The sequence below is a fragment of the Actinomadura sp. NPDC048955 genome (assembly GCF_040649435.1).
Taxonomy (GTDB): domain Bacteria; phylum Actinomycetota; class Actinomycetes; order Streptosporangiales; family Streptosporangiaceae; genus Spirillospora; species Spirillospora luteofluorescens.
Map to the genome: position 1 here is coordinate 1 of NZ_JBEZJI010000062.1, position 51416 is coordinate 51416.

A 51416-nucleotide genomic window follows, 5' to 3' on the forward strand; every position below is an offset into this window, starting at 1 on the left:
GGCGGTCGCGGCCGCGCAGCACGACGAGGCGGTCGCCCGTGCTCGCCGACACCACGCCCTCGACGCCGGACGCGCCCGGCCAGCGCTTGCCAGCCCCGGACGGCGAACGCCAGGAACTGGGTGACCTCGCGCTGGTCGAAGTTGTCGTCGGAGCCGACCACCAGCGTGCACTCCCCCGTCTTCAGGCGGGGCCCCCACGCCAGCGCCTCCAGGTTCTGCGCGGGGGCGGCGTAGCGGCCGAGATCGGCGACGAGACGCTTGCGCGCCGGGCGGAACCGCCCGCCCTGGGTGAGGCGGTCGCGGCGCAGCACGTCGGTGGCGCCCCTCACGTCGAACTCGTAGAGACGGACCTTGTAGCCGACGCCTTCCAGCCAGGACCGCTCCAGCGCCAGGAACCGGTCGCCGCCGGCGGCGAGGATCTCCGACACGCCGCTGTCGGCGGCGCCGGTGGGCGGCTTCGGCGCGGCCGGGAGCGGGTCGACGGGGTAGGCGTACTGGCCGGCCACGCGCCCGGCGCGGTCCCACAGGGTGAGGCGGGACATGGCGCCGTGCCGGACGGTCGGCGGCTCCCCGTCCTCGTACCGGGGGCCTTCGGCCATCGCGGCGACACCGTGCGGGGTGAACGTCAGCGCCTCGAAGCCGGCGTTGCGGCGCGGCCCCCGGTGCTCGGCGGTCAGCCGCAGCGACGGCGGCAGGGGCAGCGCCCCGGCGTAACGGCCGTCCTCGCGCGCCCACCGCAGCGACATCGGCGCCAGGGGGATCCCCTGGTGCGCCTCGTCCGGGCGGTCGCCCTCGTTGCCCCACAGGACGCGCCGGGAACGCGGGTCGAAGCGGATCGTCTCCGGGTCGACCGACCCCGGCTTGCCGAACGCGGGGTAGGGGCGGCCGTCCGGGCCGCGCAGCGTGGACACCCCGGTGATCCTCACGCCGGTGAACGCGCCGGTGGCGGGGTCGATGGCCAGGCGGCCGGTGTAGAACCGGGCCGGGTCGTAGCGCCACCGGTCGTCGGAGACCAGGTACCAGGTCCCGGTGCGCGGGTCGCGGTCGATGCCCGACAGCCCGCCGACCGTGGTGCCCCTGAACTTCGCCATGTGGGGCAGGCGCCGCTCCCCCAGGAACCGCGTGATCCGCAGCCCCTGCTCCGCGGCCGCCGGGCGGCCCCCGTCCGCCGCCTGCGCGCGGACCCGTCCGTCCACCGCCGCCGCGCCCGTCACCGCCGCCAGGACGGCGGCCGTCGCCGCCGCCCCGCGCCACATCCTGCTGTGCCCGTTCACGTTGTCCGCGTCACCCTTCGCATCCGTCCGAGTGCGCTGCGTCGCGCACGCGGTCAGTATCCTTCATCACGGTGGGTGACGGCGGCGTTTTCTCAGTCGGCGCGGCGGAACTCCAGGATGGCCACGCCCATCAGCCCCACGCCCATGCCGAGGACGAGCAGGATCTCCAGCCAGATCGGGACGACCCAGCCGCCCCACGTGACGCCCGGGTCGAACGTCCGCATCAGCTCCGGCGAGAGGTCGAGGCGGGAGAACACCGCGTGCCGCAGCGGGTCGACGGCGTAGGTGAGCGGGTTGAACCGGGTCAGCACGGTCAGCCACCCCGGGAGGCCGCTCAGCGGGTACAGGGCGCCGGACAGGAACAGCATCGGCATCATCGCCATCTGCATGAGGCCGAAGAACGACTGCATGCTACTGATCCGCGCGGCCATCATGACGCCGAAGCCGGTGAGCGCGAACGCCCCGACGAACATCAGGCCCAGCAGCTCCAGCATCAGCCCCGGGTCGTAGGGGACCCCGGCCAGGCCCGCCAGCAGCACGATCACCGTGCCCTGCGCGGTCGCCACCACGGCGCCGCCGATGCACTTGCCGACGACGATGGCGGCGCGGCTGACCGGGGCGACGAGCATCTCGCGCAGGAACCCGAACTCGCGGTCCCACACGATCGAGCCGGCGGAGAACATCGCGGTGAACATCACCGACATCGCGCACACGCCGGGGAAGATGAAGGTCTTCAGGTCGACGGTCCCGGCGGGGCCGCCGCTTCTGGCCATGAGGTTGGACAGCCCGGTGCCCATCACCAGCAGCCACAGCACCGGCTGGACGAGCCCGGACACCATCCGCAGCTTGTCGCGCCAGAACCGGATCAGCTCACGGTGCAGGACGACCTTCACGGCGCGCAGGTCCCGCCGCAGGCCGCGCTCGGGCACCCTGACCCGGACGACCCCGGCGCCCGGCGCCCTCTCGGCCGTGCTCGCCATCGTCACCTCCCCTTCGCGCGCATCGCCATGCGCATCCCCTCGCTCGCCGAGGCCTCGGCGTCGCGGATCGTGGTGCCGGTGAAGGACATGAACACATCGTCCAGGGACGGCCGCGCCACGTTCACCGACCTGATCGGGACGCTCAGCTCGGCGAACAGCCGCGGGACGAACGCCTCGCCGGAGGCCACCGAGAACGTGACCGCGCCCTCCGACACGACCGCCTCCAGCCCGAACCTGTCCTTCAGCGCGGCGATCACGGTCTCGTCGTCGGCGGTCTGGATGCGGATCCGGTCCTCGCCGACGCCGGCCTTGAGCGCCTCGGGGGTGTCGAGCGCCACGATCCGCCCCGAGTCGATGATCGCGATGCGGTCGCAGTACTCGGCCTCGTCCATGTAGTGCGTCGTCATGAAGATCGTGATCTCCTCGGCGCTCTGCAGGTGCCGGATGTACTCCCAGATCGACGCCCGGGTCTGCGGGTCCAGGCCGACGGTCGGCTCGTCCAGGAACAGCACCCGCGGGGAGTGCAGCAGGCCGCGCGCGATCTCCAGGCGGCGCTTCATCCCGCCGGAGTAGGTCTGCGCGAGGTCGCCGCGCCGGTCCCACAGGTTGACCATCTCCAGCACCTGCCGGATGCGGTCGGCCGTCACCGAGCGCGGCACCCCGTACAGCTCGGCGTGGAAGCGCAGGTTCTGCTCGCCCGACAGGTAGCCGTCGAGCGTCGGGTCCTGGAACACCAGCCCGATGTTGCGGCGGACGTCGTCGCGCTCGCGCACGACGTCGAAACCGGCGACCCGCGCGCTCCCGCCGCTCGGGCTCAGCAGCGTGCACAGCATGTTGATCGTGGTGGACTTGCCCGCGCCGTTCGGGCCGAGGAAGCCGAAGATCTCCCCCGGCCGTACGGCGAAGTCGATCCCCCGCACGGCCTCCACGTCACCGAACCTCTTGGTCAGGCCCTCGACCTCGACGGCCGCTCCCCCGTCCGGCATGGGGCCTCCTTCGCGACGCGGCGAACACCCATATCTTGGGATACCCAACGGTAGGTGTAACCTATATCTCAGGTCAAGAGAAATAGGACCAGCCAAGAGTCCCGAGGGAGCAGTCGTGGAGGACCGGCCCGATCCCCTGTACGCGTCGCCCACCTACCTGCTGTTCGAGACGGGGCGGCTGGTGCGGCGCACCTTCGCCCGGATGTCACCCGAGCAGCCGAGGCTGCCCTACCTGCTGGTCCTGTCGTGCGTGGCGCGGCACGGGCCGCTGTCGCAGCGCCAGGTCGCGGGACGGCTGCGCATGGACGCCGGCGACCTCGTCGGCATCGTCGACGCACTGGAGAAGGCCGGGCACGTCGTGCGCCGCCGCGACCCCGGGGACCGGCGCCGGTACGCGCTGGACGCCACCGAGAACGGGCGGCTGTTCCTCGGCGCCTGCCAGAACGACCGCGCCCGCCTCGACGACGCGCTCTTCGAGGCGCTGTCACCCGACGAGACGCACCTGTTCAAGGATCTGCTGCTGCGGATCCTCGCCCACCACGACGAACGGTTCACCGGCGCCCCGGACCCGCAGCCCCGGCCGGCGGAGCCGGACGGGAACGGGCGGCCGGTCCGGCGGGACGAGGCGGGTCAGCGGACCGGCGCCGGGATCTCGAGCGGCAGCGCCGCCTCGTCGTAGCGGCGCAGCACCAGCCTGGCCGCCGCGCCGTGCGCGCCGAGCGGCGCGGCGACCACGTCGGCGCCGCAGGCCCGCATCCTGTCGTGGAACCGTCCGGGCGCCAGCAGGTAGGACGCCACGGCGACCCGGCGGGCGCCGCCTCTGCGCAGCCCCGCGACGACCTCGTCCAGCGGCGGACCTCCCGCCGCGACGAAACCGTGCGGGACGGGCCGCCCGAGCCGCCGCGCCAGCAGCCGGGCGGCCGCGCGCACGTCGGCGGCGCCCGCCGGGTCGGCGGACCCCGCCGCGCCGAGGACGACGGCGTCCCGGCGGTGCGGCGAGGTCCGGTCCTGCTCGGCCAGCCGGGCGGCCAGCGCCCCGGCCAGCAGCGCGTCCGGGCCGAGCGGCCGGGACGTCACCGACCCCGGCAGCAGGCTCCCCGCCCGGCCGGGGACGTCGATCAGCGCGTGGTACCCGCGCGCCAGCAGCAGCGGGACCACGACCACCGGGCCGCCGCGCAGCCCCTCCGCCGCCTCCTCCAACGACGGCTCGGACAGCTCGCCGTACGCCTCGGCCACCCGCAGGCCCGGCCGCATCGCCCGCACCCGGTCCAGCAGCGCCCGCACCACCGCGGGCCCCGCCGGGTCCCGGGTGCCGTGGGCCACCGCGAGCAGCGCGGGCGGCCCGGCACCGGCCTCAGCCACCGGCGCCCGCCGGGAGCCGGTCGGCGATCCGCGGGTCGCAGGCCAGCCGGTAGCCGCGCTTGACGACGGTCTCGACGATGCCGGGCCGGCCGAGGCCGCGCCGCAGCCGCGCCACCGCCATCTCCACCGCGTGCTCGTCGGCCTGCGGGCGGGCGTCCCGGGGCCGCGCCTCCCGCGCCCAGGCGTCCCTGATCCCGGGCGCGACGGCCAGCCGGCCCGGCAGCACCCCGCACAGCTCCGCCCGCGACACCACGTGGCCGGGGCGCCGCGCGAGGGCCCGCAGGATCGCCATGGGCGCGGGCGCTATCGGCCGCAACTGGCCGTCCAGGACGACGGCGTGCCCGCGCAGCTCCAGCGAGAACCCCCGCACCGACAGCCGCCGCGACCGGCGCCGCGGCAGGTCGGCGACCAGGGCCCGCACGAGCGCGCCGAGCCGGGCGCGCTCGGGCTGGACGGTCGGGACGCCGCGGTCGGTGAGCGCCTGCGCCGTCACCGGGCCGACGCACGCCGCCACGACATGGGTGCGCATGGCCTCCAGCAGGGCCTCCTCCAGGTCGTCCTCCGCGGCGACGGCGAGCGTCGCGGCGACAGCCGGCGCGCTGGTGAAGGTGATCGCGTCGATCGTGCCCGCGACCGCCTGCCCCACGAGGCGGCGCAGCTGCGTGGAGTCCTCGGACCGCGACCACCGGTACACCGGGATCTCGATCACCTCGGCGCCGGCCGCGCGCAGCGCCGCTATCAGCTCCGGCTGGCGCTCCCCGTACAGCTGCACGGCCACGCGCGCCCCGGCCGGCTCCCGGTCCAGCAGGTGCCGGATCACCTCGGCGCACTCCTCCGAGTCCGGCGACCAGCGCTCCTGCAGGCCCGCCGACCGGATCGCGCCGCGCGCCTTCGGGCCGCGCGCCAGGATGTCGGTCTCGGCCAGGCGGGCGATGAGGGCGTCGCGCATGCCGTGCCCGTCGGCCGCCTCCAGCCACGCCCGGAACCCGATCCCGGTCGTGACCACGACGTGGTCGAGCGGGCCGGACAGGCACGCCCGGGTGGCCTCCAGCAGCTCGGCGTCGTCGGCGAGCGGGACCAGGCGGATGGCGGGCGCCAGCACGACCCTCGCCCCGCGCCGCTCCAGCAGCGTCGCGAGCTCCTCGTGGCGCCGGGCCGCGGTCACGCCGACGGCGAACCCGGCCAGCGGCTCACTGCCGGTGCTCATCGGTGAGCGCCACCTCCACCCGGTCCCCGGAGCGGCGGACCGGGAAGGTCGGCAGCGCCACCCGGGGATCGTCAAGGCACACCCCGGTCCGCAGGTCGAACACCTGCTTGTACATGGGGGACGCGACCGTCGGGGCCTCGTCCCTGGTGCCGAGGATCCCCCGCGACAGCACGCAGGCGCCGCTGAAAGGGTCGAGGTTCGACAGCGCGTACAGGTCTCCGTCGAAGGTCCGGAAGATCGCCACCTGCGTGCCGTCCACCATCGCGCATGCGCCCCGCTCGGGGGTCAGGCCGGCGTAGGAGCAGATGTCGAACCAGCGGGCCGCGGGGCGGCCCGCCCTCTCCCTGACGATCGTCGCTTCGGGTGTCGTGGTCATCGCGCGGCAACCTCCTGGCGGGGAACTGTCCGATGGTCCGATACTCGGAAGGGGCGGTTTCGCGGTTGGGTCTCCTTTGTCACCGCCGTGTTAAAAGGGGCTCACCGTGCGCCGGGGGCGCCGTCCCCCTCCGCCACGGCCCGCAGGCGGACGGCGCACACCTTGAACTCCGGCATCCGCGAGACCGGGTCCAGCGCGGGGTTGGTGAGCAGGTTCGCGCGGCCCTCCCCCGCCCAGTGGAACGGGATGAAGACGGTGTCGGGGCGGATCGCGCCGGTCAGGCGAGCGGTCACGGTGGCCGCGCCCCTGCGGCTCTCCACCCGCACGCCCGCGCCGTCCTCGATGCCGAGGCGCCCGGCCAGGTCGGGGTGCAGCTCGACGAACGGCCCCGGCGCCGCCTCGGCCAGCCGGCGGACGCGGCGGGTCTGCGCGCCCGACTGGTACTGCGCGAGGACGCGCCCGGTGGTCAGGTACACCGGGTAGTCGGCGTCGACGTCCTCGGCGGCGCCGCGGTGCTCGACGGGGACGAACCGGGCCCGCCCGTCCGGAGTGGGGAAGCGGTCCAGGTAAGGCCGCGGCGTGCCGGGGTGGCCGGGCGACGGGCAGGGCCAGAACACCCCGCCCTCTGCCTCGATCCGCTCGTAGGTGATGCCGGAGTAGTCGGCGGTGCCGCCCGCGCTGGCGCGGCGCAGCTCCCCGAACACCGCCCGCGGGTCGGTGCTCCACTCCCCCGGCGCCTCGAGCCGCCCGGCGAGCGCGGCGAGGATCTCCAGGTCGGTGCGCACGCCGTCCGGCGGGCGGACGGCGCGGCGGCGGCGCAGCACCCGGCCCTCCAGGTTCGTCATCGTCCCCGACTCCTCGGCCCACTGCGCGGTCGGCAGGACGACGTCGGCGCGCCGCGCGGTCTCCGACGGCACGAAGTCGGCCACCACCAGCAGGTCCAGCGCGCCGAGCCGCTCCTGCACGCCCGCGGCGCCGGGCGCCGACACGACCGGGTTCGACCCGAACAGCAGCAGCGCCTTCGGGCCTCCCGCGGTGCCGAGCGCCGACAGCAGCTCGTAGGCCGACCGTCCCGGTCCCGGCAGGTCGCCGGGGTCGACGCCCCAGACCCCGGCGACGTGCGCGCGGGCCTCCGGGTCGTCGATCCGGCGGTAGCCGGGGAGCTGGTCGGCCTTCTGCCCGTGCTCGCGCCCTCCCTGCCCGTTGCCCTGCCCGGTCAGGCAGCCGTAGCCGGAGCCCGCGCGGCCCGGGAGCCCGAGCGCGAGGGCCAGGTTGATGAAGGCACTGACGGTGTCGGTGCCGCGGGCGTGCTGCTCCGATCCCCGCGCCGTGAGGACGTGGGCGCGGACGGCGCGGGCCAGCAGCCGGACGGCCTCGCGCATCAGCGGCACGGGCACGCCGGTGATCCGCTCGGCGCGGTCGGGCCAGTAGGCGTTGGCGACCGTGCGGACGGCGTCGAACCCGGTGGTGCGGGCCGCGATGTACTCCTCGTCGGCCAGGCCCTCGGCGAGCGCCAGGTGCAGCAGCCCGTTGGCGAGGGCGATGTCGGTCCCGGGCGTCGGCTGCAGGTGCAGGTCGGCCTGGCGCGCGGTGGCGGTGCGGCGCGGGTCCACGACGATGAGGGCGCCGCCCGCCTCGCGCATCCGCGCCAGGTGCCGCATGAACGGCGGCATCGTCTCGGCGACGTTGCCGCCCGCGAGCAGGACCGCGCCGGACGCCGCGAGGTCGGTGACCGGGCCGGGCAGGCCGCGGTCCATGCCGAACGCCCGCCCGGACGCCGCGGCGGCCGACGACATGCAGAACCGCCCGTTGTAGTCGATCTGGGAGGTGCCGAGCGCGATCCGCGCGAACTTGCCGAGCTGGTACGCCTTCTCGTTGGTCAGCCCGCCGCCGCCGAACACCGCGACGGAGTCCGGCCCGTGCAGCCCGCGCAGCCGGCCGATCTCGGCGGTGATCCGGTCGAGGGCCTCGTCCCAGCCGCACGGCTCCAGCGGCGCGTCCCGGCCGCGGCGCATCATCGGCGCGGTCAGCCGGTCGGGGACGGTGAGCAGCTCGGCCGCCGTCCACCCCTTCTGGCAGAGCCCGCCGGCGTTGGCCGGCACGTCGTCGCGCGGCTCCACCCGCAGGGGCTCCGAGCCGCCGTCGTGCAGGGACATGCCGCACTGCAGCGCGCAGTACGGGCAGTGCGTGGGAGTCGCGGCCATCCGCCGAGACTCGGCGTGCCCGGTTTCGCCGCCGAGTCCCGGGTGTGACCCCGGCGTTAAATGGCGTTCACGCCGTGCGTCCCTCGATGTCAAGGATTCGCCCCGCGGGATCGCGACACGCCTTGACGAACGCGTGTCAAGCGTTGTCGATCCCTGTCATGGCCTATTCGTTGCCTTTTGCCCGGTTGCCGAACGGATTCGCGGTGGCCCGGCGATCCCGCGGACGGATGCGGCCCCCGCCCCGCGACGGCCGGAACCGGCCCGGGGTGATCACAATTAACCTCGGAGCATGTTGCCCGACCTTGCCTACTACGCCTCCCTGCCGCGGGCCCGCGGCGCCGCGGCGGCCCTGCTGCTGGACGACCTGGGGCGGGTGCTGCTGGTCAAGCCCACCTACAGCGAGGGCTGGTTCCTGCCCGGCGGGGTGATCGAGGCCGACGAGTCCCCGCTGTCGGCGTGCGTGCGCGAATGCGAGGAGGAGCTCGGCCTCGTCCCCCGGCTGCACGGGCTGGCCTGCGTCGACTGGGGGTCCCCGCGCGACGACGGCGTCGACGCGGTGAACGTCTTCGTGTTCGGCGGCACCATCACCGGCGCGGAGATCGCGGCGATCCGGCTGCCGCCCGAGGAGCTGTCCGACCACATCCTCGTGGCTCCCGAGAAGGTCCCCGAGCTCGCCCCGCCGCACGTGTCGCGCCGGATGGAGCCCAGCCTCCGGGCCATGGCCGCCGGCAACGCCGTCTACCTGGAGGACGGCCGCGAGCAGGCGTTCGGGACCGCCCGCGCCTGAGCCCGGGCCGGGCGGTCGCACCGGCACCTCCGCCTTCACCCGCACCACGCGTGTGAAGACACCGCTCCCTACACGGTCACGGCGTCCTGGATCGTGCGGGCGCGTTCGGGCTCGGCCGCGTGGGCGCAGTGGGCGCAGCAGTAGAAGTGCCCACCCACGTCCACGCCATGGCCCATGATGCGGCACTGGCAGTGCTCGCAGATCGGCGCCATCTTGGTGACCGCGCACTCGAACGAGTCGAACGTATGCACCTCGCCCTGCGCGTGCACCTCGAACGCCATCGCGTACTCGTTCCCGCAGACCTCGCAGGTTCCCATCGTCAGCGTCTCCGTTCCCCCGCCGCCTCGCCTTCGGTGCCTACCCGGGCGCGCCCGGGTCTACCCGCGCCTCACAGCGGGCGGGACACGCTGTGCAGCGGAGTTATCACTGCCGTATGACCGGTCACACACGCGCGAAACCCCGGATTCCTACGGTCGGGCCGTCCGAGCGACCCAAGGAGACCGCCTGATGACCGCCACCACCGAAGCCGCGCGAACCGAGCGCGCCCGACCGCGCAAGGGCCGCTGGATCGACGACTGGCACCCCGAGGACCCCGCCTTCTGGGCCGCCGGCGGGGCCCGGACCGCCCGCCGCAACCTCGTGTTCTCGATCTTCTCCGAGCACATCGGGTTCTCGGTGTGGACGCTGTGGTCGGTGCTCGTGCTGTTCCTCGGCCCCGCCTACGGGATCGACCCGGCCGGAAAGTTCACCCTCACCGCCGTCCCGGCGCTCATCGGGTCGGCGCTGCGCATCCCCTACACCCTCGCCGTCGCCCGCTTCGGCGGCCGCAACTGGACGATCCTCAGCGCCGCGCTGCTGCTCGTCCCGGCGGTGCTGGCCGCCGTCCTCATCGAGCCCGGCGTCTCCTTCAGCACGCTGCTGGTCCTGGCGGCCGTCGCGGGCGTCGGCGGCGGCAACTTCGCGTCCTCGATGGCCAACATCAACGCGTTCTACCCGCAGCGGCTCAAGGGATGGGCGCTCGGTATCAACGCGGGCGGCGGCAACCTCGGCGTCGCCGTCGTCCAGCTCGTCGGGCTGGCCGTCCTCGCCACCGCGGGCAAGGACCACCCCGGCCTCGTCGCGGGCGTCTACATCCCGTTCATCGTCCTCGCCGCCCTCGGCGCCGCGCTCGGCATGGACAACCTCGCGCACGCCCGCAACGACAGGCGCGCCATGCGCGACGTCTGCGGGGACGCCCACACCTGGATCATGTCGGTGCTCTACATCGGCACCTTCGGGTCGTTCATCGGGTTCGGCTTCGCGTTCGGCCAGGTCCTGCAGGTGCAGTTCAAGGCCGAGTTCGACACCCCGATCAAGGCCGCCTACCTGACCTTCCTCGGCCCCGCGCTCGGGTCCGTGATCCGCCCCGCCGGCGGGTGGCTCGCCGACCGGCTCGGCGGCGCGAGGGTCACCTTCGCGACGTTCGTGGCGATGGCCGTCTCGGCGGTCCTCGTGCTCACCGCCTCGCGGCTGGGGTCCCTCGCGCTGTTCCTCACCGGCTTCGTGCTGCTGTTCGCCTTCAGCGGCCTCGGCAACGGGTCCACCTACAAGATGATCCCGGCGATCTTCAGGGCGAAGGGCCAGGCCGACGTCGCGGCCGGCGGCGACCCGGCCGCCGCAGAGCACGAGGCCCGCCGCCTCGCCGGAGCGCTGATCGGCATCGCGGGCGCCGTCGGCGCGTTCGGCGGCGTGCTGGTCAACATCGCGTTCCGGCAGTCGTTCCTGACCTACGGGACGGGCGACGGCGCCTACATCGCGTTCATCGCCTTCTACGCCGTGTGCTGCGCGCTCACCTGGCTGGTCTACCTGCGGGCCCGCCCGGGGAGGCCGGCGGGCGTCTGACGGAGGACTGCCGCCCCGAACGCCGCCGCCGCGCCCGGCCGGGCCCCTCCGAGGGGTCCGGCCACCGCGGCGAGCGGCCCGAGGAGCGCAGCACCGCCTCCCACGAGTCCCCCGGCTCCAGCGGCAGGTGCGGGACGCCCCAGTGCCAGGCCGACACCAGCAGGTCAGGGTCGCGCGGCCGGTAGTCGGCCCCGATCGCACGGGCCAGGTCCCAGGCGTGCAGGTGCCACTCCACGCACGCCGCGCCCGCGTGGTCGCCGACCGTGTACTTGGTCCCCCGGTAGATCAGATGCGTCCGGTCCCACATGTCGGGCAGCAGGTCGGCGTAGGCCCCCGCCGAGACCCCGAACGCCAGGATCCGCTCCGGGCCGGGCTCGGGCGGCAGCACCGCCAGCTCCGCCGCGTTCTGCCTGGCCTGCTGCCTGATCAGCACCGCCGTCGCCGCGTCCTGCGCGAACAGCTTCGCCAGCCTGCTGTCGGGTGCGTCCTGCAGGTACTCCAGGAAGTTCTCCGCGACGCACCGCAGATGCCCCGCCAGGTCGATCAGCTGCCAGTCGGCGCAGGGCGTCGGCACGTCCCAGTCAGCGACGATCTCCGCCAGGGAGCGGACCGCCTTCACCCCGTCCTGGTAGGACTCCAGTACGCGGCACCGGTCCGGCGGCGTGCGCTCCACGTGACATCCCCCAACGTCCAGAGCACCCTGTGCCCTCCCCGCCGGGACGTGCCGCCGCGCGTCACGCTGGCGCGACGTGCGGCGCGGGCACCCCCGGCGTTCCCCAGAGAGGGCAGACTCTCAAAGTTCGGTGGCCCGTGCCACCCGGTGACGCTGTGTCGCCGCGCGTCGGCGGCGGCTCACACGCTCGCCGCGGGCCGCGTCCTGAAGCTCAGCCGGTGCGCCTCGCGCGCCGTGCGCAGGCGGTCGACCTCGTCCGTCCACGGGCGCACCGCCGGGCGCGCCTTGGCCTTGCGGTAGGCGATCTCGGCGGCGCGGCGCGTCTTGGCGTCCTGCGCCTGCGTCGAGTACACCTTCGGGCCCATCGCGACCCGCTCGGCCGCCTCGGCGGCGGCGAGCACGTCCGTCATCGCCCTGTCGAACGCGACCGTCAGCTCGCCCAGCTCCGGCTCGGCGGCGCCGGCCGCCTGCGCGTCCCGCAGGGCCCGCTCCGCGTCGCCCGCCGCCGCGAGCCGGTCGTCGTACTCGGCGGCCAGCCGCTGGTCGGCCTCGTACGGCTCCGCGACGTCCTTGCTCACCCGGCGGCCCAGTGGCATGGCGGTACTCCCTCGACGGTCGTGCAGTGTTCGATCGAGGTAAGCGTACGCGGGGTCCCGGCGTGTTGTGGCGGCGGACACCCGGCTTCGGCCCTTTACGTAGTAAGGTCTCTCCTCATGGTCAGGCAGCCCAGCATCAACGCCCAGAACCGCACCCCGCTGTCCACCGAGCGGATCATCGAGACGGCCCTGCACATCGTGGACGGCCAGGGACTCGGCCGCCTCACGATGCGCCGGCTCGGCGACGCGCTGGAGGTCGAGGCGATGGCGATCTACCACCACCTCCCCCGCGGCAAGGAGCAGCTCCTGGACGGCCTGGTCGCGCACGTCGCGGCGGCCCCGGCCGACACGTCGGCCGCCGGGCGCTGGCAGGACGTCCTGCGGGCGTGGGCGGGCGGCTACCGCGAGCGCCTGCTGGCCCACGCGGGCGTCCTCCCCCTGGTCGTCACGCGCCGCAACCCGGCCGCGCTCACCGCCACCCTCGCCTCGCTGCGGGAGGTGCTGCGCCGCGGCGGCGTCGCCGAGGACGCCGCGGCCGTCGCCGCGCACACCCTGCTCGGCTACGTGATCGGCCACGCGGCCCTCGAGGTGCGCGGCACCGCCGAGGACGGCGCCGCCGCACGGATCGCCTCCGGCGAGGGCGGCGAGGGCGGCGCGGTCGACTGGGACGCCCGCTTCCGCGCGGGCCTCGGCGTCGTCCTCGGCGGCGTGCGCTAGAACCGGTCAGTCCTCGATGAGGATGATCTCCAGGTGCCGGGGGCCGTGGGCGCCCTCGACCCGCGCCGTCTCGATGCCGTAGGTCGCGGACGGCCCGCTGATCCACGTCAGCGGGCGCGCCGGGTCGAGCCGACCGACCGCCTCCGGGACCGTTCCGACGATCTGGTCGGCGTGCACCACGCACAGGTGGTGGCCGGGGACGAGGGTGAGCGCCCGCCTGCCCTGCGCCCGGCCGCCGTCCAGGACGACCGTGCCCGTCTGCGCGACGGCCACCGCGCAGCCGGTCACGACGGCGTCCGACGCGGCGAGCGTGTCGAGGTCGAGCGCCGGGGCGTCGGCCAGCGCCCGCACGCCGTCCAGCTCGGCGAGCCACCCGAAGGGCAGGTCGGCCGGGACGACGATCTGCTTGGCCTCCCGCCCCCACAGCGCGGCCGCCACCGCCGTGCCCGCCTCGTCCGCGGCGACGTGCCGGACCGCCGCGCGGTTGTCGGCGGCCCGCTCGGTGAACAGCGCGAGGACGTCGGCCCGGGTCTCGGCGTCGGCCGCGGGCAGCCGCCGGGCGTAGCCGCGCGGCACCGGCGAACTCGTGCCGCGGGCCCCGCCGAGCGCCTCGCGGACCCGGCGCAGCACCTCCTCGCGCGAGCTCATGCGCGCGTCCTGTCCCACCAGCCGCGGAAGCTCTCGGCCGGTGGCGCGGGAAGGTCGCGGGCCTCGGTCCACTTGCCGAGCAGGCCGGGAAGGCGGCGGATCCGCCCTCCGCGCGACAGCAGCCGCGCCCACCGGACCCCGCGCCGCACCGCCGCCTCGTGGCGGCGCGGGTCGCCCATCGTCCAGGCGAGGCCGCGCATCAGCGCCATCTCGGGCGTCGGTACCGGACGCCGCCGGCGCGACTCGACCACCTTCCCCCGCAGGTGAACCAGCACGTCCGGAATGTCGATCTTCACCGGGCAGACGTCGGCGCAGGCGCCGCAGAGCGTGGACGCGTACGGCAGCGAGGCGTCGGCGGCGCTCTCCACGCCGCGCGTCAGCGGGGTGAGCACCGCGCCGATCGGGCCGGGATGGACGGGCCCGTAGGGGCGCCCGCCCGTCCGCTCGTAGACGGGGCAGACGTTCGAGCAGGCGGAGCAGCGGATGCACCGCAGGGCGGCGCGGCCGACCTCGTCGGCCAGGGCGCGGGTGCGGCCGTTGTCGAGCAGGACGAGGTGGAAGGCGCGCGGCCCGTCTCCCGGCGTCACGCCCGTCCACGACGACACGTACGGGGTCATCCGGTCGCCGGTCGACGAGCGCGGAAGGAGCTGAAGGAACACCTCCATGTCATCCCATGTCGGGACGACCTTGTCGATACCGGCGATGCTGATGAGCGTCTCGGGGAGCGTCAGGCACATCCGCGCGTTGCCCTCGGACTCCAGCAGGACCAGGGTGCCGGTCTCGGCCACCAGGAAGTTCGCGCCGGTGACCGCGACGCGGGCGCGCAGGAACCGGTCGCGCAGGTGGGAGCGGGCGACGGCGGCCAGCGACTCGGGATCGTCGGCCAGGCCGGGCCCCGCGCCCGGGACCGCCCGCCGGAGCAGCTCCGCGATCTCCGCGCGGTCGCGGTGCGCGGCCGGGGACAGCAGGTGGGACGGCGCGTCCTCGCCGAGCTGCACGACCATCTCGGCGACGCCGGTCTCGCGGACGGTCACGCCCGCGCGGGCCAGCGCGTCGTTCAGGCCGATCTCCCGCGTCGTCGCGGAGGCCGCCTTGACGACCTCCTTGGCGCCCGTCGCGCGGACCAGGCCGGTGACGACGCGGCGCGCCTCCGCCGCGTCCGCCGCCCAGTGCACGGTGCCGCCGGCCTCGGTGACGGCCCGCTCCAGCTCCTCCAGGTGGGCGTCGAGGTCGAGCAGCGCGCCGTCCCCGATGGCGCGCCCGGCCTCGCGCAGGTCCTCCCAGTCGGCGGTCCCGGCCGCCGCGGCGGCCTCCCGCCCCCGCAGCGCGGCCGTCGCGCCGCGCAGGTTGCGGCGCGACCGGGTGTCGGCCAGTTCCGGCCGCGCGGCGGCGGCGAACTTCGGCCTCGGCACGGGCCCGCTCCTGCCTGAGGAGGACGGCGTCGTCCCCGGAGAGGAGGCCGTCACGCCGGCCCCGTCTCCGCGAGGATCTCGGCCAGGTGCATCGTCCGGACGCCGCCGCGCAGCCGCGACAGCGCGCCGCCGATGTGGGCCAGGCACGAGTCGTCGACCGCGCAGACCACCTCCGCGCCGGTGTCGCGGACGTGCCGGACCTTGTCGGCCACCATCGCGACCGACACGTCCGTGTTCTTCATCGCGAACGCGCCGCCGAACCCGCAGCACTCCCCCGCGGACGGCAGTTCCACCAGGTCGAGCCCCCGCACCGCGCGCAGCAGCCGCACCGGCCGGTCGCCGACGCCGAGGGTGCGCAGGGACCGGCAGGACGGGTGGTAGGTGACCCGGTGCGGGAAGTACGCGCCGACGTCGGTGACCCCGAGGACGTCGACGAGGAACTCCGTCAGCTCGTAGACGGCGAGGCCCTCGGCGGCGCGCGCCAGGCCGGGGTCCCGGGCCGCCCGGGCGATCTTCGGGTAGTCGGCGCGGACGGTCGCGGCGCACGACGCGGACGGCGCCACCACGACCTCGCAGCCCTCGAACGCGGCGGCGTGGGACCGGGCGAGCCCGGCGGCCTCGCGATGGTAGCCGGCGGTCCAGTGGAACTGGCCGCAGCACGTCTGGCCCGGCGGGAACGCCACCTCGTGCCCGAGCCGCTCCAGCAGCACGGTCACGGCCTTCGCGGTGCCGGGGAACAGCACGTCCTCGAAGCACGCGACGGACAGCGCGACCCGCACCGGCCTCACTCCCCCAACCCCTGCAAAGCCCGTTCCCCCGCCGAACATCGTAGGGGTTTCAGGCTCCGGCGGCGTGTCGTTCTTCGTCCGTTATCGCGCGGGCGGGACGCTATTGCGTGGCACCCCGGAGTGGGAGGGATCACATCCGTCCGGTACTCCGGTACCAATGGACAACCGTCCCAACGGGCTATGGCCGGTGGGGGCGAACCACTCCACACTGGGGTGCGTCAGAACAGGAAAGCACCACGACCGACCAGTAGTTGAGACCGGAGGCACGCCATGTGCCCGCACCAGCCGCTCTGTCCCTCCCACAACGCACCCGACCGCGACGCCGCCCGCACGCTGGCCTCGCACCCCGAGCAGGGGTGGAGCCTGCTGTGCAACGGAGTCGTGCTGTTCGAGGACACCGGTGAGCTGCTGCCCGACGGGGGAGTCATCGCGCCGCACCGGCCGACGGACGCGCAGGCCACGTCCGCCGCTTGAGCGGTCTCCACGGGGGACTAGTTCAAACGGGTGATCATCCTCGGGGGCACGCCCGCCCACCACAGGCCTCTGGGCCCGCACCGGGCCCGGAGCGACCCTACTTCCGGCCCGTCCGCACCGGACGGGCCGTCCAACGTCTGAGCCAAGGCTCCACGGCCCGGCCGACCGCCGCGGGGTCCTTGCCGAGGTCGTGCCGCTCCCCCGGCAGGACCGCGACCTCCGCCGCGTCCACGGGGGCGGGCACGCCGAACGGGTCGCGGTCGCCGTTGACGACGAGGACCTCCACCCCCGCCGACCGCAACTCGTCCACCCGGGTCTTCTCCGGCCTGCCCGGCGGGTGCAGCGGGAACGCCAGCGCCACCACGCCCGCCGCCCCGGCGGCCGCCGCCGTCCGGCACGCCACCCGCGCCCCGTTGCTGCGGCCGCCCTGCACCAGCGGGACGTCCCCGAATCTCTCGCGCAGGACCTCGACGATCTCCAGCCACGCCTCGTCCTGCTTGGCCGCCGGGCCGGGCGCCCGCCGCCCGGCGAGCCGGAACGGCTGCGTCACCCGCGCGACGGCGCCGCCGAGCCGCAGCGCCTCCGCCCGCACCGCCAGCAGGTCGGGCGCCTCCACTCCCCCGTTCGAGCCGTGCGTCAGCACCAGCAGGAACGCCGGATCCTTTACCTCGTCCAGCAGCACCTCGGCGGGCCCATGCACCGTCGCGACCTTCATATGACTCACGGTAGCGGCGGCCGCGGAGGGGCCGTGCGGCAGACTGGGCCTATGGAGACGATGACCGACAGCGAGTGGCGCGCGTTCGCCATGGAGGGCACCCGGACGGGCAAGGCCGCCGTGACCCGCAAGGACGGGACGCCGCACGTGACGCCGATCTGGTTCGTCCTCGACGGCGACGACCTGCTGTTCAACACGGGCCGCCAGAGCGTCAAGGGCCGCGTCCTCGCCCGCGACCCGCGCCTGTCCGTGTGCGTCGACGACCAGACGCCGCCGTTCTCGTACGTTCTGATCCAGGCCGAGGCGTCCCTCGTCGAGGACCTGGACGAGGTGCTGCGCTGGGCGACGGTCATCGGCGGCCGCTACATGGGCGCCGACCGGGCCGAGGAGTTCGGGCGGCGCAACGCCGTCCCCACCGAGTACCTCGTCCGCGCCCGCATCACCAAGGTGATCGCCGAGCGCGCCATCGCCGGCTAGCGCCTGTCTCGAAGTGGCCTCGGCCACGCGCGCGAACGCGTGACCTGGCCGGTGGAGCGAAGCCGAAGGCGAGCGGAACCGGGCAGATCGCGAAGCGATGCCGCGTTCGCCCAGGCACGGTCACGCAGCGAGCCGCCAGGCGAGCGCAGTGGGCCGGGACGTGGAAACACAGCCTAGCCCTCGGTCAGGTCCGGGGCGGCCGAGCCGGTCGCCAGGCGGAACCGCTCGGCGAAGCTCTCGTGCAGCAGCGGCCCCCACGCGTAGCCGCCCGGCACCCGGACGGCCCTGCCGAGGGTCTCGCGGGCGTCGCCCGCCCGGCGCTCGGCGTACCGGACGGCGAGCAGCGCGTACATGTGGTCGAGGGCGCCGAACGCCTCGCCGGCGAGGGCGGGGAGCGTCCCGTCGGACACGGCGTGCTCGACGACCGGCTCCCACCACAGGTCGCCGTCGTCGTCGGCGTCGCCGAAGTCGCGGCGCAGCCGCGCCCGCACCTGCCCGGCGGTGCCGGGCTCGGCGAGGCCCCGCCGCCACACCTCGCCCGCCTCGGCGCCCCGTCCCCGCAGCGGCAGCGTCCGCGCGAGCAGCTCGGTGGCCAGCGGCCCGACCTCCGGGTCGGTCGGTTCCTCCCCCAGCGCCGCGCCGAACGCGCCGATCGCCTGGTCGAGGTAGGAGATGCCGAGCGCGACGGCGAGCCTGCCGTACGCGTAGGGGTCGGTGCCCCGGTCGATCAGTTTGAGCCCGGCGGTCAGGGCCCGCTGGGCCCGGGCGGGCTCGTCGCGCTCCAGCAGCCGCTGGGCCAGGTCGTGCGCGGCGGGCGGCCCGTACTCGGCGTCCCCGGTCGCGATCACCGCCTCCCAGTGGCCGCGGGCGGTGTCGAAGTCGCCGGCGTCGTCGGCGATCCGGGCGAGGGCCAGGTGGGCGGGCGGCAGGTAGGCGGGGTTGCCGAAGTCGACCACGACCCGCCAGGCGGGCGCCGCCCGCTCCTGCTCGCCGGCCCGTTCGTGGGTGAGCGCCAGGTGGTAGGCGGCGCGCGGCCCGTACTCGGGGTCGGCGGTGGCGATCGCGGTCCGGTCGGCCTCCCGGGCGCGCTCGACGTGCCCGGCGTCGTCGAGGACGACCGCCAGCCCCAGCGCCGCCCGCGCCCGGAACGGGGTGTCGCCCAGTGCGAGCACCCTCTCGAACAGCAGTGCGGCCCGCTCGCCCTCACCGTCCTCGGCGAGGCCGCGGGCCTCCTCGCACAGTCGCGCCGCGTCGTCGGATACCGCGTCCGGAGACTCGATCATCGCTCTTCTGCCCTCTGGGGGTCGGGGTCCGCAAAGAGCGTAGCGATCCGCGCCGCCCCCGTCCCGCGACGACACCCAAAACCCAAGCAAGATCACAAATCCATCGCCCGCGCCGCCCCCGCGCCCCGCCAAGCCCGGCACCACGCGCGACAGCCCCCAACCGTCGGCCCCAGGCCTGGCGATCATCGCCGACCGCGCCCGACCGCGTCCAATCGTCAAGACGACGTAAACGGCGCCCAGCCACTCCCCAAGCCACCAGCGACCCGAACCACCGCGATCGCGTCCGAAGGCAGGTTCGAGCGAAGCGAGAACCTGATCGCGCAGTGAGCCGCTAGGCGAGCCGAAGCGATGCCAGCGATCGCACATGCTGTTTCTGGCTGAGGCGCCTGGAGCGCCTCAGCCAGAAACAGCAATTTAGTTCAGTCCTCGAACGCTTCGGGGGGCGGGCAGGAGCAGACGAGGTTGCGGTCGCCGTAGGCCTGGTCGATGCGGCGGACGGGGGGCCAGTACTTGTTCTCCCGGAGGGACGGGAGGGGGTAGGCGGCCTCCTCGCGGGTGTAGGCGTGCTTCCAGTCGTCGGAGACGAGGCAGGCGGCGGTGTGGGGGGCGTTCTTGAGGGGGTTGTCGTCGGCGTCGTAGCCGCCGTCGGCGACGCGCTGGATCTCCCGGCGGATCTCGATCATGGCGTCGCAGAAACGGTCGAGTTCGGCGAGGTCCTCGGACTCGGTGGGCTCGATCATCAGGGTGCCGGCGACGGGGAAGGAGAGGGTGGGGGCGTGGAAGCCGTAGTCGATGAGGCGCTTGGCGACGTCCTCGGCGGTGACCCCCGTCTCCTTGGTGATCTTGCGGAGGTCGGCGATGCACTCGTGCGCGACGAGGCCGTTGCGGCCGGTGTAGAGGATCGGGTAGTGCGGGGCGAGGCGGGCGGCGAGGTAGTTGGCGCCGATGATGGCGCCCTCGGTCGCGGCGCGCAGGCCGTCGGGGCCCATCATCGCGATGTAGGCCCAGGAGATCGGCAGGATGCCGGCCGATCCCCACGGGGCCGCGGAGATGGGGCCGACGCCGGTGCCCGGGCCGGCCTCCTCGCGCAGCGGGTGGTTGGGCAGGAACGGGGCCAGGTGCTCGCGGACGCCGATCGGGCCGACGCCGGGGCCGCCGCCGCCGTGCGGGATGCAGAACGTCTTGTGCAGGTTGAGGTGGGAGACGTCCGAGCCGAACTCGCCGGGGCGGGCCAGGCCGACGAGCGCGTTGAGGTTGGCGCCGTCGACGTAGACCTGGCCGCCGGCCTCGTGCACCGCCGCGCACACCTCGGTGATCGTCTCCTCGAAGACGCCGTGCGTGGACGGGTAGGTCACCATGATCGCCGCGAGCCGGTCGCCGTGCGCGGCGAGCTTGGCGCGCAGGTCGTCGAGGTCGACGTTGCCGCCCTCGTCGCACGTGACGACGACGACCCGCATCCCGGCCATGACGGCGCTGGCGGCGTTGGTGCCGTGCGCCGAGGAGGGGATCAGGCAGACGTCGCGGTGCTCCTCGCCGCGGGAGGCGTGGTAGCCGCGGATGGCGAGCAGGCCGGCCAGCTCGCCCTGGGAGCCGGCGTTCGGCTGGACGGAGACCCTGGCGTACCCGGTGATCTCGGCGAGGAAGCCCTCCAGCTCGCCGATCAGCTCGACGTAGCCGGCCGCCTGGTCGAGCGGCGCGAACGGGTGGAGATCGGCGAACTGGGGCCAGGTGATCGGCTCCATCTCGGCGGTGGCGTTCAGCTTCATCGTGCAGGAGCCGAGCGGGATCATGGAGCGGTCGAGCGCGATGTCCTTGTCCTGGAGCCTGCGCAGGTAGCGCAGCATCGCGGTCTCGGAGCGGTGCGCGTGGAAGACGGGGTGGGTCAGGTAGGGGCTCTCGCGGCGCAGGGCGTCCGGGAACGCCTCGGGGGCGTCGCCGGCCGCGGCGGCGCCGAACGCGTCCAGCACGGCCGTGACGTGCTCGGGCAGCGTCGTCTCGTCGCAGGCGATCGCGACCCGGTCGGGGCCGTCCGGGCGCAGGTTGATCCCGCGCTCGCGGGCCGCCGCGACGATCTGGGCGGCGCGGCCGGGCACGCGGGCCAGGACGGTGTCGAAGAACGAGTCGTGCACGATCTCGACGCCGCCGGCGCGCAGCCCCGCGGCGATCTCGGCGGCCCGGCGGTGCGTCCGCTGCGCGATCGCGGCCAGGCCCTCGGGGCCGTGGTAGACGGCGTACATGCTCGCCATCACGGCGAGCAGGACCTGGGCGGTGCAGATGTTGCTGGTGGCCTTCTCGCGGCGGATGTGCTGCTCGCGGGTCTGCAGCGCCAGCCGGTAGGCGGTGGCGCCGTCCGCGTCGACGGACACGCCGACGAGCCGCCCGGGGAGCTGGCGCTGGATGCCCTCGCCGACCGCCATGTAGCCGGCGTGCGGGCCCCCGAACCCGTAGGGGACGCCGAACCGCTGCGCGGAGCCCACCGCGATGTCGGCGCCGGACTCGCCGGGCGGGCGGAGCAGCGTCAGCGCCAGCAGGTCGGCCGCGACGACGGCCTTGGCGCCGCGCTCGTGGGCCTGCGCGATGACCGGCTCCAGGTCGCGGACGGCGCCGGACGCGCCCGGGTACTGCAGCAGCACGCCGAAGAAGTCGCCGTCCGGGAGGCCGCCGGACAGGTCGGCGATGACGACCTCGATGCCGAGCGGGATCGCGCGGGTCCGGACGACCTCGATCGTCTGCGGGAGGGCGTCGGCGTCCACGAGGAAGGTCCCGGGCTCCTTGCGCCTGGAGACGCGGTGCGCGAGTGCCATGGCCTCGGCGGCGGCGGTGCCCTCGTCCAGCATGGAGGCGTTCGCGACGGGAAGCCCGGTCAGGTCGCCCACCATCGTCTGGAAGTTCAGCAGGGCTTCGAGGCGCCCCTGGGAGATCTCCGGCTGGTAGGGGGTGTAGGCGGTGTACCAGCCCGGGTTCTCCAGCACGTTGCGCATGATCACGCCGGGCGTGGTCGTCCCGTGGTAGCCGAGCCCGATCATGGACGTCAGGACGGTGTTGCGGGACGCCAGCTCGCGGAGCCGGTCCAGCGCGGCCGTCTCGCTCAGCGCGGGCGGCAGGTCCAGCGGCCGGGACGTGCGGATCGCGGCGGGGACCGCCTTGTCGATCAGCGCTTCGGCGCCGGAGTAGCCGATGGCGGCCAGCATCCTCGCCTGGTCGTCCGGCGAGGGGCCCACATGCCGGTCGGCGAACGCCGACCGCGGATGCTGCGGCGCGGCCACGGGGGCGAAGAACTGGGCGGTCATGGAGGGCCTCCTGGCTGCTGCGGTCGCTCAGGTGCGCCGCCGGCGCTGGCCGGCGGGCCGGTCTCCCCCTCTGTCATCGGCACCTGAGAGCTTCACCCGCGCGGCGGGGTTTCCCCTTCGGTGAGCCGCCCGCCCCCCGTGGGGGGACCGGCGCCTGCTTTCCAGAGGTGCCTCGCCCGCGCGGTCCTTTTGCCTGAGAGGTTCCGGGGAGGTTGCCCCTTCGGCGCCCCACGCTGGCGGCGTGGGATCTCTCCCGCACAGGGTCGACGGCATGTCCTAGGTCGAACCCTACCCAAAGGCGCGTCCGCGACGTCGTTCCGGCCCGCCGCAAGGGGCCGCGCCGCCGGGCGCCGGGGCCGTACCGGCGAGTACCATGTGCTGACTCACCTGGGACGCGACGGTTCCGGGCCGCACGGGGGCGGGGAGATGAGGCTGCGGGATGGACGCGCGTCCCGGCGGCGGCCCCGCGACTCGACGGCGCGCCGCCGGGTCTGGGACGCTGATCACGATGGCGGATGGTCAGGGCGGCGGTACGGCGTGACACAGACCCACGACGGCGCGGTGCGCCCGGCGCAGGGCGCCGCCGCGGCCGCGCCCGTCGACGAGCCCGCCCAGCCGTACCGGATCCGTCGGCCCTCCGACGCCATCCGGTTCGCGGCGTCCGTGGTGGGGCTGGCGGCGGTGATGCTGCTGGTGTCGATCGCGCAGCAGACGACCCACGGCCTGCAGACCGACATCGCGCAGGGCACCGCGCACGCGCCGCGGCCGCTGCTGACGCTGGCGACGCTGGTGTCCAGCTTCGGGGTGCTGGCCGTCCCGATCGCGTTCGCGATCGAGCGGCTGTTCCACAAGGACGGCATGCGCGTCGCGATCGCCCTGCTGGCCGCGATGATCGCCTTCGGCGTCACGGTGGGCCTGGACGACCTGGTGGTGCGGGCCGCGCCGGGCGGCGTGCTCGACTCGCTGATCTGGGGCGGCACCGAGACCGCGCCGGTGCACACCGACATCGCCCCGGTGATCGCGTTCGTCAGCGCGGTCGGGATGGCGGGCCGCGCCCGCTGGCAGGCCGCGACCTGGACCATGATCGGGCTGGCGGCGCTGACGGGGCTGACCGCGTCCTACGCCTCCGTCGCCGCGCTGGCGGCCACCTACCTGTTGGGCCGCGCCATCGGCCACGGCACCCTCTACGCGGTCGGGACGCCGAACCCGCGCCCGTCCGGCGCGGCCGTGGTGGCCGCGCTCGAACGGCTCGGCCTGCGCCCGCAGCGGGGGGCGCGCCTGGACGACGCGCACGCCGACGAGACCCGCCGCTACGGCGTCGCCCTCGCCTCCTGCCCACAGGACGGGTACGGCGCCCGGCTCCCGGCGGGCCGGGGGGCGCACGGCGACTGGGACGTGGAGGTCCGCGTCCTGGACCGCGACCAGCAGACCGCCGGGCTGCTGTACCGGGTCTGGCGGCTGCTGCGGCTGCGCGGCGCCACGACGGGGCGGACGCTGCGGTCGCTGCGCCGGTCCCTGGAGCTGGAGTCGCTGATGGCGTACGCGGTGGACGCCGCGGGCGCCCGGACGCCGCGGCTCGTCGGCACGTGCGAGGTCGGCACCGAGGCGGCGCTGCTGGCCTACGAGCACGTCCCTGGGCGGCGGCTCGGGGACGTCCCCGACGGGGAGGTCACCGACGAGCTGCTGGCGGACGTGTGGCGGCAGTTCCGGTCCCTGCAGGCGGGGCGTCTCGCGCACCGGCGGCTGGAGGGCGAGGCGGTCCTGGTCGGCGACGACGGCCTCGCCTACCTCACCGACCTGCGGTCCGGGGAGACCGCGGCCGGCGACCTGGCGCTGCGCCTGGACCTAGCGCAGCTGCTCACGACCCTGGCGCTGCGCACGGGGCCGGAGCGGGCGGTGCGGACCGCGGCGCCGGTGCTGGGCGAGGAGGCCCTCGGCGGGGCGGTGCCGCTGCTCCAGCGGGTGGCGCTGTCGCGGGAGACCCGCACCGCGCTGCGGCGCCACAAGGACCTGCTGACCCGCATCCGGGAGCAGATCGTCCGGCTGAAGCCGGAGACGGAGGCGCCCCCCGCCAAGCTGGAGCGGTTCCGGCCCCGGACCATCGTCAGCATCGTGGCGCTGTCGGTCGCGGCGTACATCGTCATCCCGCAGGTGACGAGCCTGGACATCGGCCGTCTGGCGGCCACGGCGAGCTGGCATTGGGTGGCGGCGGCCCTCGGGGCGGCGGGACTCACCTATGTCGCCGCCGCGTTCATGCTGATGGGGTTCGTCCCCGAGCGGCTGCCGCTGGGGCGGACGGTCCTGGTGCAGCTGGCGGCGTCGTTCGTGAAGCTGGTCGCGCCGGCGGCCGTGGGCGGCGTCGCCGTCAACACGCGCTACCTGCAGCGCTCGGGCGTCCGGCCCGCCCTCGCCGTCGCGAGCGTGGGCGCGTCCCAGCTCGTGGGCATGGTCACCCACATCCTGCTGCTGGTGCTTTTCGGGTTCCTGACCGGTTCGACGGCGAAGGCGACGCAGGACCTGGCCCCGTCCAGGACGATCGTCCTCGCGGTGCTCGGGCTGGGGCTGCTCGCGGGGCTCGCGCTGACGGTGCCGCGGGTGCGGCGCGTGGTCGCCTCCCGGTTGAGGGCAATGTTCTCCGGCGTGGTGCCGCGCCTGGTGGACGTGCTGCAGTCACCAAAGAAGCTGTCCACCGGGATGGGCGGAACCCTGCTGCTGACGCTGGCGTTCACGCTGTGCCTCGACGCGTCGGTCCGGGCGTTCGGCGGGTCGCTGCCGTGGACGACGGTGGTGCTGGTGTTCCTCACCGCCAACGCGGTCGGGTCGGCGGCGCCGACGCCGGGCGGGCTCGGGGCCGTCGAGGGCGCGCTCACGCTGGCGTTGACGATCTCGGGGCTGACGGCGGAGACGGCCACGTCGGCGGTGCTGCTCTACCGGCTTCTGACGCTGTGGCTGCCGGTCCTGCCGGGGTGGGGGGCGTTCGCCTTCCTGCAGCGCAAGGAGGCGCTCTGAGGCCTGGCCTCAGCCGGTGCGGCGGGCGCGCCGCCGGTCGGCCAGTTCGTCGTGGTGCTGTCCGGCGGGGTCGTCGTCGCCGGTGGAGGCGCGTTCAGCGGGCAGCTCCGCCAGACTGCCCTCCACCTCCTGCCACACCCGTCCGAGCGCGATGCCGAACACGCCCTGCCCGCCCTGGAGGAGGTCGACGACCTCGTCGGGCGAGGTGCACTCGTAGACGCTGACGCCGTCGCTCATCAGGGTGATCTGGGCGAGGTCCTGGACGCCGCGGTCGCGCAGGTGGGAGACGGCCGTGCGTATCTGCTGCAGCGAGACGCCGGTGTCCAGGAGCCGCTTGACGACCTTCAGGACCAGGACGTCGCGGAAGCTGTACAGCCGCTGGCTGCCGGACCCCTGCGCCGACCGCACGCTGGGCTCGACCAGCTTCGTGCGGGCCCAGTAGTCGAGCTGCCGGTAGGTGATCCCCGCCGCGGCGCACGCCGTCGGGCCGCGGTAGCCGACATCCTCCGGCGGCACCGACACCTGGGTGTCGAAGAGCAGACCCTGCTCTCCGGCACGGCGGGACGCCACGCGCCTGTCGGGGGTCGCCTTGCCCTCGCCGCTGCTCACCGCCACGCGGACCTCCGGCTTCTATCATCCCGCGGCGGCTCGTCAAGGGGGTTTGACGAATTACACCACGGGTGTTCCACCAGCACGGTAGGTGCCGGTCAGGGTGTGGTCAACGTTCATCGTCGGCGCGTCGCATGCCCGGATGAACCGGCTTCACGTGGGCAAACTGCGCACCTTCGTCACCCACGCAGTCCATACCCCGATGGTTCCCCCGCAAAAACCGCCAGGTCCGGCGCAATGGGCGACCATTCGCCCCATGGCATGAACTCGCACTCCAGAGTGACATACGCCACGGGAATCGCCCACCTCGGGGTGGGCGCGGGACCGTCCTGTCCGGCGCGGGGGCGGCCTATCCGGCGCGGCCGAAGTCCTCCGGGGAGATCGTGTCGAGGAACTCGCGGAACTTCTCGACCTCGTCCTCCTGCTCGTCGGGGATGGCCACGCCGGCCTCCTCCAGGACGTCCTCGCTGGCGAAGATCGTGGCGCCGGTGCGCAGGGCGAGGGCGATGGAGTCGGACGGGCGGGCGCTCACCTCGACGCCGTTGGAGAAGATGAGGTCGGCGAAGAAGATCCCTTCGCGCAGCGCGGTGATGTTGACGGTGCGAAGCTGGACGCTCAGTGCGTCCAGCACGTCGCGGAACAGGTCGTGGGTGAGGGGCCGGGCGGGCAGCACCCCCTGCTGGGCGAAGGCGATCGCGGTCGCTTCGACCGCCCCGATCCAGATGGGCAGGTAGCGATCGCCCTCCGTCTCCTTCAACAGGACGATCGGCTGATTGGAGGGCATCTCGACCCGGACGCCGACGACCTCCATCTGCTTCACTGCGGCTCCCTGCTGGTTCTCGCTGTCTCGATCACCATGTGCAGCGGATCGATTCCTGACCGAACCATGTAGCCAACGTACACCCAGGCTCGGACAGCTCGCGGCGCACGGGGGGCGGCAAAAACCTCCACGGCCGCGCGATCAGTGGTCGAGGCTCTCGCGCAGGCCCGCGCCGACCAGCGCGGCGTGCAGCCGGACCGACAGCGCGGCGATCTCACGCGCCGTCTCGGCGGCCTGCTCGTGCGCGCCGCGGCTGCGGCGGCGCAGCTGCGGCGCGACCATCTGCTCGATCAGGCCGACCTGCCGGTCGGCGGCCGCCTTGACGGCGCGCAGGTGCCGGACCTCGAAGCCGAACTCGCCGAGCGCGGCCGCGACGCGCGCGATGTTCAGCGCCTCGCCCTCGTAGTGGGCGCCGGTCCGGCGGACGAGGCCGTACTCCTCCAGGCGCGCGAGGAGGGCCTCGTCGATGCCGGCGCCGTCCAGGAGCTGGCGGCGGGTGAGCCGGACGGCGGGGTCCGGCGCGGTGGTGTCGGCGGCCACGAGCGTGCGGGGGCGCCGCCGGTCCGGCTCGGCGGGGCCGGGGCGGCGGTCACCGAGCGGCGGGACGCTCTCGCCGCGGTCGCGCGCCTCGAGGTGCTGCCGGATGACGCGCAGCGGCATGTAGTGGTCGCGCTGCGCGGTGAGGACGTACCGCAGGCGCTCGACGTCGGCCTCGCCGAACTTGCGGTAGCCGGACGGGCTGCGCTCGGGCTCGACGAGCCCCTCGGACTCCAGGAAGCGGATCTTGGAGATGGTGATGTCGGGGAACTCGGGCCTGAGCAGCCCGAGGACGTCCCCGATGGTCATCGGGGACGGGGCCGGCTCCGCGCTCAAGGGCCCTCCCATCGTTCGCCGCGACCTCGCCGCGTTCCGTCAGCCGTGGGCCGGATTGGTGAGGAACACCAGCCGGAACTTGCCGATCTGGACCTCGTCGCCGCCCGAAAGCCCGGCCTGGTCGATCCGCTGCCGGTTGACGTAGGTGCCGTTGAGGCTGCCGGTGTCGCGGACGGAGAACACACCGCCCTGCCGGGCGAACTCGGCGTGCCGGCGGGAGACGGTGACGTCGTCCAGGAAGATGTCGCTCTCGGGGTGCCGTCCGGCGGACGTGCGGTCCTTGTCGAGCAGGAAGCGGCTGCCGGCGTTGGGTCCGCGCTTGACGACGAGCAGCGCGGTTCCCGGGGGGAGCGCCTCCATCGCCATCTGGTCGGGCCCGACCGGCTCCTCGGCGCCGGCGTCGGTGTCCAGCGCCTCGAACCCCCCGATGGAGATCGTGGACGTGGACTCGCCAGGCGACTCCCGGGGAGGCGGCGGCGCCGAACTCCTCAGCGGAGTGCCGCAGTTCGAGCAGAAGCGGGCATCATCCGGGTTGGCGTGACCGCACTGCGTGCAGTAGACGCTCGGCATCGATCGGCTCGGCCTCCTACCATCGGCGTGCCGCCCGCGGACCGCCCGCCGTAGCGGGGACCGCCTGCGTCACGCGCATCCTTCACCCAACCCACGCCGGGGACCCGCCCCCGGCCACGGTCCAACTCACCGCCCGCTCACACGACGGTCGCCGCAACTTACGCGGGTATTGCCCGAGGGGTCAACTGGAACGGTGAACCGGCTGCACCAAACTACATTCGCCGATGATCGCAGGTCCATGCCGCCGCGCGGACCGCCGCGATCACGACGTCCCGTCCCGGCGGTCGGTCGACCGTCCCCGTCCCCTCTAGGGAGACCGTACCGCGCCGACGGCCACCTTCGCGCGCCGGGTGATCAGTACGTGGGCCCCGGCGCCCTCCAGCGTGCGGACGAGGCCGCCCGGGATGCCCAGCGCCGTCGTCATCGTGTGCGGGTCGCCGATCGCCAGGAACCGGTACGGGGCGGTGAGGAGCCTGCCGTCCGCGCGGATGCCGTCGCGTTCGTCCAGGAAGTGGGTGTCGACGCCGACGCGCACGTCGCCGACCTGGATGACCTCGGCGCCCGCGTCGCGGAGCTCCTCCAGGGCGTCCAGCAGGTTGAGGGCCTTCACCCCGCGGCCGGGGTCGTCGATGCGCAGCTCGATGCCGGGGCCCTCGGCCGGGAGCGTGCCCGCGAGCAGGCCGTAGGCGGTCGCCCGCTCGCGCGCCTCCTCCAGGGCCGTCCCGCCCTCGGCGTCCCGCTCCAGCCGGGCCTTCGTCTCCTCCAGGTCGCGCAGGTCGCCTCTCAGGCGCTCGGAGCGCTGGCCCAGGTCCGCCAGGATGCCGACGAGCTCGTCCTGCCGCGCGGTGGCGAACGTGGTGTCGCGTTCGGTCGAGCGCACCTGGGCGGCGACCGCGAACCCCAGCACCAGGCACAGGAGCCCGCCGACGAGCTGCCCCGGGCTGACGCGCGGGCGCAGCAGATCGGCGAGGGCGCGCAGGCCTCCGGGCCCCGGTCCGACTTGCTCTTCCTCCTGGGCCTGCTCTTCTTCCCGCGCCTGCTCGTCCTCCGGTGCCTGCTCGCCGCCCGGCGGCGCCTCGTCGCGCCGTGTGGCCTCGCCGCCGGTCACGCGCCGAACAGCTTCCGCCGGATGGCCGCGGCGTTGGAGAAGATCCGGATGCCGAGGACGACCACGACGCCGGTGGACAGCTGCGAGCCGACGCCGAGCTTGTCCCCGAGGAAGACGATCAGCGCGGCGATGACGGTGTTGCTGACGAAGGAGACCGTGAAGACCTTCTCGTCGAAGATCCCCTCCAGCCTGGCCCGGACGCCGCCGAACATGGCGTCGAGCGCCGCCACGATCGCGATCGGCAGGTAGGGCTGGAGCCAGAGCGGCACGTCCGGCTGGATCAGCAGGCCCAGCGTGACGCCGACGACGAGCCCGATCAGCGCGATCATTCCCCGGCCCCCCTCCCCCGCTCACCGGCCGCCCCCGTCGCGGGGGACGGCGTACCGCGGCCGGAACGCGCCCGCGGCGGGCAGCCGCAGCGCGCCCGAGCGGCGCGTGCCGTACCTGATCCCGAACCGGTCGCGCAGCGCCGCGAGCCGCCGGTCCGCGGGCGAGCCGGCGAAGGCGGCCCGCAGGCGCCCGGCGTCGCCGAGCGCCGTGACCTCGTAGGGTCCGTCGAGCGGCCGGTAGTCGACCATGATCGCCTCGCCGGCGGCGCGGATCGCGGTGGTCGGGGTGAGCCGCTGGCCGTTGACGCCGATGGCCCGCGCGCCCGCCGCCCACAGCCCGTTCACCAGGACCTGGAGGTCCTGATCATAGACCCGGCCGGCGTCGGCGGCGCGGCCCGGCGCGGCCGGGGCGTCGTCCAGGGCGACCACGAGGCCCTCGCCGGCGGCGGGGGTGGCGGCCGCCGCGGCGCCCGCCGCGGCCACCGCCCGCCGGACGCGGCGGCCCTCGGCGCTGCGGGCCAGCGCGGCGGCCCGGCGCCGCTCGGTGTCGGCCCGCAGCCGGTCGAGCCGGTGCTGGAGGGCGTCGGTCTCGGCGGTGCGGGCGTGGATCTGGTCGACGAGCTCGGAGCGCCGCTCGGCGGCCACGGGCTCGCCGCGGTGGACCTCGACGCCGGCGACGGCGGCCAGCGCCCCGGCGAGGGCGAGGACGAGCAGGACGCCCGCGCCGCGCAGCCGCCGCGGCCGCGGCGCGGTCCCGCCGGAGGCGGCCCGGCGCGCCGCGGCCGCGGCGTAGCCCGGGTCGAGGTGCTTGCCGGCGAAGAGGTCGGCGAGCAGCGACATGGAGGCGTCGGGGCGCCCGTCCGGCTCCCGGCCGCCGGGTTCGTCCTGGCGTGCGATCACCGGCCCATCATGGCAAGGTCCGGCGCGGCGGCGCGGGGCGCGTCCCCCGCCGGCGGGCGCGCCGGGTCAGGCGGTCGCGGGCCGCAGGCCGATGTGGACGGCGAGGGCGGCCAGCACCGAGCCCATCAGGTAGCGCTGGGCGCGCCGCCAGCCGGGCCTGCGCCCGAGGAAGGCCGCGATGGAGCCGGCGCCGAGCACGATGAGGGCGTTGACGGTGACGGCGATCACGACCTGGACGGCGCCGAGCAGCAGGATCTGGACGGCGACGTGGCCGCGCCCGGGGTCGGCGAACTGCGGCAGCAGCGACACGTACAGCACGGCGATCTTTGGGTTGAGCAGGTTGGTGACCAGGCCCATGGCGAACAGCCGGCGCGGCGGGTCGGCGGGCAGGTCCCGGGGCTCGAAGGCGGTCGTGCCGCCCGGCCGCAGCGTCTGCCACGCCAGCCACAGCAGGTAGCAGGCGCCGGCCAGCTTGATCGCCGTGTAGAGGGGCGGCACGAGCGTGAAGATCGTGGTGAGGCCCGCGGTGGCGGCCGCGACGTAGACGAGGAATCCCGCGGCGACGCCGCAGAGCGAGATCAGCCCGGCGCGGCGGCCCTGCGTCACCGACCGCGACACCAGGTAGATCATGTTGGGCCCCGGGGTGAGGACGAGGCCGAGGGCGAACAGGGCGATGGCCGCGACGGCCGCGTACGAGATCATTGCACTCCAGTCGACTCGAAGTTCTCCCAGAGTAGAAGTCGCGCTATTGTCAGTGCAATAACAACATTGTTCTCGGTGCAATGCGGAGGTTCGCATGGACGACTTCCGGCGGGTCGCGGACGAGCTGGCCGCCGACATCGCGGCGGGGCGGCTCCGCCCGGGCGAGCGGCTGCCGCCGCAGCGCGCGTTCGCGCGGCGCCGCGGCATCGCGGGCTCGACGGCGAACCGCGTGTACCGGGAGCTGGCGCGGCGCGGCCTGGTGGTGGGCGAGGTCGGGCGCGGGACCTTCGTCCGCGCGGGCGAGCACCAGCCGGGGCCCGCGCTCGCCGAGCCCGCCGCCGCACGCGTCGACCTGGAGCTGAACCACCCCGTGGTCCCCGGGCAGAGCGCCCTGCTCGCCGAGGGGCTGGAGCGCCTGCGCCGCCCGGACGTCCTGGACGCCGCGCTCGGTCCCGCCGGGGTCGCGGGGACAGCCGCCGCCCGCGAGGCCGCGGCGGCCCTGCTCGCCTCGCCGGGCCTGCGGCCCGACCCCTCCGAGGTGCTGTTCGCGGGGAACGGTCGGCAGGCCATCGCGGGCGCCGTGGCGGCGCTCGTGCCCGCGGGCGGCCGGCTCGGCGTCGAGGCGCTCACCTATCCGGTGATCAAAGGGATCGCGGCCCGGCTCGGCGTGACGCCCGTCCCGATCGCGATGGACGAGCGCGGGCTGCGCCCGGACGCGCTCGCCGACGCCCACCGCGCCGCCCCGCTCGGCGCCGTCTACGTCCAGCCGACGCTGCACAACCCGCGCGGGACCACGATGCCGCAGGAGCGCCGCGCCGAGCTGGCCGGCGCGCTGGAGCGCCTCGGCCTGCACGCCGTGGAGGACCGGGTCTGGGCGTTCCTTCCGGGCGGCGGGCCGGAGCCGCTCGCGGCGCACGCCCCGCACCGCACCGTGCTGGTCGACAGCCTCTCCAAGCGCCTCGCGCCCGGCCTGAGCCTCGGCTTCGTCCTGCCGCCCGCGGCCCTCGCCGGACGCGTCGCCGCCGCGCTGCGCTCCGGCGCCTGGGGCCCGCAGGGGTTCGCGCTGGAGGCGGCGGCGGGCTGGATCACCGGCGGGACGGTCGAGAAGGTCGTGGCCGCCAAGCGCGCCGACGCCGCGTCCCGCCAGCGGATCGCGGCGCGGTGCCTGCGGGGCGCGGCCGTACGGTCCGATCCCGGCTCGTACTTCTGCTGGTGGGAGCTGCCCCAGCGGTGGCGGGCGGAGACGTTCGTGGCGGCGGCCGCCCGGCGCGGCATCGCCGTCACCCCGGCCGCCGCCTTCGTCGTGGGCGGCGCCGCCGCCCCGCGGGCCGTCCGCTTCGGCCTGGCCTCCCCGCCGCCGGACGTCCTCGCGCGCGCCCTGCGGACCCTCGCCGGGATCGCCGCCGGGGATCCCGACGACGACGCCCCCGACTGACCGGATCCGGCGGCTGGACGCGCACCGGAAGATCGTCCATCGTCGGGGTGGGGTCGCCCGGCGGGAGGACAGATGATCGAGGTCCGCGAAGTGGGGCAGCGAGCGGCCGGGGGACGGCGGACGCTGCGCGAGGTGTCGCTGTCGATCGGCGCCGGGGAGCTGGTGGCGATCATCGGCGGCAGCGGGGCGGGCAAGACGACCCTGCTGGACGCCATCGCGGGCGTGCGGCCCCCCGTCGAGGGTGAGGTCAGGTACGACGGCGGCGCGGGCGGCCCGGCCGCGGGCTCGCTGGGCTACGTGCCGCAGGACGACATCGTGCATCTGGAGATGCCGCTGCGCCGCACGCTGCGGTACGCGGCGGGGCTGAGGCTGCCCGCGGGGACGCCTCCGGAGCGCGCCGAGCGCGCCGTGGACGGCGTCCTGGAGGCGCTCGCGCTGACGGCCCGGGCCGGGCAGCGCGTCGGGTCGCTGAGCGGCGGTGAGCGCAAGCGGGCCAGCATCGCGGTCGAGCTGCTGACGCGGCCGCGCGTGTTCTTCCTGGACGAGCCCACGTCCGGCCTCGACCCGGCGACCTCGGCCGACCTGATGCGGCTGCTGCGCGGGCTCGCCGACTCGGGGACGACGGTGGTGCTCACCACGCACCATCCGCCGGACGTCCTGGTGTGCGACCGGGTGGCCGTCCTCGCCCAGGACGGGGGGCTGGCCTTCTACGGCGAGCCGGACGAGGCGCGCGAGTGGTTCCGGGCGGACCGGATCGAGGACATCTACCTGAGGCTGGCCGAGGCGGAGGAGCACGAGTGGGCGGGCCGGTTCGGCGCCGCCCCCGCGCCGGCGCCCGGCCCGGCGATCGGCGCGTTCCGGCAGTGGGCCCTGCTCACCCGGCGCAGCCTGGACCTGCTCACCCGCAACCGGCTCACCCTCGCCGTGCTGGTCGGGTCGCCGCTCATGGTGCTGGCGATGTTCGCGGTCCTGTTCCGGCCGGGGGCGTTCTCGCCGGAGTCCCCCAGCCCCGCCGCGACGGTGATGATCCTGTTCTGGATCGCGTTCGGCGGGTTCTTCTTCGGCCTGACCTACGGGCTGCTGCAGATCTGCAACGAGCTGCCCGTGCTGCGGCGGGAGCGGCTCACCGGGCTGCGGATCACGCCGTACGTGCTGGCGAAGGCGACCGTCCTGCTGCCGCTGCTGGCCGTGGTGGACGCGCTGATGCTCGGCGTCCTGCGGGCGCTGGACCGGCTGCCCGCGATGGGGTGGGGCACGTACGGGGAGCTGTTCGTCACGCTGCTGCTGTGCTCGCTGGCGGCGCTGGCCCTGGGCCTTCTCGTGTCGGCGGCGGTCACCGACCCGGCGCAGGCCACGATGGCGCTGCCGATGCTCTGTTTCCCGCAGGTGCTGTTCGTGGGCGCGATCCTGCCCGTCCCGGTGATGGCGGCGCCCGGGCGGTGGCTCAGCTGCGCCATGTCCAACCGGTGGGCGTTCGAGGGGCTCGGGCACAGCCTCGGCGTGGAGCGGCTCTGGGCGACGGGGCGCTCGCCACTGGGCCCGCCCCTGCTCGACTCCTACGGTGACACGTTCTCGCGGGCACCGGTCGTGGACTGGGCGCTGCTCGGCGGGTTCACGGCGCTGTTCCTCGCGGGAGCCTGCCTGGTCCTCACTCGAAGGACATAAAACCACGTCCCCGTAGGCCATTTAAGGCCACTGCGGCGCTCTTGCATCACCCCCGCCAATTTTGGACCGTTTAGTGAAGGATGCGGCTTTTGCTCACGGGGGTGCAAAGTGAGCGTTTCGCCCGATTTTGACATCGACCTCATGCCCGGCTACGCCGAGACGCGGCGGCTCGACGAGCTGCGGGCCGCCGAGTACGCCTACCTGGACGCGCAGACGTACCTGGACTACACGGGCTCGGGCGTCGCCGCCGCCGCGCAGATCCGCGCGCACGCCGAACGCCTCACCAGGCACTGCTACGGCAACCCGCACTCGGAGAACCCGACCTCCAGCGCCTCCACGGCACTCGTCGAGCGGGCGCGGCGGGCCGTCCTGGCGTTCTTCAACGCCTCCCCCGAGGAGTACGCGGTGGTGTTCACGCAGAACGCCACCGGCGCGTGCCGCCTCGTCGGGGAGGCCTACCCGTTCGGGCGGGGCACCCGGCTGGTCCTCACCGGCGACAACCACAACTCGGTGAACGGCGTCAGGGAGTTCGCGAGGACGCGCGGCGCCGAGGTCGCCCACGTGCCCGTCCGCGCGCCCGACCTGCGGATCCGCGAGACCGAGCTCATCGCGGCGCTCAGCGGCGGTGGCGGCGGCCTGCTGGCCTTCCCCGCGCAGAGCAACTTCAGCGGCGTCCAGCACCCGCTGAGCTGGGTCGACCTCGCCCACGCGCACGGCTTCGACGTGCTGCTGGACGCGGCCGCCTTCGCGCCCGCCGGCCGTCTCGACCTGAGCCGGGTCCGGCCCGACTTCGTCCCCGTGAGCTGGTACAAGGTCTTCGGCTACCCGACCGGCGTGGGCAGCCTGATCGCTCGCCGGGAGGCGCTGGCCCGGCTGCGCCGCCCCTGGTTCGCCGGCGGGACCATCCAGGCCGTCAGCGCGCTCGGCGGCTGGCACGTGCTCGCGCCCGACGAGACCGCGTTCGAGGACGGCACCCTGAACTTCCTGTCCATCCCCGACGTGGAGTTCGGCATCCACTGGATCGAGGACATCGGCATGGACCTCGTCCGCCGCCGCGTCGGATGCCTGACCTCGCTGCTCCTGCGCCGCCTCGCGGGACTGCGCCACGCCGACGGCTCCCCCCTGGTCCGCGTGTACGGGCCGGAGGGGACCGGCGGGCGCGGCGGCACCGTCGCGTTCAACGTGCTCGACCGCCGCGGCACGGTCGTGGACGAGCGGATCGTGGCCCGCGACACCGCCGCCGCCGGCATCTCGATCCGGACCGGCTGCTTCTGCAACCCCGGCGCCGGCGAGGGCGCGTTCGAGATCCCCGAGCCCGCGCTGCGCCGGACCGCGAACGAGCGGATGCGGACGCTCGACGACTACCTGGACGTCCTCGGGCTGCCGAGCGGCGGCGCGGTCAGGGCGTCCCTCGGCCTCGTCTCGAACATCGCCGACGTGGAGCACCTCGTCGCGTTCCTCGGCGCCCGGTACGCCGACCGGGAACCCGACCGGACCGGCCTCAGGCCCCGCGAACGCTGCTGAGGGCCGGTCAGGAGCCCGCGCGCTCGACGACGGCGGCCCACTCCGCCAGGAGCGCCTGCGCGGCGTCGGCGTCCGGCCCCTCGGCCCACAGGTGCGTCACCGCCTCCGCCGGGTCGGGCAGCACGAGGACCCAGCGGCCATCGCCCTCGACCACGCGCACCCCGTCGGTGGTGTCGAGCGTCCGGCCCCCCGCCGCCTCCACGACATGGCGCATGACGCTGCCCTTGGCCGCCCACGGCGTCGGGACGGAGCGGCGCAGCAGGTGCGCGTCGGGGATGCGGCGGTCGATCTGCGACAGCGTCAGCCGCGTCCGCGCGACCAGGCCGACCAGCCGGACGAACGCCGCGATCCCGTCCACCGTGCCGCTGAACTCGGGCATCAGGAACCCGCCGCGCCCGTCTCCCGCGAAGACCACGCTCGGCTGCGCGGCCGCCTTGGTCAGCACGTCCTGGGACGTGGAGGTCCACTCGACCTGCACGCCGTGGAACCGGCACACCTGCTCGGCGACCCGCGTCGTCGTCACCGGCAGCGCCACCTTGCCGCCGCGCCGCTCGGCCGCGACGAGGTCCAGCATCACCAGCAGGGCCCGGTCGTCGCCGACCAGCTCGCCGTTCTCGTCCACCAGGGAGATCCGCTCCCCCACCGGATCGAACCGGACGCCGAACGCGGCCCGCGACGAGGACACCAGCCCGCCGAGCCGCTCCAGGTCGCGCATCCGCTCGGCGAGCGTCTCGGTGGGGTTGGCCTCGTCCAGGCCGGCGTTGCGGGTGAGGACCTCCACGCCGACCTTGCCGAGCAGGTTCGGCAGCACCAGCGAGGCCACCCCGCCGGCGCAGTCCAGGACGATCTTCAGCCCCGCCTCGCGGACGCCGCGGATGTCGACGCGGCGCAGCAGGTCGCGGGTGTAGGTCTCCACGACGCGCGGCGGGTAGGTCAGCTCGGCGATCTCGCCGGGGAACGCCCGGCGGTACTCCTGCCGGCCGAAGACGCGCTCGAGCTTGCGCTGCGCGCCCAGGGACAGGTCGGCGCCGTCGGCGTCCAGGAACAGGATGTCGACGCCCTGCGGGTCGCCGAGCGTGGTGCGGATGTAGATCCCGCCGACGCTGTCCTCGCGGCCGGTCTCGAACCGGGCGACGGTCAGCGGCGTCGCCTCCAGGTCCTGGACGTTGATGGCGCTGGCGGTGAGAGCGCTGTTCACGGCGCGCTTCAGGGTGCGCGCCGCGCGGGAGACGTCCCGCCCGGTGACGACGGTCGTGCCCTTCTTCAGCGTCGTCGCGTAGGCGGAGGCCAGCCGCACCGCCAGCTCCGGGGTGATCTCCACGTTGACCAGCCCGGACACCCCCCGCGGCCCGAACAGGTTGCGCTGCCCCCGCGACTCCCAGATCACGCTGGTGTTGACGACGGCGCCGGCCTCGATGGTCTTGAACGGGTACACCTTCACGCCGCTGGACACGTACGCCTCGGCCTCGATGACGCACTCGTCCCCGATGACGGCGCCCTCCTCCACGCGGGCGCCGGCCATGATGTCGGTGTTCTTGCCGACGACGCAGCCCCGCAGGTTCGTGGACGGCGCGACGAACACGTTGTCGTGGACGACGGCGCGGTGCAGGAACGCGCCCTCCTTGACGACGACGTTGCTGCCGAGCACGGTGAACTCGCGCAGCTCGACGCCCGCCTCGACCTTCGCGTAGTCGCCGATGTAGAGCGGCCCCTTGAGGACGGCCTCGGCGTCCACCTCCGCGCCCTCGGCGACCCACACGCCCGGCGACATCTCGAAGCCGTCCAGGTCGATGCCGACCTGCCCGGACAGCATGTCCGCCTGGGCCTTGAGGTAGCTCTCGTGGGTGCCGACGTCCTCCCAGTAGCAGTCGGCCACGTAGCCGAACAGGCGGGCGCCCTCGGCGAGCAGCTTCGGGAAGACGTCCCCGGACCAGTCGACCGGCTCGCCCTCCGCGACGTGCTCCAGGACCTCCGGCTCCATCACGTAGATGCCGGTGTTGACCGTGTCGGAGAACACCTGGCCCCAGGTGGGCTTCTCCAGGAACCGCTGCACGCGTCCCGCGTCGTCCACGATGATGATCCCGAACTCCAGGGGGTTCGGGACGCGCTTGAGGCCGATGGTGACGAGGGCGTCGTTCTCCTCGTGGAACCGCACCATGTCGGTCAGGTCGATGTCGGTGAGCGCGTCCCCCGAGATCACCAGGAAGCGGTCGTCGCGCAGCGCCTCCTCGGCGTTCTTGACGCTGCCGGCGGTGCCGAGCGGGACCTCCTCGGTCGCGTAGCTCAGCGACATGCCGAGCTCCTCGCCGTCGCCGAAGTAGTTGCGGATCAGCGCGGCCAGGAACTGCACCGTGACGACGGTCTCGCCGAACCCGTGCTTCTTCAGCAGCCGCAGCACGTGCTCCATGATCGGCCGGTTGACGAGCGGCAGCAGGGGTTTGGGCTGGTTGGCGGTCATCGGACGCAGCCGCGTCCCCTCGCCTCCCGCCATCACGACGGCCTTCATCGGGGGGTCTCAGCTCCCTTCTGGCCGCCGGCCGGCGGTTGCGCGCCCGGACCGCCGACGTCCCCCGGATCCTCCGCCTCGGGCGCGGAGTCCGGCCCGGGGGACGGGGGCGGGGCGCCGCGGCCGGCCAGCACCAGCTGCCGCGTCTGGACCCAGTAGAGGATGGCCGCCCACCAGTACAGGGCCGTCCCCCACCCGGCGAAGGCCCATCCGACGACCCGCGCCGCGGTGCCCGCGCCGCCGCCGTGCTCGCCGAGCAGCAGCAGCGGGAAGGAGTACAGCAGGCACATCGTCGCCGCCTTGCCGATGAAGTGCACCGGCAGCGTGCCGCCGTAGCCGAGCCGCCGCACGATCGGCGCGATCGGCAGGATCGACACCTCGCGGGCGACGAGCGCGAGCACCAGCCACAGCGGGATGATGTCGCGGATGGTGAGCCCGACCAGCGTCGCCAGGATGTAGAGGCGGTCGGCGGCCGGGTCCAGGACCATGCCGAGCTTGCTCGTCTGGTTGAACGCCCGCGCCAGCTTCCCGTCCAGCCAGTCCGACAGGCCCGCGAACACCAGCAGGCCGAGCGCCCACCAGTCGGCCTCGATCAGGACGAGCCACAGGAACAGCGGGACGCCCAGGAGCCGGGCGAGGCTCAGGATGTTGGGCACCGTGAAGATCCGGTCCTGCGGGGCCTCCTGCAAAGTGCTCACCGATGCGTCGCCTCCCCTGGTCCCCTTGATCCTGACCCTATCCGTAAGGGCTGGAAAGCCCCCCGGCGGCGTCCGCGAGCGGAAGGACGGCGGTGACGACGAACCCGCCGGACTCGCCCGGGCCCGCGTCCAGCGTCCCGCCCACGCTGCGCGCCCGCTCGATCATCCCCAGGATGCCGAAACCCTCGGGCGGCCCGCCGGACGGCCCCCGGCCGTCGTCGGCGACCCGGACCACGAGCCCCCCGCCGTCGCGGGCCAGGCTCACCGTCGCGCGCTTCGCGGCGGCGTGCTTGACAACGTTGGTCAGGGCCTCCTGGACGATCCGGTACGCCGCGACCCCGGTCTCCGGGGGCAGCGTCCCGACGTCCCCGTCCCGCAGGTCGACGTCGATCCCGCTGCCGCGCGCGGCGTGCACGAGGCCGGCGACGGCGCGGGCGCCCGGCAGCGTCCCGGGGGCGCCGACGTCGGTGCCGCGCAGGACCTGGAGGGTGCCGCGCAACTCGGTCCGCGCGTCCCGGCACGTCGAGGCGATGGAGGCGAACGCGTCGGCCAGCTCCTCCCGGTCGAGGGGCCGGTCCCCGCGCACGAGGTGGGCCGCGGCGCCGGCCCGCACGCCGATCAGGGTGATGCTGTGCGCGAGGAGGTCGTGCAGGTCGCGGGCGATCCGCAGGCGCTCCTCGGCGACCCGCCGCCGGGCCTCCTCCTCCCGCGTGCGCTCGGCCCGCTCGGCCCGCTCGGTGATCGTCGCGAGCCGGGCCCGGTGCACCCGCCACACCTGGACGGCGATGACCACCGACACCACGGCCTCGATGACCGCGATCTGCTCCCGCAGGGAGCCGCCGCCCGCCCGCATCGCCATGCCGATCACGCAGACGGCGAGCAGGGACGCGGCGACGCCGAGGACGATCCGCACCCGGCGCCCGAGCACCGCGTAGGCGAACAGCGCGATCACCTCGGCGGGCACCAGGGCGTGGTGCTGGTACTGCGCCAGGTGGTAGGGCAGCACCACGGCCACCAGCGCCAGCAGGCCCGTGGCCGGCCACCGCCGGATCAGCGCGAGCGGGACGTGCGCCGCCACCAGCAGCAGCGCGCCCGGGGCGTCCAGTTCCCGGACGCCCGGCCACAGCACCGCGGCCGCGGCCGCGGCCCCCGCCAGCGCCGACGCCGCGAGGGCGTCCTTCACCGTCACATCGACCCGGGGCACCCTCAGCACGCGCCCATTCTCCCCCACTCAGGCGATCTTCGCGCGGCGGCCCGCGCCCGGCACGGATGATCTTTCCCCGGCCGCCCCTGCGGAGCCGGAGGACCGCCCTATAGTTCTGCAAACCCCGTCAGGAAGGGCTGACACTTGTCCGTCCCCCCGCCTGCCGTCCCCCCACCCGGACTCCGCATGACGCTCGGCGCGCACGCGTACCGATGGCCTTTCCGCGTCATGCTCGCAGCGCTGGCGGCCGGCGCGGCCCTCGTACTTGCGACCCGTCCCGGCAGCGGACTGTTCGAGCCGGACGAGGCCCGCCAGGTCCTGCCGCTCTACGGCGGCGGCTGCCTGCTCGCCGGCCTGGCCGCCGTCCTCTGGGCGGCCCGGATCCACCGGACCCGCCTCATCGTGACCATCGGCGAGAAGGGGGTGGCCCTGCGCCGCGGCAGGCGAAGGGCGGCCGTCCCGGCCGCGGCCGTGGAAGCGATGGGGATCAGGTGGCCCGTCGGCGACCCCGTCTGGACGCTCTGGCTCGACCCGGAGCAGGCGCCGGGCGTCGAGACCGTCGCCGAGGTCGACGGAAGGGCGGTGACCCTGCTGAACAGCGGGTCGCTCCCGTCCGGGTGGCTTCCGGCCGCCCGGAGCGCGGCCGCGGACGCCCTCGGCGCGGCCTGGCGCGTCGTCGACGAGGAGGGCGAGGAGGTGCCGCCGCCCGCCGAGGGCGTCCTGGCCCGGGCCCGCCACCTCGTCGTGGACGGCAGGGGCCGGTACCGCGACCGGCGCGGCGGCACGGTCCTCGCGGTGGCCTGCCGCCGGCGCGGCAGCCGGACCACCGTGCTGCGCGACCCCCACGCCACCGCGCTGCTGGTGGTCCGCGGCCCGTCCCGGCTGCCGGGCCGCGACCGCGTGCGCGTCCTCGACGCGGCCGGCCGCCCCCTCGGGTTCGTGCGCGGCCCGCGCGAGCCGTCCTTCCACACCGCCGGCGGGATGCTCCTCGGCAGCACCCGCGCGACCGGCGACGGCCACGTCGTCACCGGCATCGACGGCCGCCGCTCGGCCACGCTGCGGATCGGCGGCGACGACGCCGAGGCCCGGGTTGAGCTGGAGCGATCGCCGTCCGCCCCGGACCCCCTGCGCACCCTGGTCCTGGCCCTGCCCGCCGCGCTCCGCGCGGGCGCGTTCTAGCCCATGGCCGGCGGTTGCGGCAACCGGGGCGGCCCGGGTTAACGTCGTGGCGACAGATCGCGGGGGCCCGGCGAACCGGGCTGAGATAGCGGCTGGGACGGCCGCTGACCGCATGAACCTGACCGGGTAATGCCGGCGTAGGGAGAGATCGAGTCGTCATGACCGAACCTGTGGTTCCAGCTGCCCGCAAGACCTACCTGCAGGGCTCGCGCCCGGATGTCCGGGTCCCGATGCGGGAGGTGCCGCTGACCAGCGGCGACGTCGTCGTCCTGTACGACACGTCCGGGCCGTACACCGATCCTGGGAAGGAGACCGACGTACGCAGGGGCCTGCCGCCGCTGCGGGAGTCCTGGATCGCCGAGCGCGGCGACACCGCCCCCTACGAGGGGCGGGCGGCGCGCCCCGAGGACGACGGGCGCCGCTCGTCGCCCCCCGCCTCCCCCGCGGGCGCAGGCGGCCTCCCCCTGGCCGACGGCGAGGACGCCCTGCCGAGGCGGCCGCGGCGCGCCACCGGCGGCGCGGTCACGCAGCGCGCCTACGCGCGGCGCGGGGAGATCACGCCGGAGATGGAGTTCGCCGCGCTGCGCGAGGGCGTGTCCCCGGAGTTCGTCCGGGACGAGCTGGCCGCCGGGCGCGCGGTGCTGCCCGCCAACGTCAACCATCCCGAGATCGAGCCGATGGTGATCGGGCGCAACTTCCTGGTGAAGGTCAACGCCAACATCGGCAACTCGGCCGTCGCGTCCTCGATCGAGGACGAGGTCGAGAAGATGACGTGGGCGACCCGCTGGGGCGCCGACACGATCATGGACCTGTCGACGGGCCGCGACATCCACACCACGCGCGAGTGGATCCTGCGTAACTCGCCCGTGCCGGTCGGGACCGTCCCGCTGTACCAGGCGGTCGAGAAGGTCGGCGGCGACCCGGCGGAGCTCACCTACGAGGTCTTCCGCGACACCGTGATCGAGCAGGCGGAGCAGGGCGTGGACTACATGACCGTCCACGCCGGAGTGCTGCTGTCCTACGTGCCGCTGACGGCGCGGCGCAAGACCGGGATCGTGTCGCGGGGCGGATCGATCATGGCGGCGTGGTGCCTGGCGCACCACGAGGAGAACTTCCTCTACACCCGTTTCGAGGAGCTGTGCGAGATCTTCGCCGCCTACGACGTGACCTGGTCGCTCGGGGACGGGCTGCGTCCCGGCTCCATCGCGGACGCCAACGACGAGGCCCAGTTCGCCGAGCTGCGCACCCAGGGCGAGCTGACGCGGATCGCCGCGCGGTTCGGCAACCAGGTGATGAACGAGGGGCCCGGACACGTCCCCATGCACAAGATCAAGGAGAACGTCGATCTGCAGCAGGAGTGGTGCGACGAGGCGCCGTTCTACACGCTCGGGCCGCTGACCACCGACATCGCGCCCGGCTACGACCACATCACCTCGGCGATCGGCGCCGCGATGATCGGCTGGCACGGCACCGCGATGCTCTGCTACGTCACCCCGAAGGAGCATCTCGGGCTGCCGGACCGCGAGGACGTCAAGGCCGGAGTGATCGCCTACAAGATCGCGGCGCACGCCGCCGACCTCGCCAAGGGCCATCCGGGCGCGCAGGCGTGGGACGACGCGCTGTCGGAGGCGCGGTTCGACTTCCGCTGGGAGGACCAGTTCAACCTGTCGCTCGACCCCGGCACGGCCCGCTCCTTCCATGACGCGACGCTCCCGGCGGCGCCGGCGAAGACGGCGCACTTCTGCTCGATGTGCGGGCCGCACTTCTGCTCCATGAAGATCACGCGGGACGTGCGGCGGTTCGCGGCCGAGCGCGGGCTCGACGACGAGGCGGGGCTCGCCGCCGGGATGCGGGAGAAGGCCGAGGAGTTCAGGGCCGCCGGCGGCCGCCTGCACCTGCCGGTCTCGCCCGCCGACGCCTGACCGCGGGCCGGATCGCCCCGGATCCGCCCCAGGGCCCGCCGCGCATCGCGCGGCGGGCCCGTTCCGTCGGGGCGCATCCGGGCGCGGGACGTGGCACCGGCGCGGATAGGATTGAGGGACCGTTCCAAAAGCCGCGGATCCTCCCGATCGCCGCAGGCCCGTTCCACCCCCGGGAAGGATCGACGACCCAGGTGACCAGCGACGACACGCCGAAGGCGCGCCCGATGCGGGCCGACGTGCGGCGCAACCGCGCGCGGCTGCTCGCCGCGGCGCGGGAGACCTTCCAGAGCCAGGGGGCGGGCGCCTCGCTGGAAGGCGTCGCGCGGCTCGCGGGCGTCGGCATCGGCACCCTCTACCGCCACTTCCCCACCCGCCAGGACCTCCTGGAGGCCCTGCTCGCCGACATCTACGCCGGGCTGGCCGCGTCCGCCCGCGAGCTGCTGGACTCCCCGCCCCCCGGCGAGGCCCTGCTGGCCTGGCTGCGGACGTTCGTCTCGGAGATCACCGCGTTCCCGGGCATGGCGGCCTCGGCGATGGTGTCGCTGCGCGACCCCCGCCTCGACCCGTCCGGCTCCCGTGCGGCGATGTCCGAGGCGGGCGAGGCGCTGCTCGCCCGCGCGCAGCGCGCCGGGGACGCGCCCGCCGGCGCGGCGTTCGGCGACGTGCTGCGCCTCGCGGGCGCGATCGCGACGGTCGCCGAGCGGGACCCGGACGCCGCCGCCCGGCTGCTGGCGCTCGCCGCCGCCGGGTTGGCGCCCGGCGCGGTCCGCTAGGCCGTGTTTTCGCAGTCCCGGCCCACTTCGCTCGCCTGACGGCTCGCTACGTGACCGTGCCTGGGCGAACGCGGCATCGCTTCGCGATCTGCCCGGCTCCGCTCGCCTCCGGCGTCGCTCCACCGGCCAGGTCACGCGTTCGCGCGCGTGGCCGAGGCCACTTCGAGACAGGCCCTAGGCCCCGGTCAGTCCGTCTCGGGGACGGGCAGGACGCGGCGGGGGCCGCGCGGCGCGTCGGCCCGCCGGCGCCACTCGCGCGGGTAGCCGACCGACACCTCGATGTGCGGGACGCCGCCGGTCCAGATCGTCCGGGGAATGTGCAGGTGCCCGTACACGACGGACACCGCCCCGAACCGGGCGTGCCAGTCGGCGGTGCGCTCGGTGCCGCACCACTGGGCGAACTCGGGGTACCAGAGGACGCGGGTGGGTTCGCGGACGAGCGGCCAGTGGTTGACGAGCACGGTCCGCGTCCCCGGTTCCAGAGCGGACAGCCGCCGCTCGGTGTAGGCGATCCTGGCGTCGCACCAGGCGTCCCGTCCGGGATACGGGTCCGGGTGCAGGTAGACCTCGTCGGTGCACACGACGCCGGCCTCGTGTGCCGCGTTGAGGGCCTCTTCCTTGCTGGACGTCCCGTCCGGCCGGAAGGTGTAGTCGTACAGGATGAACAGCGGCGCCACGGTGACGGCGCCGTCCGGGCCGTCCCAGATGGGGTACGGGTCCTCGGGGGTCAGCACGCCCAGGCCCCGGCACATGTCGACCAGGCCGCGGTAACGGGCCTCGCCGCGCAGCTGCACAGGGTCGCCCTTGACGGTCCACAGCTCGTGGTTGCCGGGGACCCACAGCACGGTGGCGAAGCGTTCTCCGAGGGTGCGCAGCGTCCACTCGACCTCCGCGAAGCGCTCGCCGACGTCGCCCGCCACGATGAGCCAGTCGTCCTCGGAAGCGGCCCTCAGGCCCTCGACGAACGCGCGGTTCTCGGGGAACCCCACGTGCAGGTCACTGATCGCGTAGACGCCGCCCATCCAGCGATCGTAAGCCCCGGACCCCCGCGCGGGCCGCGCCGCCGCAGGCATCGGCGCCCCCACCCTCGCTTGCATGCGGGGTGGGGGCGCGGCGCCAGCCGAGGACCTCGTCGGCGGAGAGGCTCAGTTGTTCTTGCCCCAGACGTAGACGGCCAGGCTCATGGTGAGGAGGCTCGCCCAGCTGGACACCGCCCGGACGGTGTTCCAGGCCGTCCAGCGGCCGGAGTAGTCCGACCAGATCCGCGCCGCCTCGGCCGCGTCCTTCGGGATCGTGACGCCGTCCAGGTCGTTGTTCATCGGGATGTTCACCGCGAAGCTCGGGAGGAGCGCGCCCACGAAGTACAGGCCGGCCGCGGCGAAGAAGAGCAGGGCCGCCGACTTCTGGTCCATGGTGAGCAGCAGCACCCCCGCGGCCGCCGCCAGCACGGGGACCAGGAGGAACATCGCGACGAAGAGCGGGTTCTGGATCCGCTGGTTGATGCCCTGCATGGCGTCGATCGCCGACGCGGGCCGCGCCGCGTTCAGCCCGGGCATCACGCCGGTGGAGAACCCGAAGAACGTTCCGGCCATCCCGGCCGCCATGATGAGGGAGAGGGTCGCCGAGACGCCCGCGAGAGAGAATTTCATGATGTCCGGTCCTCAGGGTCAGTGGTTCCAGATGCCGCTTGCGGCGGCGTCGCGCGCGTACTCGGAGAAGTCGCGCGGCGGGCGGCCGAGGGCCCGCTCGACGCCGTCGGCGGGCCGCGCGTTGCGGCCGTCGAGCACGGTCGTGAACAGGTAGGTCAGCAGGGCGATGACGTCCTCGGGCACGCCGTGCTCCCGGAGGGCCGCCGCGTGCTCGTCCGCGCCGACGGGCACGAAGGCGATCTCGCGTCCGGCGGCGCGGCCGATCTCGGCGACCGCCTCGGCGAACGTGAGCGCCCTCGGGCCGGTCACCTCGTACACCTCGCCGGTGTGCCCGTCCCGGGTGAGCGCCTCGACCGCCACGTCGGCGATGTCGTCGGCGTCCACGAACGGCTCCGGCACCTCGCCCGCCGGGAGGACGATCTCGCCGGCCCGCACGGGGTCGAGCAGGTAGTCCTCGCTGAAGTTCTGCGCGAACCAGCTCGCCCGCACGACCGTCCAGGCCAGGCCCGACGCCTCGACGATCAGCTCGCAGTCCCGCGCCTCGGGCTCGCCCCGCCCCGACAGCAGGACCACGCGGCGCACGCCCGCGTCCGCCGCCGCGCCCGTGAACGCGCGGATCGCGTCGGGGGCGCCGGGCACGGCCAGGTCCGGGTAGTAGGAGAGGTAGACGTTCTCGACGTTCCGCAGAACGGGCGCCCAGGTGGACTCGTCCTCCCAGTCGAAGGGCGGCGAGGCCGCCCGCGAGCCCATCCGGACCGGGACGTCCATGGCCTCCAGCCGCTCGACGACGCGGCGGCCGGTCTTGCCGGTCCCGCCGAGGACGAGGGTGAGGCCGCTTTCGATGGTGTCGTTCGCGCTGTTCGTCATGCCCTTGAGTCAACAGCCGGGCGGTTTCGGCCACCATCGTTGAGAAGCTCGCCCGCATACGCGAGCGTCTACGCTGGCCCCATGGACGCCCTGGCCGAACTCCTCGACGGTCCGCGCGCACGGGGAGCGTTCATGCTGCGCTCGACCCTCGCTCCACCCTGGTCGCTCCGGATCCAGGACGAGGCGCCGCTGACCCTGCTCTCCATGATCAGGGACGAGGCCTGGCTGGTCCCGGACGAGGGCGAGCCGCTCCGCGTCGGCCCCGGCGACATGGTCGTCTTCCGGGGGCCCGAGCCCTACACCGTCAGCGACGACCCCGCGACCCCGCCGCAGATCGTCATCCATCCTGGCCAGCGCTGCACCACCCCGGACGGCACGAGCCTGACGGAGGCCATGGACCTCGGCGTCCGCGCCTGGGGCAACGACCCGGACGGGCCGGCCGTCATGCTGATCGGCACCTACCAGATGCGCGGCGCCGTCACGCAGCGGCTGCTGGCCGCGCTGCCCCCGATGGCGGTCGTCCGCGGCGACACCTGGCGGTCGCCGCTCGTCGCCGTCCTCCAGGAGGAGATCGGCAAGGACGAGCCCGGCCAGGACGTCGTCCTCGACCGGCTGCTCGACCTGCTGCTCATCGCGACGCTGCGCGCCTGGTTCTCCCGCCCGGACGCCGCCGCGCCCGGCTGGTACCGCGCCCACGGCGACCCGGTCGTCGGCCCCGCGCTGCGGCTCCTGCACGACGACCTGGCGCACCCCTGGACGGTCGCGGACCTGGCCGCCGGGGTCGGGGTGTCGCGCGCGGCGCTCGCGCAGCGGTTCGCCAAGCTGGTCGGCGAGCCGCCCATGGCCTACCTCACCGGCGTCCGCCTCGCGCAGGCCGCCGACCTGCTGCGCGAGACGGACGCGACGCTGGAGGCCGTGGCCCGCAGGGTCGGCTACGGCAACGCCTTCGCGCTGAGCACGGCCTTCAAGCGCGAGCGGGGCGTCAGCCCGCAGGAGTACCGCGCCGGCGCGGCGACCGCCTGACCCGGCGTCGTCCGGTCCGCTAGCGCGGAACGTACAGGCGGATGTCGTCCACCTGCGCCGATCCCTCGTAGAAGTTCATGTGCGGGTCACCGATCATGAACCTGTCCGGGTAGGCGGATCCGGCGGGCCAGGTGTCGCGGTCGACGAGGGTGCCGCCCGGGCCCGTCCAGGTCCAGTCCGCGTTGAACCGGCCGTCGTACTCGCCGGGCTTCTGGTTGTAGTGCCAGATCGGCTCGCCGTCCTGGACGAACGAGCGCGTGTAGCGGAGGGTCGCCTTGCCCACGTGCGCGAAGACCCCGGACATCTCCATCGTGTAGGCGCCGCCGCGCCGCTCAACCGCGAACGTGTACGGCTCCTTCGGCAGCAGCTCGGGCCTAAGGTCGACGGTCGAGACGATGGCGCCGCCCTTGCGCAGCCCGCACTCGCTCTCCATCAGGTACTCGGTGCCGGGCATCGTCGGGTAGCGGCGGTCGTCGGTCATGAAGATCGCGTTGACGCCGTTGCCGGTCCCGGCGGAGTACGGCTCGTACTGCCCGGTCGCCGGGTTGCAGTACAGCAGGCCCTTGCCGGTGTACTTGTACCGGTTGTAGCCGTCCATGGCGACCTTGCGATGGCCGTGGACGAAGACGTTGTTGTGCGGCGCGACCTGCCGGTAGTCCATGATCGACATGTAGTAGAAGCCGTTGGAGTCGGTCCGGACGTCGGCCCACTCGCACTCGGGCCGGGTGTAGTCGCCGCCCGAGGCCCAGGGGAAGTTGGTCTTGCAGCCCTCCGGCGAGTAGCCGTTGATCCGGCCGTCCGGGTAGTCCCACGACCCGTTCCTCTGGCCGCCGAAGTCCAGGCCGCGCAGCGTCATCTCCACCCGGTACTCGGCGGGCAGGTCGCGGGTCGAGCGGATGACGACGCCCGCCTGGTGGCCGGGCTCGTCCAGCCGGGCCACCCCCTTGCGGGAGGTGAGCGTGGGCGGCGCGTCCGGCCGGCCGTCGCCGTCGGCGTCGCGGGCGGCCAGCTCGGCGGTGAGCCAGCCGCGCTGCCCGAACGCGAACGACTTGCGGTAGGTCTTCATCTTCGCGAGCTGCTGCCGGAACGCCGGGCCGCCCATGGTGTCGAAGTAGGCGCCGTCGTTGTCGTAGACGTCGACGTCGTAGGGACTGGACGGACCGTCTCCGTCCGGCTTCCAGGGGGCCTTCGCGTCGTCGATGTGCCGGTCGAACGGCTCGGAGGCGACCAGCCTCCAGCCGTCCCGGGCTCCCGGCCGGCCCGTCTCCGCCTGGGCCGGCGCGGCGCTGAGCGCCGCCGGCATGAGCATCGGCAGGGCGAGCGCCACGGCGCCGCGCACGAGCTTCCTCATCTGGCCGCCTTCCTCCGCCGCGGCGAGCGCGGCGTTGACACGGTCGGGATCGGCACCGTCTGCCGATCTGCCGAGACGGTAGTTCGGGCCCTCCGGCCATGACCACGGCAAACATCGCCAAAGTGGTATTGACCAGTCGCCATAATGGGACATACCGTGTGCGACGACAGGAATCGCGTCAAAGGAGGTGACAGGCGTGCCATCCGCCGGTGAGGCCCGGGCCGCGAGCACGAAACGGCAGGCGGTGCGCCGCGAGCTGCTCGCGATGCTGGACGGCCTGGACGTCGGGGACGCGCTGCCGTCCGAACGCCGGCTGGCCGAGGAGCTGGGCGTCTCCCGGCCGACTCTGCGCCAGGCCATCGACGGGCTCGTGGCCGACGGCCTGCTCGACCGGCGCCACGGCAGCGGGACCTACGTGGCGCAACCCCGGATCGCCGTGTCGCTGACCATGACCTCCTTCACCGAGGACATGATCAGGCGCGGGATGAAGCCGGGCGGCAGGGTCCTGTCGTTCCGCACCGAGACCGCGGGGGCGCGGATCGGCCGCCGGCTGGCCCTGTCGCCCGTCGAAGAGGTATTTACCATTCGGCGGCTCCGGATGGCCGACGAGGCGCCCATGGCCATCGAGACCCTCTACCTTCCGCGGGCGCTGCTGCCGGGCCTGCGGCGGAGCGACCTGGAAGGACGGTCGTTCTACGACCTGCTCCGGGGCAACGGCGTCGAGATCGCCTCGGGCACCGAGACCATCGAGCCGACCGTCACCACCGCCGAGGAGGCCGCCGAGCTCGGCGTCCCGGTGCACATGCCGGCGTTCCTGTTCGAGCGGATCACCAGGGACGCGGGCGGGCGGCCGCTGGAGTACGTCCGGTCCCTCTACCGCGGCGACCGGTACCGGCTGGAACTGGACCTGCGACCACCGAACCACTGACCGCGCGCCCGGGCGCCGCGCCCCGGGCCCACGATCGTCCGTCCGCGCTGACGGGGGCGACAGCGCACCACCCATCCCCCGAGATGTGAGGCGAGTTCACCATGGACGTCATCAAGGACATCCTCACCTTCCTGGCCGACAACGTGTTCGGCCAGGTGCCCATCCTCATCGGGCTCATCACGCTGGCGGGCCTGCTCCTGCAGCGCAAGCGGTTCGAGGACGTCTTCGCCGGGGCGCTGCGCGCCACGATCGGCGTGGTCATCCTGTTCATCGGCATCGAGGTCTTCACCGGCGGGCTGACGAGCTTCCAGACCGTGCTCGCCAGCGCGATGGGGACCACACCGCCGAAGGCAGACAACACCCTCGCCGACTTCCTCGCCGACCAGGGCGGGACGATCGCGCTGGTGATCACGGTCGCGTTCCTCGCGCACGTGCTGGTCGTGCGGCTGTTCCCGGCGGCCCGGTACCTGTACCTGACCGGCCACCTGATGTTCTGGATCAGCACGGTCACGGTCGCCTCGCTGGTGACGATCGCGCCCGGCGCCGACCAGCTCACGCTCGTGCTCTGCGGGGCCGGGTTCGTCGCCGCGTACTGGACGCTGCAGCCGCTGTGGATGCGGCCGCTGATGCGCCGCGTCATGCCGGACGACCGGTTCGGGTTCGCGCACACCAGCTCGCTGGCCTGCCTGATCACCGGCTACGCGGCCCGCCCGCTCGGCAGCCGCGACAAGCACGACACCGAGAAGCTGAAGCTGCCGCGCCAGCTGTCGTTCTTCAAGGACGTCAACGTCAGCACCGCGCTGATCATTACCGTGATCATGCTGGTCGGGGTCGCGTTCGCCGACCACGGCGTGGTGACCAAGGCCGCGGCCGAGATGGACGACAAGCTGTCGCCGTGGGTGTGGGCGATCCTGGTGGGCCTGCGCTTCGCGGGCGGCATCGCGATCCTGCTGTTCGGCGTCCGGATGTTCCTCGGCGAGATCGTCCCGGCGTTCAAGGGGTTCAGCGACCGTGTCATCCCGGGCACGCGCCCCGCGCTGGACGCGCCCACCGTGTTCCCCGTCGCGCCGACCGCCGTCATGGTCGGGTTCGTCTCGTCGACCCTGGTGTTCCTGGTCTGCCTCGGCGTGTTCGCCGGCGCCGGGTGGTTCACCCTCGCCCCGCCCATGATCATGCTGTTCTTCGTGGGCGGCGCGGCGGCGCTGTTCGGCAACGTCGTGGCGGGCTGGCGCGGCGCCGTCCTCGGCGGCGTCGTCACCGGGCTGATCCTGGCCGTCGGGCAGGCCGTCACGTGGGGGCTGTACGAGCGGACCGCGCCCGAGCTGGCGACGCTCGCCGACCCCGACTGGTACGCGATCGGCTGGCTGCTGAAGGCCGCGGACCCGGTCGTCGGCGGCAACTCGATCTGGCTCGTCCCGGCGGTCGCGGTCGGCGCGATGATCACTACCCTGCTGCTGCTCGGCCGCGCCGAGAAGCGCCGGGCGGAGGCGGACGAGGAGGCCGCGCCCGAGAGCGCGGCGCCCGCGGAGGCCTGACGGACGGCGGGGGGGCGCGCCGGCGGGGCGGCCGGGCCGCCCCCCCCCCCCGGGGAGGGGGGCGCCAAGGGCCACGTCCCGGCACCGGAGCTGCACGCGGGCGTGGG

The 51416-nt window shown here is 74.4% G+C and carries 47 protein-coding genes and 2 riboswitches; of the genes, 16 read left to right on the forward strand and 31 right to left on the reverse strand.

The genetic code is table 11. From position 1 onward, the window contains the following. The 3 genes from AB0C84_RS37465 to AB0C84_RS37475 form a co-directional block, all read right to left on the reverse strand. Positions 1–1274 (reverse strand): esterase-like activity of phytase family protein (locus AB0C84_RS37465; protein ID WP_361075447.1); only part of this gene is annotated, 1274 nt, incomplete at its 3' end. Between the two features lie 92 nt (positions 1275–1366). Then, complete coding sequence (locus AB0C84_RS37470) at positions 1367–2254, reverse strand: ABC transporter permease (protein WP_179848875.1); 888 nt, start codon at positions 2252–2254, stop codon at positions 1367–1369. Positions 2255–2256: 2 nt separating this feature from the next. Further along, positions 2257–3240: an ATP-binding cassette domain-containing protein gene (locus AB0C84_RS37475; protein WP_361075449.1), complete on the reverse strand. Its 984-nt coding sequence runs from the start codon at positions 3238–3240 to the stop codon at positions 2257–2259. Between the two features lie 115 nt (positions 3241–3355). Between AB0C84_RS37475 and AB0C84_RS37480 the strand changes: the two genes are divergently transcribed. Beyond that, the gene (locus tag AB0C84_RS37480; protein ID WP_361075451.1) at positions 3356–3919 is read left to right on the forward strand and encodes a MarR family winged helix-turn-helix transcriptional regulator; all 564 of its coding nucleotides are present in this window, start codon (positions 3356–3358) and stop codon (positions 3917–3919) included. Here the strand turns inward: AB0C84_RS37480 and AB0C84_RS37485 are convergent. From AB0C84_RS37485 to AB0C84_RS37500, 4 genes are all read right to left on the reverse strand, one after another. Next, complete coding sequence (locus tag AB0C84_RS37485; RefSeq protein WP_361075453.1) at positions 3871–4602, reverse strand: sirohydrochlorin chelatase; 732 nt, start codon at positions 4600–4602, stop codon at positions 3871–3873. The two genes, AB0C84_RS37480 and AB0C84_RS37485, sit on opposite strands and share 49 nt — an antisense overlap. Then, a complete protein-coding gene (locus AB0C84_RS37490) occupies positions 4595–5809 on the reverse strand; it encodes a uroporphyrinogen-III synthase (protein ID WP_179848872.1) in 1215 nt (404 codons plus the stop codon). Before AB0C84_RS37490 ends, AB0C84_RS37485 begins: the two co-directional genes overlap by 8 nt. Beyond that, positions 5793–6185, reverse strand: coding sequence for a nitrite reductase small subunit NirD (nirD, locus tag AB0C84_RS37495; protein ID WP_361075456.1), 393 nt, complete (start codon positions 6183–6185; stop codon positions 5793–5795). Before nirD ends, AB0C84_RS37490 begins: the two co-directional genes overlap by 17 nt. Before the next feature lie 101 nt (positions 6186–6286). Beyond that, positions 6287–8389 (reverse strand): molybdopterin-dependent oxidoreductase, encoded by a 2103-nt coding sequence (locus tag AB0C84_RS37500; RefSeq protein ID WP_361075458.1) that lies wholly within the window; start codon positions 8387–8389, stop codon positions 6287–6289. Between the two features lie 289 nt (positions 8390–8678). Here AB0C84_RS37500 and AB0C84_RS37505 point away from each other — a divergent pair, with 289 nt between their 5' ends. Next, positions 8679–9176, forward strand: a complete 498-nt coding sequence (locus AB0C84_RS37505) for an NUDIX hydrolase (RefSeq protein ID WP_179848869.1) — start codon at positions 8679–8681, stop codon at positions 9174–9176. A gap of 68 nt (positions 9177–9244) precedes the next feature. On the opposite strand, the gene AB0C84_RS37510 is transcribed toward AB0C84_RS37505, so the two are convergent. After that, entirely contained in the window at positions 9245–9493 is a 249-nt protein-coding gene (locus AB0C84_RS37510) for a hypothetical protein (protein WP_179848868.1), read from the reverse strand. 190 nt (positions 9494–9683) lie between these two features. On the opposite strand from AB0C84_RS37510, the gene AB0C84_RS37515 reads away from it, so the two are divergent. Beyond that, positions 9684–11057, forward strand: coding sequence for a nitrate/nitrite transporter (locus AB0C84_RS37515; protein WP_361075460.1), 1374 nt, complete (start codon positions 9684–9686; stop codon positions 11055–11057). On the opposite strand, the gene AB0C84_RS37520 is transcribed toward AB0C84_RS37515, so the two are convergent. Together AB0C84_RS37520 and AB0C84_RS37525 are read right to left on the reverse strand one after the other, a co-directional pair. Continuing rightward, positions 11005–11730 carry a maleylpyruvate isomerase N-terminal domain-containing protein gene (locus tag AB0C84_RS37520; RefSeq protein ID WP_361075462.1) on the reverse strand — a complete coding sequence of 242 codons (726 nt, stop codon included), beginning with the start codon at positions 11728–11730 and terminating at the stop codon, positions 11005–11007. The genes AB0C84_RS37515 and AB0C84_RS37520 overlap by 53 nt on opposite strands. A 179-nt stretch (positions 11731–11909) precedes the next feature. Continuing rightward, entirely contained in the window at positions 11910–12326 is a 417-nt protein-coding gene (locus tag AB0C84_RS37525; protein WP_179848865.1) for a plectin, read from the reverse strand. Positions 12327–12443: 117 nt separating this feature from the next. Here AB0C84_RS37525 and AB0C84_RS37530 point away from each other — a divergent pair, with 117 nt between their 5' ends. Then, positions 12444–13043 carry a TetR/AcrR family transcriptional regulator C-terminal domain-containing protein gene (locus tag AB0C84_RS37530; protein ID WP_179848864.1) on the forward strand — a complete coding sequence of 200 codons (600 nt, stop codon included), beginning with the start codon at positions 12444–12446 and terminating at the stop codon, positions 13041–13043. Between the two features lie 6 nt (positions 13044–13049). Here AB0C84_RS37530 and AB0C84_RS37535 read toward each other — a convergent pair whose 3' ends face one another. Genes AB0C84_RS37535 through AB0C84_RS37545 form a run of 3 tightly spaced genes read right to left on the reverse strand, consistent with a single transcriptional unit; the run spans position 13050 to position 15882 of the window. Beyond that, positions 13050–13691, reverse strand: a complete 642-nt coding sequence (locus AB0C84_RS37535) for an LUD domain-containing protein (RefSeq protein ID WP_361075465.1) — start codon at positions 13689–13691, stop codon at positions 13050–13052. Continuing rightward, positions 13688–15103: a lactate utilization protein B gene (locus AB0C84_RS37540; protein WP_361075467.1), complete on the reverse strand. Its 1416-nt coding sequence runs from the start codon at positions 15101–15103 to the stop codon at positions 13688–13690. The genes AB0C84_RS37535 and AB0C84_RS37540 overlap by 4 nt, the downstream gene beginning before the upstream one ends. Positions 15104–15153: 50 nt before the next feature. Further along, positions 15154–15882, reverse strand: a complete 729-nt coding sequence (locus AB0C84_RS37545; RefSeq protein WP_361075469.1) for a (Fe-S)-binding protein — start codon at positions 15880–15882, stop codon at positions 15154–15156. Positions 15883–16161: 279 nt separating this feature from the next. Between AB0C84_RS37545 and AB0C84_RS37550 the strand changes: the two genes are divergently transcribed. Further along, complete coding sequence (locus tag AB0C84_RS37550) at positions 16162–16365, forward strand: DUF5999 family protein (RefSeq protein WP_179848860.1); 204 nt, start codon at positions 16162–16164, stop codon at positions 16363–16365. 97 nt (positions 16366–16462) lie between these two features. On the opposite strand, the gene AB0C84_RS37555 is transcribed toward AB0C84_RS37550, so the two are convergent. After that, positions 16463–17080: an alpha/beta family hydrolase gene (locus AB0C84_RS37555; RefSeq protein WP_361075471.1), complete on the reverse strand. Its 618-nt coding sequence runs from the start codon at positions 17078–17080 to the stop codon at positions 16463–16465. A gap of 51 nt (positions 17081–17131) precedes the next feature. Here AB0C84_RS37555 and AB0C84_RS37560 point away from each other — a divergent pair, with 51 nt between their 5' ends. Then, positions 17132–17557 (forward strand): PPOX class F420-dependent oxidoreductase, encoded by a 426-nt coding sequence (locus AB0C84_RS37560; RefSeq protein ID WP_361075473.1) that lies wholly within the window; start codon positions 17132–17134, stop codon positions 17555–17557. Between the two features lie 173 nt (positions 17558–17730). Here AB0C84_RS37560 and AB0C84_RS37565 read toward each other — a convergent pair whose 3' ends face one another. Next, entirely contained in the window at positions 17731–18840 is a 1110-nt protein-coding gene (locus AB0C84_RS37565; protein ID WP_361075475.1) for a tetratricopeptide repeat protein, read from the reverse strand. Between the two features lie 419 nt (positions 18841–19259). After that, complete coding sequence (gene gcvP / locus AB0C84_RS37570; protein ID WP_361075476.1) at positions 19260–22130, reverse strand: aminomethyl-transferring glycine dehydrogenase; 2871 nt, start codon at positions 22128–22130, stop codon at positions 19260–19262. 171 nt (positions 22131–22301) lie between these two features. Continuing rightward, positions 22302–22396, reverse strand: a riboswitch (glycine riboswitch). A 271-nt stretch (positions 22397–22667) separates the two neighbouring features. Here gcvP and AB0C84_RS37575 point away from each other — a divergent pair. After that, positions 22668–25139 (forward strand): lysylphosphatidylglycerol synthase transmembrane domain-containing protein, encoded by a 2472-nt coding sequence (locus AB0C84_RS37575; protein WP_361075478.1) that lies wholly within the window; start codon positions 22668–22670, stop codon positions 25137–25139. A 9-nt stretch (positions 25140–25148) separates the two neighbouring features. Here AB0C84_RS37575 and AB0C84_RS37580 read toward each other — a convergent pair whose 3' ends face one another. From AB0C84_RS37580 to AB0C84_RS37615, 8 genes are all read right to left on the reverse strand, one after another. Then, positions 25149–25754: a MerR family transcriptional regulator gene (locus AB0C84_RS37580; protein WP_179848854.1), complete on the reverse strand. Its 606-nt coding sequence runs from the start codon at positions 25752–25754 to the stop codon at positions 25149–25151. 343 nt (positions 25755–26097) lie between these two features. Then, positions 26098–26568, reverse strand: a complete 471-nt coding sequence (locus tag AB0C84_RS37585) for a bifunctional nuclease family protein (protein WP_067468341.1) — start codon at positions 26566–26568, stop codon at positions 26098–26100. A 141-nt stretch (positions 26569–26709) separates the two neighbouring features. After that, positions 26710–27441: a MerR family transcriptional regulator gene (locus AB0C84_RS37590; protein ID WP_361075481.1), complete on the reverse strand. Its 732-nt coding sequence runs from the start codon at positions 27439–27441 to the stop codon at positions 26710–26712. Positions 27442–27480: 39 nt separating this feature from the next. Next, a complete protein-coding gene (locus AB0C84_RS37595; protein ID WP_179848852.1) occupies positions 27481–28011 on the reverse strand; it encodes an FHA domain-containing protein in 531 nt (176 codons plus the stop codon). Between the two features lie 307 nt (positions 28012–28318). Further along, complete coding sequence (locus AB0C84_RS37600; protein WP_361075483.1) at positions 28319–29119, reverse strand: DUF881 domain-containing protein; 801 nt, start codon at positions 29117–29119, stop codon at positions 28319–28321. Then, complete coding sequence (locus tag AB0C84_RS37605; RefSeq protein ID WP_179848850.1) at positions 29116–29448, reverse strand: small basic family protein; 333 nt, start codon at positions 29446–29448, stop codon at positions 29116–29118. Before AB0C84_RS37605 ends, AB0C84_RS37600 begins: the two co-directional genes overlap by 4 nt. A 21-nt stretch (positions 29449–29469) precedes the next feature. Further along, complete coding sequence (locus AB0C84_RS37610) at positions 29470–30348, reverse strand: DUF881 domain-containing protein (protein WP_361075485.1); 879 nt, start codon at positions 30346–30348, stop codon at positions 29470–29472. Between the two features lie 66 nt (positions 30349–30414). Beyond that, entirely contained in the window at positions 30415–31050 is a 636-nt protein-coding gene (locus AB0C84_RS37615; RefSeq protein WP_361075487.1) for a LysE family translocator, read from the reverse strand. Positions 31051–31144: 94 nt separating this feature from the next. On the opposite strand from AB0C84_RS37615, the gene AB0C84_RS37620 reads away from it, so the two are divergent. From AB0C84_RS37620 to AB0C84_RS37630, 3 genes are all read left to right on the forward strand, one after another. Then, on the forward strand, positions 31145–32485 hold the full coding sequence (locus AB0C84_RS37620) for a PLP-dependent aminotransferase family protein (RefSeq protein WP_361075489.1): 1341 nt from the start codon (positions 31145–31147) through the stop codon (positions 32483–32485). Between the two features lie 72 nt (positions 32486–32557). Next, positions 32558–34150, forward strand: a complete 1593-nt coding sequence (locus AB0C84_RS37625) for an ATP-binding cassette domain-containing protein (protein WP_361075491.1) — start codon at positions 32558–32560, stop codon at positions 34148–34150. A 108-nt stretch (positions 34151–34258) separates the two neighbouring features. Continuing rightward, entirely contained in the window at positions 34259–35674 is a 1416-nt protein-coding gene (locus AB0C84_RS37630; protein ID WP_361075493.1) for an aminotransferase class V-fold PLP-dependent enzyme, read from the forward strand. Between the two features lie 7 nt (positions 35675–35681). On the opposite strand, the gene AB0C84_RS37635 is transcribed toward AB0C84_RS37630, so the two are convergent. The 3 genes from AB0C84_RS37635 to AB0C84_RS37645 are packed head-to-tail and all read right to left on the reverse strand — an operon-like array spanning position 35682 to position 40091. Further along, positions 35682–38180: a mannose-1-phosphate guanyltransferase gene (locus AB0C84_RS37635; protein WP_179848845.1), complete on the reverse strand. Its 2499-nt coding sequence runs from the start codon at positions 38178–38180 to the stop codon at positions 35682–35684. Next, on the reverse strand, positions 38177–38878 hold the full coding sequence (locus tag AB0C84_RS37640; protein ID WP_361075495.1) for a CDP-alcohol phosphatidyltransferase family protein: 702 nt from the start codon (positions 38876–38878) through the stop codon (positions 38177–38179). Before AB0C84_RS37640 ends, AB0C84_RS37635 begins: the two co-directional genes overlap by 4 nt. Before the next feature lie 37 nt (positions 38879–38915). Continuing rightward, positions 38916–40091, reverse strand: coding sequence for a sensor histidine kinase (locus tag AB0C84_RS37645; RefSeq protein ID WP_361075497.1), 1176 nt, complete (start codon positions 40089–40091; stop codon positions 38916–38918). Positions 40092–40268: 177 nt separating this feature from the next. Between AB0C84_RS37645 and AB0C84_RS37650 the strand changes: the two genes are divergently transcribed. From AB0C84_RS37650 to AB0C84_RS37660, 3 genes are all read left to right on the forward strand, one after another. Further along, positions 40269–41261 carry a hypothetical protein gene (locus AB0C84_RS37650; RefSeq protein ID WP_361075499.1) on the forward strand — a complete coding sequence of 331 codons (993 nt, stop codon included), beginning with the start codon at positions 40269–40271 and terminating at the stop codon, positions 41259–41261. Positions 41262–41310: 49 nt separating this feature from the next. Next, a riboswitch (TPP riboswitch) is annotated at positions 41311–41424 on the forward strand. Beyond that, positions 41420–43183 carry a phosphomethylpyrimidine synthase ThiC gene (thiC, locus tag AB0C84_RS37655; RefSeq protein ID WP_361075501.1) on the forward strand — a complete coding sequence of 588 codons (1764 nt, stop codon included), beginning with the start codon at positions 41420–41422 and terminating at the stop codon, positions 43181–43183. Its footprint overlaps the riboswitch before it by 5 nt. A 191-nt stretch (positions 43184–43374) precedes the next feature. Beyond that, positions 43375–43956: a TetR/AcrR family transcriptional regulator gene (locus AB0C84_RS37660; protein WP_361075503.1), complete on the forward strand. Its 582-nt coding sequence runs from the start codon at positions 43375–43377 to the stop codon at positions 43954–43956. A 185-nt stretch (positions 43957–44141) separates the two neighbouring features. Here the strand turns inward: AB0C84_RS37660 and AB0C84_RS37665 are convergent, their stop codons facing one another. The 3 genes from AB0C84_RS37665 to AB0C84_RS37675 all read right to left on the reverse strand — a co-directional run bounded on the left by AB0C84_RS37665 (position 44142) and on the right by AB0C84_RS37675 (position 46472). After that, entirely contained in the window at positions 44142–44978 is an 837-nt protein-coding gene (locus AB0C84_RS37665) for a metallophosphoesterase (protein ID WP_361075505.1), read from the reverse strand. Positions 44979–45101: 123 nt separating this feature from the next. Then, positions 45102–45605: an anthrone oxygenase family protein gene (locus AB0C84_RS37670; protein WP_361075507.1), complete on the reverse strand. Its 504-nt coding sequence runs from the start codon at positions 45603–45605 to the stop codon at positions 45102–45104. Between the two features lie 18 nt (positions 45606–45623). Next, a complete protein-coding gene (locus tag AB0C84_RS37675; protein ID WP_361075509.1) occupies positions 45624–46472 on the reverse strand; it encodes an NAD(P)H-binding protein in 849 nt (282 codons plus the stop codon). A gap of 81 nt (positions 46473–46553) precedes the next feature. On the opposite strand from AB0C84_RS37675, the gene AB0C84_RS37680 reads away from it, so the two are divergent. After that, a complete protein-coding gene (locus AB0C84_RS37680) occupies positions 46554–47495 on the forward strand; it encodes an AraC family transcriptional regulator (protein ID WP_361075511.1) in 942 nt (313 codons plus the stop codon). Between the two features lie 19 nt (positions 47496–47514). On the opposite strand, the gene AB0C84_RS37685 is transcribed toward AB0C84_RS37680, so the two are convergent. After that, positions 47515–48846 carry a hypothetical protein gene (locus tag AB0C84_RS37685; RefSeq protein ID WP_361075513.1) on the reverse strand — a complete coding sequence of 444 codons (1332 nt, stop codon included), beginning with the start codon at positions 48844–48846 and terminating at the stop codon, positions 47515–47517. A 196-nt stretch (positions 48847–49042) separates the two neighbouring features. On the opposite strand from AB0C84_RS37685, the gene AB0C84_RS37690 reads away from it, so the two are divergent. Next, entirely contained in the window at positions 49043–49774 is a 732-nt protein-coding gene (locus tag AB0C84_RS37690; RefSeq protein ID WP_312879743.1) for a GntR family transcriptional regulator, read from the forward strand. Positions 49775–49875: 101 nt separating this feature from the next. Further along, positions 49876–51309, forward strand: coding sequence for a PTS ascorbate transporter subunit IIC (locus tag AB0C84_RS37695; protein WP_179848835.1), 1434 nt, complete (start codon positions 49876–49878; stop codon positions 51307–51309). Positions 51310–51416: the final 107 nt, after the last annotated feature.

Bases quoted from the DNA above. Each gene is read 5' to 3' on its own strand.
- AB0C84_RS37470 (WP_179848875.1), bottom strand. From the start codon at position 2,254: ATGGCGAGCACGGCCGAGAGGGCGCCGGGCGCCGGGGTCGTCCGGGTC.
- AB0C84_RS37475 (WP_361075449.1), bottom strand. From the start codon at position 3,240: ATGCCGGACGGGGGAGCGGCCGTCGAGGTCGAGGGCCTGACCAAGAGG.
- AB0C84_RS37490 (WP_179848872.1), bottom strand. From the start codon at position 5,809: ATGAGCACCGGCAGTGAGCCGCTGGCCGGGTTCGCCGTCGGCGTGACC.
- nirD (WP_361075456.1), bottom strand. From the start codon at position 6,185: ATGACCACGACACCCGAAGCGACGATCGTCAGGGAGAGGGCGGGCCGC.
- AB0C84_RS37500 (WP_361075458.1), bottom strand. From the start codon at position 8,389: ATGGCCGCGACTCCCACGCACTGCCCGTACTGCGCGCTGCAGTGCGGC.
- AB0C84_RS37505 (WP_179848869.1), top strand. From the start codon at position 8,679: ATGTTGCCCGACCTTGCCTACTACGCCTCCCTGCCGCGGGCCCGCGGC.
- AB0C84_RS37510 (WP_179848868.1), bottom strand. From the start codon at position 9,493: ATGGGAACCTGCGAGGTCTGCGGGAACGAGTACGCGATGGCGTTCGAG.
- AB0C84_RS37515 (WP_361075460.1), top strand. From the start codon at position 9,684: ATGACCGCCACCACCGAAGCCGCGCGAACCGAGCGCGCCCGACCGCGC.
- AB0C84_RS37525 (WP_179848865.1), bottom strand. From the start codon at position 12,326: ATGCCACTGGGCCGCCGGGTGAGCAAGGACGTCGCGGAGCCGTACGAG.
- AB0C84_RS37530 (WP_179848864.1), top strand. From the start codon at position 12,444: ATGGTCAGGCAGCCCAGCATCAACGCCCAGAACCGCACCCCGCTGTCC.
- AB0C84_RS37535 (WP_361075465.1), bottom strand. From the start codon at position 13,691: ATGAGCTCGCGCGAGGAGGTGCTGCGCCGGGTCCGCGAGGCGCTCGGC.
- AB0C84_RS37550 (WP_179848860.1), top strand. From the start codon at position 16,162: ATGTGCCCGCACCAGCCGCTCTGTCCCTCCCACAACGCACCCGACCGC.
- AB0C84_RS37555 (WP_361075471.1), bottom strand. From the start codon at position 17,080: ATGAAGGTCGCGACGGTGCATGGGCCCGCCGAGGTGCTGCTGGACGAG.
- AB0C84_RS37560 (WP_361075473.1), top strand. From the start codon at position 17,132: ATGGAGACGATGACCGACAGCGAGTGGCGCGCGTTCGCCATGGAGGGC.
- AB0C84_RS37565 (WP_361075475.1), bottom strand. From the start codon at position 18,840: ATGATCGAGTCTCCGGACGCGGTATCCGACGACGCGGCGCGACTGTGC.
- gcvP (WP_361075476.1), bottom strand. From the start codon at position 22,130: ATGACCGCCCAGTTCTTCGCCCCCGTGGCCGCGCCGCAGCATCCGCGG.
- AB0C84_RS37595 (WP_179848852.1), bottom strand. From the start codon at position 28,011: ATGCCGAGCGTCTACTGCACGCAGTGCGGTCACGCCAACCCGGATGAT.
- AB0C84_RS37605 (WP_179848850.1), bottom strand. From the start codon at position 29,448: ATGATCGCGCTGATCGGGCTCGTCGTCGGCGTCACGCTGGGCCTGCTG.
- AB0C84_RS37615 (WP_361075487.1), bottom strand. From the start codon at position 31,050: ATGATCTCGTACGCGGCCGTCGCGGCCATCGCCCTGTTCGCCCTCGGC.
- AB0C84_RS37620 (WP_361075489.1), top strand. From the start codon at position 31,145: ATGGACGACTTCCGGCGGGTCGCGGACGAGCTGGCCGCCGACATCGCG.
- AB0C84_RS37625 (WP_361075491.1), top strand. From the start codon at position 32,558: ATGATCGAGGTCCGCGAAGTGGGGCAGCGAGCGGCCGGGGGACGGCGG.
- AB0C84_RS37635 (WP_179848845.1), bottom strand. From the start codon at position 38,180: ATGAAGGCCGTCGTGATGGCGGGAGGCGAGGGGACGCGGCTGCGTCCG.
- AB0C84_RS37650 (WP_361075499.1), top strand. From the start codon at position 40,269: ATGACGCTCGGCGCGCACGCGTACCGATGGCCTTTCCGCGTCATGCTC.
- thiC (WP_361075501.1), top strand. From the start codon at position 41,420: ATGACCGAACCTGTGGTTCCAGCTGCCCGCAAGACCTACCTGCAGGGC.
- AB0C84_RS37665 (WP_361075505.1), bottom strand. From the start codon at position 44,978: ATGGGCGGCGTCTACGCGATCAGTGACCTGCACGTGGGGTTCCCCGAG.
- AB0C84_RS37670 (WP_361075507.1), bottom strand. From the start codon at position 45,605: ATGAAATTCTCTCTCGCGGGCGTCTCGGCGACCCTCTCCCTCATCATG.
- AB0C84_RS37675 (WP_361075509.1), bottom strand. From the start codon at position 46,472: ATGACGAACAGCGCGAACGACACCATCGAAAGCGGCCTCACCCTCGTC.
- AB0C84_RS37680 (WP_361075511.1), top strand. From the start codon at position 46,554: ATGGACGCCCTGGCCGAACTCCTCGACGGTCCGCGCGCACGGGGAGCG.
- AB0C84_RS37685 (WP_361075513.1), bottom strand. From the start codon at position 48,846: ATGAGGAAGCTCGTGCGCGGCGCCGTGGCGCTCGCCCTGCCGATGCTC.
- AB0C84_RS37695 (WP_179848835.1), top strand. From the start codon at position 49,876: ATGGACGTCATCAAGGACATCCTCACCTTCCTGGCCGACAACGTGTTC.